The 56,979-nt window shown below is 71.8% G+C and carries 41 protein-coding genes (1 of these 41 cut by a window edge); 22 read left to right on the top strand and 19 right to left on the bottom strand.

From position 1 onward, the window contains the following. Window positions 1–202 precede the first annotated feature (202 nt). On the top strand, window positions 203–664 hold the full coding sequence (locus tag KUA19_RS02260) for a LysM peptidoglycan-binding domain-containing protein (RefSeq protein ID WP_217394312.1): 462 nt from the start codon (window positions 203–205) through the stop codon (window positions 662–664). A 78-nt stretch (window positions 665–742) separates the two neighbouring features. Here the strand turns inward: KUA19_RS02260 and KUA19_RS02255 are convergent, their stop codons facing one another. From KUA19_RS02255 to KUA19_RS02230, 6 genes are all read right to left on the bottom strand, one after another. Next, entirely contained in the window at window positions 743–1,843 is a 1,101-nt protein-coding gene (locus tag KUA19_RS02255; protein WP_217394311.1) for an acetate/propionate family kinase, read from the bottom strand. Further along, on the bottom strand, window positions 1,840–3,915 hold the full coding sequence (gene pta / locus KUA19_RS02250; RefSeq protein ID WP_217394667.1) for a phosphate acetyltransferase: 2,076 nt from the start codon (window positions 3,913–3,915) through the stop codon (window positions 1,840–1,842). The genes KUA19_RS02255 and pta overlap by 4 nt, the downstream gene beginning before the upstream one ends. A gap of 99 nt (window positions 3,916–4,014) precedes the next feature. Next, the gene (locus KUA19_RS02245) at window positions 4,015–5,451 is read right to left on the bottom strand and encodes a glycosyltransferase family protein (protein WP_217394309.1); all 1,437 of its coding nucleotides are present in this window, start codon (window positions 5,449–5,451) and stop codon (window positions 4,015–4,017) included. A gap of 115 nt (window positions 5,452–5,566) precedes the next feature. Then, window positions 5,567–5,743 (bottom strand): DUF6104 family protein, encoded by a 177-nt coding sequence (locus KUA19_RS02240; RefSeq protein ID WP_217394307.1) that lies wholly within the window; start codon window positions 5,741–5,743, stop codon window positions 5,567–5,569. A gap of 102 nt (window positions 5,744–5,845) precedes the next feature. Then, window positions 5,846–9,553 carry a multifunctional oxoglutarate decarboxylase/oxoglutarate dehydrogenase thiamine pyrophosphate-binding subunit/dihydrolipoyllysine-residue succinyltransferase subunit gene (locus tag KUA19_RS02235; protein WP_372451747.1) on the bottom strand — a complete coding sequence of 1,236 codons (3,708 nt, stop codon included), beginning with the start codon at window positions 9,551–9,553 and terminating at the stop codon, window positions 5,846–5,848. A gap of 157 nt (window positions 9,554–9,710) precedes the next feature. Next, window positions 9,711–10,376: a hotdog fold domain-containing protein gene (locus KUA19_RS02230; protein ID WP_217394666.1), complete on the bottom strand. Its 666-nt coding sequence runs from the start codon at window positions 10,374–10,376 to the stop codon at window positions 9,711–9,713. 91 nt (window positions 10,377–10,467) lie between these two features. On the opposite strand from KUA19_RS02230, the gene KUA19_RS02225 reads away from it, so the two are divergent. From KUA19_RS02225 to KUA19_RS02195, 7 genes are all read left to right on the top strand, one after another. Next, window positions 10,468–11,205 carry a GNAT family N-acetyltransferase gene (locus KUA19_RS02225; protein ID WP_217394303.1) on the top strand — a complete coding sequence of 246 codons (738 nt, stop codon included), beginning with the start codon at window positions 10,468–10,470 and terminating at the stop codon, window positions 11,203–11,205. A gap of 171 nt (window positions 11,206–11,376) precedes the next feature. After that, entirely contained in the window at window positions 11,377–12,054 is a 678-nt protein-coding gene (locus tag KUA19_RS02220) for a lysophospholipid acyltransferase family protein (protein ID WP_217394301.1), read from the top strand. 89 nt (window positions 12,055–12,143) lie between these two features. Then, entirely contained in the window at window positions 12,144–12,833 is a 690-nt protein-coding gene (locus KUA19_RS02215; RefSeq protein ID WP_217394299.1) for a response regulator transcription factor, read from the top strand. A 122-nt stretch (window positions 12,834–12,955) separates the two neighbouring features. Next, a complete protein-coding gene (locus KUA19_RS02210; RefSeq protein WP_217394665.1) occupies window positions 12,956–14,437 on the top strand; it encodes a sensor histidine kinase in 1,482 nt (493 codons plus the stop codon). A 65-nt stretch (window positions 14,438–14,502) separates the two neighbouring features. Further along, complete coding sequence (locus tag KUA19_RS02205) at window positions 14,503–16,011, top strand: S1C family serine protease (RefSeq protein WP_217394297.1); 1,509 nt, start codon at window positions 14,503–14,505, stop codon at window positions 16,009–16,011. Window positions 16,012–16,151: 140 nt separating this feature from the next. Next, complete coding sequence (locus KUA19_RS02200) at window positions 16,152–16,814, top strand: hypothetical protein (RefSeq protein WP_217394295.1); 663 nt, start codon at window positions 16,152–16,154, stop codon at window positions 16,812–16,814. A gap of 124 nt (window positions 16,815–16,938) precedes the next feature. Next, window positions 16,939–18,855, top strand: coding sequence for a TolB-like translocation protein (locus KUA19_RS02195; protein ID WP_217394293.1), 1,917 nt, complete (start codon window positions 16,939–16,941; stop codon window positions 18,853–18,855). 163 nt (window positions 18,856–19,018) lie between these two features. Here KUA19_RS02195 and KUA19_RS02190 read toward each other — a convergent pair whose 3' ends face one another. Next, window positions 19,019–22,234 carry an efflux RND transporter permease subunit gene (locus tag KUA19_RS02190; protein WP_217394291.1) on the bottom strand — a complete coding sequence of 1,072 codons (3,216 nt, stop codon included), beginning with the start codon at window positions 22,232–22,234 and terminating at the stop codon, window positions 19,019–19,021. A gap of 364 nt (window positions 22,235–22,598) precedes the next feature. Here KUA19_RS02190 and KUA19_RS02185 point away from each other — a divergent pair, with 364 nt between their 5' ends. Beyond that, window positions 22,599–23,312: a response regulator transcription factor gene (locus KUA19_RS02185; protein ID WP_217394289.1), complete on the top strand. Its 714-nt coding sequence runs from the start codon at window positions 22,599–22,601 to the stop codon at window positions 23,310–23,312. Further along, on the top strand, window positions 23,309–24,775 hold the full coding sequence (locus KUA19_RS02180) for a sensor histidine kinase (RefSeq protein ID WP_217394287.1): 1,467 nt from the start codon (window positions 23,309–23,311) through the stop codon (window positions 24,773–24,775). Before KUA19_RS02185 ends, KUA19_RS02180 begins: the two co-directional genes overlap by 4 nt. Before the next feature lie 216 nt (window positions 24,776–24,991). On the opposite strand, the gene KUA19_RS02175 is transcribed toward KUA19_RS02180, so the two are convergent. After that, a complete protein-coding gene (locus KUA19_RS02175) occupies window positions 24,992–25,342 on the bottom strand; it encodes an effector-associated constant component EACC1 (protein ID WP_217394285.1) in 351 nt (116 codons plus the stop codon). A gap of 229 nt (window positions 25,343–25,571) precedes the next feature. Here KUA19_RS02175 and KUA19_RS02170 point away from each other — a divergent pair, with 229 nt between their 5' ends. Together KUA19_RS02170 and KUA19_RS02165 are read left to right on the top strand one after the other, a co-directional pair. Continuing rightward, window positions 25,572–28,193, top strand: a complete 2,622-nt coding sequence (locus KUA19_RS02170) for a chitinase C-terminal domain-containing protein (protein ID WP_217394283.1) — start codon at window positions 25,572–25,574, stop codon at window positions 28,191–28,193. Between the two features lie 77 nt (window positions 28,194–28,270). Next, on the top strand, window positions 28,271–29,095 hold the full coding sequence (locus KUA19_RS02165) for a patatin-like phospholipase family protein (protein ID WP_217394281.1): 825 nt from the start codon (window positions 28,271–28,273) through the stop codon (window positions 29,093–29,095). Window positions 29,096–29,133: 38 nt separating this feature from the next. Here KUA19_RS02165 and KUA19_RS02160 read toward each other — a convergent pair whose 3' ends face one another. Continuing rightward, entirely contained in the window at window positions 29,134–29,736 is a 603-nt protein-coding gene (locus KUA19_RS02160) for an HdeD family acid-resistance protein (RefSeq protein ID WP_217394279.1), read from the bottom strand. Between the two features lie 105 nt (window positions 29,737–29,841). Here KUA19_RS02160 and KUA19_RS02155 point away from each other — a divergent pair, with 105 nt between their 5' ends. From KUA19_RS02155 to KUA19_RS02130, 6 genes are all read left to right on the top strand, one after another. Next, entirely contained in the window at window positions 29,842–30,270 is a 429-nt protein-coding gene (locus KUA19_RS02155; RefSeq protein WP_217394277.1) for a DUF6325 family protein, read from the top strand. A gap of 1 nt (window position 30,271) precedes the next feature. Beyond that, window positions 30,272–30,688, top strand: coding sequence for an SHOCT domain-containing protein (locus KUA19_RS02150; protein WP_217394275.1), 417 nt, complete (start codon window positions 30,272–30,274; stop codon window positions 30,686–30,688). Beyond that, the gene (locus KUA19_RS02145; RefSeq protein WP_217394273.1) at window positions 30,688–32,028 is read left to right on the top strand and encodes a hypothetical protein; all 1,341 of its coding nucleotides are present in this window, start codon (window positions 30,688–30,690) and stop codon (window positions 32,026–32,028) included. Before KUA19_RS02150 ends, KUA19_RS02145 begins: the two co-directional genes overlap by 1 nt. 74 nt (window positions 32,029–32,102) lie before the next feature. Next, the gene (locus tag KUA19_RS02140; RefSeq protein ID WP_217394271.1) at window positions 32,103–35,852 is read left to right on the top strand and encodes an SCO7613 C-terminal domain-containing membrane protein; all 3,750 of its coding nucleotides are present in this window, start codon (window positions 32,103–32,105) and stop codon (window positions 35,850–35,852) included. Between the two features lie 77 nt (window positions 35,853–35,929). Continuing rightward, window positions 35,930–36,388, top strand: a complete 459-nt coding sequence (locus tag KUA19_RS02135; protein WP_217394269.1) for an SHOCT domain-containing protein — start codon at window positions 35,930–35,932, stop codon at window positions 36,386–36,388. Between the two features lie 53 nt (window positions 36,389–36,441). Continuing rightward, window positions 36,442–37,503 (top strand): FHA domain-containing protein, encoded by a 1,062-nt coding sequence (locus tag KUA19_RS02130; RefSeq protein ID WP_217394267.1) that lies wholly within the window; start codon window positions 36,442–36,444, stop codon window positions 37,501–37,503. Window positions 37,504–37,995: 492 nt separating this feature from the next. On the opposite strand, the gene rocD is transcribed toward KUA19_RS02130, so the two are convergent. Next, window positions 37,996–39,216 carry an ornithine--oxo-acid transaminase gene (gene rocD, locus KUA19_RS02125; protein ID WP_217394265.1) on the bottom strand — a complete coding sequence of 407 codons (1,221 nt, stop codon included), beginning with the start codon at window positions 39,214–39,216 and terminating at the stop codon, window positions 37,996–37,998. Continuing rightward, complete coding sequence (gene ddaH / locus KUA19_RS02120) at window positions 39,213–40,022, bottom strand: dimethylargininase (RefSeq protein ID WP_217394263.1); 810 nt, start codon at window positions 40,020–40,022, stop codon at window positions 39,213–39,215. Before ddaH ends, rocD begins: the two co-directional genes overlap by 4 nt. A 247-nt stretch (window positions 40,023–40,269) precedes the next feature. On the opposite strand from ddaH, the gene fabG reads away from it, so the two are divergent. After that, window positions 40,270–41,028 (top strand): 3-oxoacyl-ACP reductase FabG, encoded by a 759-nt coding sequence (gene fabG, locus KUA19_RS02115; protein ID WP_217394261.1) that lies wholly within the window; start codon window positions 40,270–40,272, stop codon window positions 41,026–41,028. 274 nt (window positions 41,029–41,302) lie between these two features. Next, the gene (locus KUA19_RS02110; RefSeq protein WP_308167280.1) at window positions 41,303–42,838 is read left to right on the top strand and encodes a CocE/NonD family hydrolase; all 1,536 of its coding nucleotides are present in this window, start codon (window positions 41,303–41,305) and stop codon (window positions 42,836–42,838) included. Window positions 42,839–42,947: 109 nt separating this feature from the next. On the opposite strand, the gene KUA19_RS02105 is transcribed toward KUA19_RS02110, so the two are convergent. From KUA19_RS02105 to KUA19_RS02090, 4 genes are all read right to left on the bottom strand, one after another. Next, window positions 42,948–43,352 carry a DUF7144 family membrane protein gene (locus KUA19_RS02105; protein ID WP_217394259.1) on the bottom strand — a complete coding sequence of 135 codons (405 nt, stop codon included), beginning with the start codon at window positions 43,350–43,352 and terminating at the stop codon, window positions 42,948–42,950. 34 nt (window positions 43,353–43,386) lie between these two features. Beyond that, window positions 43,387–44,589 (bottom strand): YibE/F family protein, encoded by a 1,203-nt coding sequence (locus tag KUA19_RS02100; RefSeq protein WP_217394257.1) that lies wholly within the window; start codon window positions 44,587–44,589, stop codon window positions 43,387–43,389. 53 nt (window positions 44,590–44,642) lie between these two features. Further along, window positions 44,643–46,700 carry a hypothetical protein gene (locus tag KUA19_RS02095; RefSeq protein WP_217394255.1) on the bottom strand — a complete coding sequence of 686 codons (2,058 nt, stop codon included), beginning with the start codon at window positions 46,698–46,700 and terminating at the stop codon, window positions 44,643–44,645. Between the two features lie 161 nt (window positions 46,701–46,861). Then, entirely contained in the window at window positions 46,862–48,337 is a 1,476-nt protein-coding gene (locus tag KUA19_RS02090; RefSeq protein WP_217394253.1) for an MFS transporter, read from the bottom strand. A gap of 92 nt (window positions 48,338–48,429) precedes the next feature. On the opposite strand from KUA19_RS02090, the gene KUA19_RS02085 reads away from it, so the two are divergent. Then, window positions 48,430–49,167, top strand: coding sequence for a TetR/AcrR family transcriptional regulator C-terminal domain-containing protein (locus tag KUA19_RS02085; protein ID WP_217394251.1), 738 nt, complete (start codon window positions 48,430–48,432; stop codon window positions 49,165–49,167). A gap of 6 nt (window positions 49,168–49,173) precedes the next feature. On the opposite strand, the gene KUA19_RS02080 is transcribed toward KUA19_RS02085, so the two are convergent. From KUA19_RS02080 to KUA19_RS02065, 4 genes are all read right to left on the bottom strand, one after another. After that, entirely contained in the window at window positions 49,174–49,764 is a 591-nt protein-coding gene (locus KUA19_RS02080; protein ID WP_217394249.1) for a GTP-binding protein, read from the bottom strand. Window positions 49,765–49,966: 202 nt separating this feature from the next. Further along, a complete protein-coding gene (gene glgB, locus KUA19_RS02075) occupies window positions 49,967–51,811 on the bottom strand; it encodes a 1,4-alpha-glucan branching protein GlgB (protein ID WP_217394247.1) in 1,845 nt (614 codons plus the stop codon). Next, on the bottom strand, window positions 51,808–53,127 hold the full coding sequence (locus KUA19_RS02070) for a glycosyltransferase family 4 protein (RefSeq protein ID WP_254548403.1): 1,320 nt from the start codon (window positions 53,125–53,127) through the stop codon (window positions 51,808–51,810). The genes glgB and KUA19_RS02070 overlap by 4 nt, the downstream gene beginning before the upstream one ends. Before the next feature lie 144 nt (window positions 53,128–53,271). Then, complete coding sequence (locus KUA19_RS02065) at window positions 53,272–55,161, bottom strand: amylo-alpha-1,6-glucosidase (RefSeq protein WP_217394245.1); 1,890 nt, start codon at window positions 55,159–55,161, stop codon at window positions 53,272–53,274. Between the two features lie 190 nt (window positions 55,162–55,351). Here KUA19_RS02065 and KUA19_RS02060 point away from each other — a divergent pair, with 190 nt between their 5' ends. Continuing rightward, a protein-coding gene (locus KUA19_RS02060; protein ID WP_308167278.1) for an MGH1-like glycoside hydrolase domain-containing protein crosses the window boundary here: on the top strand, window positions 55,352–56,979 show its 5' portion. It continues 1,039 nt past the right edge of the window; only the first 1,628 of its 2,667 coding nucleotides appear in the window; the start codon lies at window positions 55,352–55,354; its stop codon lies off the right edge, out of view.

Raw genomic sequence — 56,979 nt, 5'->3', positions numbered from 1 at the left:
CCCCCGGTGGGGGCCGCTCTTTCGCCCTGTTGGGTGTATTGTCCCCAAATCTTGCTCGACATTCGTGCACTTTCCCCGAAACTGCACCTACCACCCCGCTCACGCGCGCGCCCTGTATCCGGTGAAGCCCGACATATCGGAAGGGTCGCGGCTAAGGTGAGGCTCGTACGGCTTGACGAGCCTGAGTACGAGGGGACTTCGAATGTCGCAGGAGCAGGAGAAGGACAGCGGGCTGGAGAAGCTCGAGAGCGAGGCCGCGGGCTTCATGAACCCGTTCAAGTGGGGCAAGAAGAAGAAGGAGGAGGCGCCGCCGACACCGGCCGCGCAGACGCCACCTCCGCCCCCGGCCGCCGCGCCCGCACCGCCGCCGGCCGCGGCCGCGCCCCAGGCACCGGCCGCGCCCACGACTCCGGCGGCGGCACCGAAGCCCGCCCCACCGGCCGCGAAGCCTGCCGCGCCGGCCGCCAAGCCCGCCGCTGCCGCGACGAAGGCCAAGCCGCAGGCGGAGGAGCGCACCTACCGGGTCAAGGCGGGCGACACGCTGTGGGACATCGCCGCGAACTACTACGGCGACGGACGGCAGTACATGAAGATCGCGAAGGCGAACAACATCGCCAACCCGAACCAGATCGACATCGGCTGGGTGCTCAAGATCCCGGACTGATGCCACGAGAGATCCCGGACTGATGCCGCGCGGCTTTACCGGAAACACGGCGGCGGGCCGATTGACGGCCCGCCGCCTTTACTGCGTACGCGTGAGCAGGTCCGAGGTCTGAGTGGCGATCTCGCACTCCTCGTCGGTCGGGACGACGCAGACGGCCACCTCGGACCCGTCCGGGGAGATCAGCCGCTCACCGCGGTCGGACGCCTCGTTGTGGGCCGGGTCCACCGTGATGCCCATCCGCTCCAATCCGGCCAGCACCGCGGCCCGCACCGGCGCGGCGTTCTCGCCGACCCCGGCGGTGAAGGTGACCGCGTCCACCCGCCCCAGCAGCGCGTAGTACGCCCCGACATACTCCGTCACCCGGGCGCAGTACACGTCGAACGCCAGCGCGGCCCGCTCGTCGCCCTCGGCGCGGCGGCGCAGCACCTCACGCATGTCGTTGTCGCCGCACAGCCCCTTGAGCCCACTGCGCTGGTTGAGCAGGTCCTCGATCGCGTCGAAACCCATCCCGGCGTGCCGGTGCAGGTGGAACACGACGGCCGGGTCGATGTCGCCGCTGCGGGTGCCCATCACCAGGCCCTCCAGCGGCGACAGGCCCATGCTGGTGGCCACGCTCAGACCGCCGCGCACCGCACACGCGCTGGCGCCGTTGCCCAGGTGCAGCGTGATCACGTTGGCGTCGGCCGGATCCTTGCCGAGCAGCGCCGCCGTACGCCGGGACACGTACGCGTGGGAGGTGCCGTGGAAGCCGTAGCGGGCGATCCCGTTCTCCTGCGCCACCTCGATGTCGATGGCGTACGTGGCCTGCGCCGGGCCGAGAGTGCGGTGGAAGGCGGTGTCGAACACCGCCACCTGCGGCACGTCCGGCAGCTGCTGCCGCATCAGCTGGATGCCGAGCAGGTTGAGCGGATTGTGCAGCGGAGCCAGCGGCACCAGCTTGGTGACCGCCTCCACCACGTGGTCGTCCAGCAGCGTCGGCGTGGTGAAACGCAGCCCACCGTGTACCACCCGATGACCCACCGCGTCCAGGCCGCTGGGATCGAACTCGAACATCAGCTCGCGCAGCGCCTGCGCGTGGTTGGTGACCCGGTCGATCAGGCCGCCGTCGACGGAGACGCCGTCGGCGAACAGGCCCCACTTCACCGAGGCGGAGCCGCAGTTGAGCACCAGGATCTTCACGAGGCCACCTGGGACTGGATCGCGGTGATGGCGACCGTCGAGATGATGTCGCGCACCGTCGCCCCTCGGGACAGGTCGTTCACCGGCTTGCGCAGGCCCTGCATCACCGGGCCGACCGCCACCGCCCCGGCCGAGCGCTGCACCGCCTTGTACGTGTTGTTGCCCGTGTTCAGGTCCGGGAAGATCAGCACCGTGGCCCGACCGGCCACCTCGCTGCCGGGCAGCTTGGTCGCCGCGACGCTGGGGTCGACGGCGGCGTCGTACTGGATCGGGCCCTCGACCGGCAGGTCCGGGCGGCGCTCGCGGACCAGCTTGGTCGCCAGCGCCACCTTGTCCACCTCGGCGCCGGTGCCGGAGCCGCCGGTCGAGTAGGACAGCATCGCCACCCGGGGCTCGACCCCGAACCGGGCCGCGGTCTCCGCCGACGAGACCGCGATGTCGGCCAGCTGCTCCGGGGTGGGGTCGGGGTTGATCGCGCAGTCGCCGTAGACCAGCACGTGGTCGGCCAGGCACATGAAGAAGACGCTGGAGGCGACCGAGACGCTCGGCTGGGTCTTGATGATCTCGAAGGCGGGGCGGATGGTGTCGGCGGTCGGGTGCACCGCGCCGGAGACCATCGCGTCGGCCCGTCCGGTGTGGACCATCATGGTGCCGAAGTAGTTCACGTTCGTCATCAGGTCGTACGCGATGTCGCGGGTCATGCCCTTGTGGGCGCGCATGCGCGCGTACTCCAGGGCGAACTCGTTGCGCCAGCGGGAGTCGGCCGGGTTGACCAGGCGCGCGTCCCCCAGGTCGAGGCCGAGCTCGCGGACCTTCTGCTCGATCTGGTCGACCGGGCCGAGCAGGGTCAGGTCGCACACGCCGCGCCGGGTCAGCGCCTCGGCGGCGCGCAGGATGCGCTCCTCGAGGCCCTCGGGCAGCACCACGTGGCGGCGGTCGGCGCGGGCGCGTTCGATCAGTTCGTACTCGAACATCAGCGGGGTGACCCGGTCCGGCCGGGACAGGTCCAGCCGCCCGGCCAGCTCGGCCGTGTCCACGTGCGACTCGAACAGGCCCAGCGCCGCGTCGACCTTGCGCTGGTTGTCGGCGCGCAGACGGCCCTCCAGGCCGGTCAGCGCGGCGACCGTGTCGTAGCTGTCCGACGGCACCGTGAAGATCGGCAGCTCCACCCGGAACCGGCTGACCAGCGCGACCACGCGCGGGTCGGGTTCGATGCCCAGCGTCAGCAGCAGTCCGGCGACGGCCGCCTGCCCGCCCAGGTGCGCCGCGAACGTCGCCACGATCAGGTCCGGACGGTCGCCGGGGGTCACCACCAGGCAGTTGTCGCGCAGGTGATCCAGGAAGGTGGGCACCGAGGCGGCGCCCACCACGGCGCTGACCACGTCCCGGGCCAACGCGCCCGGGGTCGCCCCGTGCACCGGCACCGCGTGCAGCGCGGCGGCCACCTCGGCCATGGTCGGGGCGGCGATGGCGGGCAGCTGCGGAATCGCGTACACGGGAACGGACAGGCCGACCGGCGGCAGCGGCAGCACCGACTCCGGCACCCGGTTGGCGACCACGGCCAGCACCGGCAGGTCGTTGCAGGCGTAGTAGGCGGCCCGGACCGCGTCGGTCAGCTCGGTCGCGTCGTGGCCGTGCCCGTTGACCACCGGCAGCACCGAGGCGCCCAGCTCACCCGCGATCCGCAGGTTCAGGCCCAGCTCATCGGGCAGGGCGGGCTCATCCGGGCCCTCGCCGAGGGTACGGCCGAAGTCCGTGCCCACCACGATCACCGCGTCGCAGGCGCGTTCGAGCTGGTGGTAGTGCTCCAGGATCTCGCCGACGAGGTCGTCCATCCGGTGCGCGCCCAGCAGCGCCGAGGCGTGCTGGTAGCTCGGCCCGGCCGCGCCCGCGGTGCTGTAGCGGCTGCGCAGCAGCGCCACCACCGGGTCGGCGGAGTCGCCCTCGCGGGTGAGCGGGCGGAACACCCCCAACCGGCGCACCCGGCGGCTGAGCACCTCCGCCAGGCCCAGCGCCACCGCCGACTTGCCCCCACCGGCGCCCACGCCGGTCACGTACACGCCACGAGCCATGACGACCTCCGCACCCACCCTACGACGGCAGGCGGCCCGGTCGGCGGCGACGGTGCCGCGTCCACGGGCCCCCAGCATGGCGCGATCCGACGAGCCGGATCACAGGAAATTGTCCCACAGCGCCTGGATCGCAGTGGTCTGCAGCAGGGACACCGCGACCAGCCCGGCGACGACCAGGGCGGCGGCCCGGCGCGAGGCGGCCCGGGTCCAGCCGGCCACCACCACCCCCGCGGTCGCGGCGAGCATCGGATACAGGAACGCCCAGGTCCGCTCCACCTCGCCGGGCCGCAGCCGAGTGATCGAGCCGGGCAGTCCCGCCCAGACCACCATGATCAGGACGACGGCGGCGGGCAGGACCGCCGCGCGGGCGGGCGGGAACCGGCGCACCAGCCCCAGCACTCCCAGCGTCGCGATGGGCAGGCCCGCGTAGACGAGCCAGGCCCCGGGCGCCCCCGCGATCCAGTACGGCGTCCAGTGCCGCCTCGACAGCGGCGCGGCGTGGTACTGCGCGAGCAGGTCGAAGCCGAGCGTGACCCAGGCGGCCACGAGCACGGCCGCGCCGCCCAGCGCCGCCGCCCCGAGCAGGCGGGCCATCGCCCGCAGGCCCCGGACCTGGACCAGCACGGCCACGACCGTGCCCAGGACCAGGAACACCGTGGCGTACGTCAGCAGCGTGCTCAAGCCGAGCACCACTCCGCCCGCCGCCGCGAGCGGGGCCGAGCGTCGGTGGATCGCGACCATCAGCAGCGCGGCCGCCGTCGACATGGCGGTGGCGTAGACCGCGTCCATGATCGTGTATGCCAGCATCAGTGGGCCGGGCGCGGCGACGAACAGCACCGCCGCGATGCGGCCCGCCCGCTCCCCGCCCAGCGTGCGCCCCATCGCCCAGGCGCCCGCCGCGGCCGCCATGCCCATGGTCGCCAGCGCCGTCGCGATGCGCACCGGATGCGGCCCCAGCCCCTGGAACAGCCCGTTCAGCAGCAGGTGGATCCCGGCCGGATGGGTCCTGGAGTTGTACGACCTGAATCGCGGCACCAGTTGCGGCTGCTGCGCCACGAACCCCCGGATGCCCAGCTCACGTACGAAGTGCTGGTCGGCGGGGTAGTAGTAGCGGTGCTCCACCGATCCCGTGGCCAGGCCCCGGACCAGGTGGCTCGGATCGCCCCGGATCAGAGCCGTCGCCGCGGCGGCGACCACCCCCGCCGCGATCACCACGGCCAGTGCCGCCCAGGTGGGCAGCCGCACCGTGGTGACCAGCACGGCCACGCCGATCAGCAGCAGCCCGGCCGGGATCATGAGCAGGGCCGGGCGGGACAGTTCCGGGTGCCAGAGGCCGTACAGCGGCGGGTGCGGGAAAACTCCGAACGGAATGCGCACCCGCGCCGCGCTGTACGCCAGGAACCCGGTCAGCACCGCCGCCACGGCCGCCATCAGCAGCACCGGCCACAGCCTCAAGGGGTGCGAGCGTCCTGCCCGCGGCGCGGTCGCCGCCACGGTGCCGAGGTCGTTCGCACGGGCGTTCGCACTGTTCGGCATGGTGTGGTCCAGCGCAGATCACGGCGCCGAACCCGTAGGCGCGGGGGCTGCGGACGCCGCTGCGTCCACCTTAGCCGTCAGACCGTCCCAGCTGGTCGAAGACGGCCGACCTGGCTCACTCCTCGTCCTCGTCCAGGCGGGCGAGCCAGGTGGCGAAGCGCTCGACCGGGATCTCGAACTCCGGGTTGAGGTCGATGAAGTCGCGCAGCCGCTCGGCCAGCCACTCCAGCGTGACCTGCTCGTCGCCGCGCCGCTCGACCAGCTCCTCGATCCCGCGATCGGTGAAGTACATCCTGTGCCTCCGGATATGGAGATCGCCGCTCCGGGTCACCGGACGCGGTGCAACCGCGTCCGGTGACCCGAAACGGCGATCATCGCCTAAAGGGTCGGCCGGTCAGGCCGGGCGCGGCAGGGCCGCTTCCAGCAGGGCGGCCTGCTCGACGTCGTGCAGCTTGGTGGAGCCCACGGCCGGGGCGGCCGCCGACGGGCGGGAGATGCGGCGCATGCGCACCCCGTCCAGGTGCTCCAGCAGGTTCAGCGCCACGAACGACCAGGCACCCTGGTTGGCCGGCTCCTCCTGCACCCAGCAGAAGTCCTCGGCCGCCGGGTACTTGGCCAGCTCCGCCTTGACCTCCTCGATCGGCAGCGGGTAGAGCTGCTCCAACCGGATGATCGCGGTGTCGGTGATGCCACGCTCCTGCCGGGCCTGGACCAGGTCGTAGTAGACCTTGCCGGAGCAGAACAGCACCCGCTTGACCTGCGCCGCGTCCAGCTGCGCCGTCTCACCCAGCACCGGCTGGAAGGTGCCGGTGGTGAAGTCGGCCACCGACGACACCGCGAGGCGGTGGCGCAGCAGCGACTTGGGCGTGAACACCACCAGCGGCTTGCGCTTGGGCGACAGGGCCTGGCGGCGCAGCAGGTGGAAGTGGCTGGCGGGCGTCGACGGGATCGCGATGCGCATGTTGTCCTCGGCGGCCAGCTGCAGCCAGCGCTCGGGACGGCCGGAGGTGTGGTCCGGGCCCTGGCCCTCGTGCCCGTGCGGCAGCAGCACGACCACGCTGGACTGCTGGCCCCACTTGACCTCGCCGGAGCTGATGAACTCGTCGATCACCGACTGGGCGCCGTTGACGAAGTCGCCGAACTGCGCCTCCCACAGCACCAGCGCGCTGGGGTTCTCGACCGAGTAGCCGTACTCGAAGCCCATCGCGGCGTACTCGCTCAGCAGCGAGTCCTGCACGTGGAAACGGGCGTCGTCGGCGGCCACGGCGCCGGCCGGCAGGTAGTCGCCGCCGGTCAGCGCGTCCACGATCGCGGCGTGGCGCTGCACGAACGTGCCGCGGCGGCTGTCCTGGCCGGACAGGCGCACGGTCACGCCCTGCGCCAGCAGCGTGCCGAAGGCCAGGATCTCGCCGAAGCCCCAGTCGATCTCGCCTTCGACCGCCATCTTGGCGCGCTTCTCCAGCAGCTGCTGGATGCGCTTGTGCGGGGTGAAGCCCTCCGGCAGCGAGGTGTGCGCCTCGCCGATGCGCCGGACCAGGTCGGCCGGGACCGCGGTGGCCACGGTCGGCTCGGGCAGCACCTCGCGGGCGCGGGTCAGCCGACTGGACACCCCGGCGACGGCGTCGCGGGTGGCCTTGAAGACCGTCTCCAGCTGCGTCTGGTAGTCGCGCAGCGCCTCCTCGGCCTGGTCGACGGTGATGTCGCCCCGGCCGATCAGCTCCTCGGTGTACAGCTTGCGCACCGAACGCTTGGTGTCGATGATCTGGTACATCAGCGGGTTGGTCATCGACGGGTCGTCGCCCTCGTTGTGCCCGCGGCGGCGGTAGCAGACCAGGTCGATCACCACGTCCTTGTTGAACTCCTGGCGGTAGTCGAAGGCCAGGCGGGCGACGCGGACCACCGACTCGGGGTCGTCGCCGTTGACGTGGAAGATCGGCGCCTGGATCATCCGGGCGACGTCGGTGCTGTACAGCGACGAGCGGCTGTACTCCGGGGCGGTGGTGAAGCCGACCTGGTTGTTGACGACCACGTGCACGGTGCCGCCGGTGCGGTAGCCGCGCAGCTGCGACAGGTTCAGCGTCTCGGCCACGACACCCTGGCCCGCGAAGGCCGCGTCGCCGTGCACCAGCAGCGGCAGCACGGTGTAGCCGTGCAGGCCCAGGTCGAGCCGGTCCTGCTTGGCCCGGACGATGCCCTCCAGCACCGGGTCGACCGCCTCCAGGTGCGACGGATTGGCCGCCAGCGACACGGTGGTCGTGAAGGCGCCGTCGGGGCTGGTGAACTTGCCGGTCATGCCCAGGTGGTACTTGACGTCGCCGGAGCCCTGCGCGGTCTTCGGGTCCAGGTGGCCCTCGAACTCGCCGAAGATCTTCTCGTACGGCTTGCCGACGATGTTGGCGAGCACGTTCAGCCGGCCGCGGTGGGCCATGCCGATGACGACCTCGTCCAGGCCGCCCTCGGAGGAGGCCTGGAGCACCTCGTCCAGCAGCGGGATCAGCGACTCGCCGCCCTCCAGCGAGAACCGCTTCTGGCCGACGTACTTGGTCTGCAGGAACGTCTCGAACGCCTCGGCGGCGTTGAGGCGGCCCAGCACGTGCTTCTGCTCCTCGGGGGTGGGCTTGGTGTACTTCTGCTCCACCCGCCGCTGGATCCAGATGCGCTCCTCCGGGTCGGTGATGTGCATGTACTCCACGCCGACGCGGCGGCAGTAGGAGTCACGCAGCACGCCCAGGATGTCGCGCAGCTTCATGGTGTCCTTGCCGGCGAAGCCGCCGACCGGGAACGACCGGTCCAGGTCCCACAGGGTCAGCCCGTGCTCGCGGACGTCGAGGTCCGGGTGCTTGCGGATGTGGAACTCCAGCGGGTCGGTGTCGGCCATCAGGTGGCCGCGGACCCGGTAGGAGTGGATCAGCTCGATGACCCGCGCGGCCTTGTCGATCTGGCCCTCGGAGGTGTGCGCGATGTCGCGGATCCAGCGGACCGGCTCGTACGGGATGCGCAGCGCGGTGAAGATCTCGTCGTAGAAGCCGTGCTCGCCGAGCAGCAGCTCGTGCATGACCTTCAGGAACTCGCCGGACTGGGCGCCCTGGATGACCCGGTGGTCATAGGTGCTGGTCAGCGAGATGATCTTGCTGACGGCCATGTCGGCCAGCTGGGCGTCGCTCATGCCGGAGAACGGCGCCGGGTACTCCATCGCGCCGACGCCGATGATGGCGCTCTGGCCCTGCATCAGGCGCGGGATCGAGTGCACCGTGCCGATGCCGCCCGGGTTGGTCAGCGAGATGGTGGTCCCGCTGTAGTCGTCCATGGTCAGCTCGTTCTTGCGGGCGCGCCGGACCACGTCCTCGTACGCCTGCCAGAACTGGCGGAAGTCCATCGTCTCGCACGCCTTGATCGACGGCACCACGAGCGTGCGCGAACCGTCGGGCTTGGCCAGGTCGATGGCGATGCCCAGGTTCACGTGCGCGGGCACGATCATCGCGGGCTTGCCGTTGTTCTGGCCGAAGTGGTTGTTCATTTCCGGGTGCAGGGCCAGCGCCCGGACCAGGGCGTACCCGATCAGGTGGGTGAAGCTGACCTTCCCGCCGCGACCTCGCTGCAGGTGGTTGTTGACCACGATGCGGTTGTCCGACAGCAGCTTGGCCGGGACGGCGCGCACGCTGGTCGCGGTCGGCACCTCGAGCGAGGCGTCCATGTTCTCGACGATCTTGGCGGCGATGCCGCGCAGCGGCACCACCGTGGTGCCGGCGGGCTCGGCCGGGGCGGCGACCTTCGGCGCGGCGGCCTTCTCGACCGGCTTGGCCTGCACCGGCGCGGGGGCCGCGGTGGCGGCGGGCTGGGTGGCCGGGGCGGCGGGCTGCGCGGGCGCGGCGGCGGCCTGTACGGGCGCGGCCTTGGGCTTCGCGGTGGCGGGTGCCGCGCTGTCGGCCGGCTTGTAGTCGGCGAAGAAGTCGTGCCAGGCGGGATCGACGCTGGTGGGATCGGCGAGGTACCGCTGGTACATCTCCTCCACGATCCACTCGTTCGGGCCGAAGCTCGCGAGCGGGTTGTCCTGCACTGAGCGGCCGCTTGGGCCGGCGCCCGAGCTCTGCTGGGTCGACACGGGTACTTTCGCCTCTTCCGCATGTCTTTAACGAGTACTCAGAAAACCGCGTCCCAGGCTACGCGCCCCCGTACGCCCGAGCACGGGCGGCAGGCGTCCGTGTCGCATGACACAGTCCCGACAGGTGGAATCCGGGGGGTGGGTGGCTGGATGTGTGCTACGCCACCGCGATCCAGGTGGCCTCGGCGCGGGCGAGCAGGCCGCCGTCCGGGCCGTAGAGCGCGGTCCGCACCAGCGCCTTGCGCCCCTCCCGCCGCACCAGGCTCCCCACCACGACGCACTCGTCGTCGGGCGCCGGCATCGCGTCGATCACCGCCGCGATGCGGCCCAGCACGTACGGCTGCTCGGCGGAGAGGACCGTCCAGCCGCCGGGGCAGTCCAGCGCCGCCCACAGCACCGGCACGGTGACCTCCGGCGGCACCGTGAACGTCGCCGCGGTGCGCCCGTCCGGCAGCGGGCCGGGGAAGATCCGCAGGCCGTCGGCCCGCTGCGGGCCGCAGACGTAGCAGGTGGGGAAGGGGTGCCTGACGTGGCCGGGGTAGCGGCCGCTCGCGGCGAGCGCCTCGGTACGGCTCACCGGTGGCACCGGCTCGATCTCGGCGGTACGCGCCGCCGCCGTCGCGACCAACTGCCCGCCCGGGTCGCGTACCGCCCAGCCATCGCCTTCGGCGGTCACCGCCAGCGGCACGCCGACCGGTGGCGGCTGCCGCAACGTCACCTCGACCGTCCCGGCGCCCGGGTCCACCGTCCCGGCCACGAGTCCGCTGGTCCAGCCGCCGTTACCCGTGGCGGGCGGCCCGGTGCGATCGGCGTCGATCACGATGTGCTCGGTCATGCCTTACAGCCTTTCACTCTTCACGTGCTGGTCACCCATCGCGGGTACAGGCTTTATCCAGCGCTTCTACACAGTGCACATGACCCAGATGTTGCTGACCGCGGCCCCTACGGGCTACTCCGCGCTGATCGCGGGAGACGCGGCGACGGTGGAGGCGGCCCAGCGGCTGCGCTACCGCGTATTCGCCGAGGAGATGGGTGCCCAGCTCGACCCGAGCGGGCTCGACGTCGACGAGTTCGACGCCTACTGCGACCACCTGGTGGTGCGCGAGGACCGCACCGGCGAGGTCGTCGGGACGTACCGGCTGCTGCCGCCGCAGCGGGCGATCTGGCTGGGGCGCCGCTACGGCGACAGCGAGTTCGACCTGACCTCGCTGCTGGTGCTGCGCGATCAGCTGGTCGAGGCGGGCCGCTCGTGCGTGCACCCCGACCACCGCACCGGTGCCGTGATCAACCTGATGTGGGCGGGCATCGCCAAGTACCTGGACCGGATGGGCTTCCGCTGGCTCAGCGGCTGCGCGTCGGTGTCGCTGGCCGACGGCGGCGTCCAGGCCTCGCAGGTGTGGGACTACGTGTCCCGCAAGCACCTGGCCCCGCCGCAGCTGCGGGTGCGCCCGCTGCTGCCGTGGACCCCGCAGCCGGTGGACAAGCCCGCGACCGCCGCCGCGGCCCCGTCGCTGCTGCGCGGTTACCTGCGGCTGGGCGCCTGGGTGGCGGGCGAGCCCGCCTACGACCCGGCGTTCGGCGTGGCCGACTTCTACGTCCTGCTGGGCGTGGACCGGGTCGACCCGCGGTACATGAAGCACTTTCTCGCGTGAGCGGGAAAGCCTAGGCGGAGCCTGGCACAGGCAGTAAAGAGCGTCGACATGTCGGTTTCACTGGTGAGCCCGGCCGGTCCCCAGTTCTCGGGCCGGGCTCGGACCGTACCCCCGCAAGATCTTGACGACCTGTGGCGGCCCACCTCGGCCTGCGGGCCGCGGTGTCGAAGTGTGCCGCCGGCCCGCGCCGGTCTGCTCCGCCAGGCGGCGCGGGCGGCGGCCGCGACGGCGGTGCTGCTGGTCGGGGTGCTGCTGCCCTGGCGGGCCGACCTGCTGGCCCGCGCCCTGCTGCGCGCGCTGGGGGTGCGGCTGCGGGTGCAGGGCCCGCCCATCGCCGTGGGCGCGCTGCTGGTGGGCAACCACGTCTCCTGGCTCGACATCGTGGTGGCGCTGGCCCTGAGTGGGCGGGCGCGCAGGCTGCGCATGGTGGCCAAGTCCGAGGTCGGTGCCTGGCCGGTGATCGGCCGGATCGCCCGCCGTCAGCGGACGATCTTCGTGGACCGGGCCCGACCGCGACGGCTGCCGCTGACCGTGGCCGAGGCCGCCGCCGCGCTGCGGGCGGGCGACACGGTCCAGGTCTTTCCGGAGGGTACGACCACCTGCGGCCCACACCAGGTTCGCTGGCGCAGCGCCTTCTTCCAGGCGGCCCTGGACGCCGGTGCCGCGGTGCAGCCGTTCACCCTGAGCTACACCCACCCCGCCGCCTCGTTCATCGGCGAGGACACCCTCGTCGAATCGCTGCGCCGGGTGCTCGCCGCCCGGTCGTTGCGGGTCACCGTCACCACGGCCCAGCCCCAGCCCGCGGTTTTCTCCCGGCGCCACCTCGCCTACGTGCTCGGCCGCGCCTGAGCTGTGCCCGCCTGAACCGTGACACGGTTCTCAGGAACTGTTCAGGGATTGCACAGCGGAGGGAGAGGGTCGGGGCGCACGATGGGGTCATGCCGGAGGCGAACCTGCTGGTGGTCGAGGACGACCCCAACATCCTGGAGTTGCTGTCCGCGAGCCTTCGGTTCGCGGGGTTCGACGTCAAGGCGGTCGGCGACGGCGCGACCGCCCTCGACGCGGCCGCGAAGATGCGACCTGACCTGGTCGTGCTCGATGTGATGCTGCCCGACCTGGACGGCTTCGAAGTGATCAAGCAGCTGCGCGCCGACCGCGGCCGGGTGCCGGTGGTGTTCCTGACCGCCCGCGACGCCACCGACGACAAGATCCGCGGACTCACCCTGGGCGGCGACGACTACGTCACCAAGCCGTTCAGCCTGGAGGAGCTGACCGCCCGCATCCGGGCGGTGCTGCGCCGCACCAACGGCGAGGACACCGAGTCGCCCAAGCTCGTCTTCGCCGACCTGGAACTCGACGAGGAGACGCACGAGGTGCGCCGCGCCGGAAACCTGGTGCAGCTGTCGCCGACCGAGTTCAAGCTGCTGCGATACCTGATGCTGAACCCGAACCGGGTGCTGTCCAAGGCGCAGATCCTCGACCACGTGTGGAACTACGACTTCCGGGGCGACGACAACATCGTCGAGTCGTACATCTCGTACCTGCGCCGCAAGATCGACAACGTCTCGCCGCGCCTGATCCAGACGCTGCGCGGGGTGGGATACGTGCTGCGCAAGCCCACGTCGTGAAGGTGCCCACGCTGCTCACGCGGTGGCGCACGTACCAGCCGCTTCGGGTGCGGCTGGTGGCGCAGACCCTGCTGCTGCTGGTGCTGGCGATCGTGCTCATCGGCGTGGCCAGCCACGTCGCGATGCGCCGCTACCTGACCGACAAGATGGACGCCGACCTGGACAGCGCGGTCACCCAGGTCCAGCAGTCGATCCCGACCAACAGGTCGGTGGAGACGACGATCGTGCTGCCCAGCGAGTTCATCGTCGCGGCGCCCAAGGCGACCTTCCGGGAGCCCATCCAGCAGCCCTGGGGCTACATCCGGCCGGTGTCGCTGGTGGATCAGGACCTGCCGGCGCTGCCTCCCGCTCCCGAGGACCTGCGGAGCAAGGTGGGGCAGTTCATGACGGTCAAGGCAGCCGACGGCGCGCCCACCTGGCGGCTGCGCGTCGACGTGCTCCCAAACAGCAACGCGATATTTGTAGTGGCTGAGCAGACCGGCACCCTCGAACTCGCGTTGGCACAGCTGCTGTGGATCAACATCTACGGCGGTGCCGCCGTGCTCATCCTCGCCGCGATGATCGGCACTGAGCTGGTCCGCCGCAGTCTCGGCCCGCTTACCGCGATCGAGAAGACCGCCGGGGCGATCGCGAGCGGTGACCTCACCCAGCGCGTGCCGGACCCGGAAGAGGGCGCCCCGCTGGCGCGGACCGAGGTCGGCTCACTGGCGCGGTCGCTCAACGTGATGCTGGCCCAGATCGAGACCGCGTTCACCGCCCGCGCCGCCTCGGAGACCTCGGCCCGCGCGGCCGAGTCCGCCGCCCGCGACGCGGCCGTGGCCGCGCAGGTGTCGGAGAACCGGGCGCGGCGCTCGGAGGAGAAGATGCGCCGGTTCGTCGCCGACGCCTCGCACGAACTGCGTACGCCGCTGACCACCATCCGCGGCTTCGCCGAGCTGTACCGGCAGGGCGCGGCGCGGGCGCCGGAGGAGACGGCGGCGCTGGTCAAGCGGATCGAGGACGAGGCCCGCCGGATGGGCCTGCTTGTGGAGGACCTGCTGCTGCTGGCCCGGATGGACCAGGAGCGCCCACTGCGCCCCACCCCGGTGGAGTTGCGGGTGCTCGCGGTCGAGGCGGTGCAGGGCGCGCGGGCGATCGCCCCCAACCGTCAGATCGGGCTCGTCGTCGCCCCGGACTCGGGCGAGCTGGTGGTGCTCGGCGACGACGCCCGGCTGCGCCAGGTGCTCGGCAACCTCACCGGTAACGCCCTGGCCCACACGCCACCCGGCACGCCGGTCGAGTTGCGGCTGCGCCGCGACGGGGAGCAGGCTGTGATCGAGGTGGCCGACGAGGGCCCCGGCCTGAACGAAGACCAGCGGGAGCGGGTCTTCGAGCGGTTCTACCGGGCCGACGCGGCGCGGACCCGGCGCGCCGACGGGCAGGTGAGCACCGGCCTGGGGCTGGCCATCGTCGCCGCGCTGGTGGCGGCGCACCACGGCACGGTCGAGGTCGACAGCGAGCCGGGCAAGGGCGCGGTGTTCCGGGTGCGGTTGCCGCTCGTTGACTTCGTCGATGAGGCCGATGATCAGGAGCAGGGCCCGCTCGCGGCCAACGCGGAGCGCTGACGACTCACAGAAAAGTTCCAGACCGATCCCAGAACGAACGCAGCGACACAGGGAAGACTAAGACCATGAGCGAGATCGACAAGCCCCCGTACGGTGCGCAGCCTCCGGCCGAGGGCAACCAAGCAGCGCATCCGGACCCGGCTGAGGGCGCGGCCCCGCAGGCCGCCCACGATCCCGCTCCGGCGGCGTGGTCACAGCCGTCCGACACCTCTTCCTCCCCGGTGTCGGCCGCACCGGCCGGGCCCGAGGCGGGACAGCCCGGGTCGAGCCCGGCCGGGGACCAGCCCACCGCCCAGCAGCCCGCCGTCCCCGCGGTGCCCGGTCATGTGCCGCAGCACGCGGCCGGCCAGCCGGGCCACCCGCAGTACCAGGGCGCGCCCGGCTACCCGACCGGCGGCTACCCGGGGTACCCGCAGGTGGGCGGCTATCCGCAGGCGGGCGGTTACCCGACCGGCGGCTATTCGGCCCAGCAGGCGTACGGCGCCCCGGCGGGCGCCACCTGGAACCCGCCCGGCAGCCAGCAGCAGCAGAAGGGCAGCGGCATCGGCGGCACCATCGCCAAGATCGCGATCGGTTCGGTCGCCGCGGTGGTGCTCGCCGTCGGCTCGGGCATCGCCGGAGCCGTCATCGCCACCCGGTACGCCGACGACGGCAAGGTCACGGTGTCCACCGGCTCCACGGCCGCCGCGCCGGTCATCGACCGCGGCTCCCTGGCGGCCGTGGCCGCCGCGCTGTCGCCCAGCGTGGTCAACATCGCCACCGGCTCCGGCGAGGGCTCGGGCATCGTGCTCACCGAGGACGGCTACATCGTCACCAACAACCACGTGGTGGCCGGTGCGTCCGGACGCGAGGTCACGGTCACCCTGGCCGACGGCAAGAAGGTCAAGGCCACCATCGTCGGCACCGACCCGCGCACCGACCTGGGCGTGGTCAAGGCCGACGCCAAGGGGCTGAAGTTCGCCACCTTCGGCAACAGCGACCAGGTCGCCGTCGGCGACACGGTGCTGGCCATCGGCAGTCCGCTCGGCCTGCAGGGGTCGGTCACCGCGGGCATCATCAGCGCCCGCGACCGCACCATCTCGGTCGGCGAGAACCGCGGCACCTCGCTGTCGGGCCTGCTGCAGACCGACGCGCCGATCAACCCGGGTAACTCGGGTGGCGCCCTGGTCAACACCAAGGGCGAGATCGTCGGCATCAACACCGCCATCGCCACCAACGGCACCGGCGACGGCAACATCGGCGTCGGCTTCGCGATCCCGAGCAACAAGGCCAAGTCCGTGGCCGAGCAGATCATGAACGGCAAGCCGGTGAGCCACCCGTACCTGGGTGTGTCGGTGACCGCGGCCGACACCGGCGGCGCGTCGGTCGGCGCGGTGACGGAGAACAGCCCGGCGGCGAAGGCGGGTCTGCAGAAGGGCGACATCATCAACAAGTTCGCCGGTCGCATCATCAACGACTCGGACGATCTGGTGTCCGCCGTCCAATCGGGCACCGTCGGCCAGCAGGTGACCGTCGAGTTCACCCGAAACGGTGAGGCGAAGACGGCAACGGTGACGCTGGGCGAAGCGTCCTAACAGCAGCGCACAAGACCTGTGCCTCCTCCCCACAGGGACGGCGGGCGGGCAACGGCCATCGGGGTTGGCCATGCTCGCCCGCCGTTCCGCGTCCGGGCTCGGGCTTGACGCGTGACCGGCCGGGACCGTACAAAGCCCCGGTGCGCGTGTCCGACATCCCGATGCCGCTCGCCGTGGCCGCCCGACCCCGCGACGAGCGGGGCTACCCGGTCCCGGCGATCACGCCCTGGGACGGGGCACAGCCGAGGTTCGCCACTACGGGCATCGCCCGCACGTACATCTGCGCCGTCGAGCGCCGCTGCTCCATCTGCGGGCTGACCATGGCGCCCGGTCCGGTGTGGCGGGTCGTGGCCGGACCCGAGGCCGACGCGATCACCGCGGCGCTGGCCGAGCCGGACGGGTACGCCAACGCGGCCGCCACCGCCGAAGCGCCCGGCCACCGCACCTGCATGCTGTACGCCGCCGTGACCTGCCCCTACCTCGCCCATCCCACCGCGCGCCGCGGGCATGCCGCGGTCACCCCCACGTTGGCGGCCAGTCGGGGCGATCGCAGCACCGGCGGCGGCGCCGTGGTCGGCTTCGCCGACTACGCGTTCCGGATCCAGCAGGGGACGGTGCTGTTCCGCTTCAGCGGGCCGGGTGGGTTCCGCCCGCACACCGCCGGCACCGAGCAGCTCGACGAGCTGCGTGCGGCGATCGCGGCCGAGCCGGGTCCGGCCGGGCCCGCGCCCGCGTACCTCGGCACCGACGAGGCGGCCGCCGAGCAGTGGTGCGGCGAGCTGCTGCGGGGTGCGGCCCGCTGAGCGCACAGGTCATCGACCCTGGTCGTTTGAGTGTGTTTGGAGTGTCGGCCCGCCCCGTTCGACTTCCTTTGAAGGGTTCTCACCTACGCTGCCCACGGGTAAACGATCACAGGAAGAGGAACCCATGCGGGCAATGATCGGACGTGACCGGGCGGTGCGGGCCGCGGTCATCGCGGCCTCGTTCGCTCTGGTGGCGGGGTGCGGTCCGAAGGAATCGCCGTCGGCCGGCCCGGAGCCCGGCGCGGCGCCGGCGGGAGCCGTGCCGTACAAGGTGGGCGCGCTGCTGGTCTCGAACGGCACCGAGACGGTCCAGATCGGCGGCAAGCCGGTCGTCTTTCCCACGAAGGTCACCGACGCGGCGTGGTCGCCCGACGGCAGCCGGGTGGCCTTCGTCGACGGTGACGGAGACATCGCCTCGGCCCGGCCGGACGGCACGGGTCTGACGAAGCTGACCAAGGCGAAGGCGGGGGTGCGCCGCAGCCGTCCGGCCTGGATCGCGGCGGGCGTCGAGATCTCGTTCACCGAGACCTCCGGCGGCACAGACCGCCTCGTCTCCGTCCTGGGCAACGGCGGCCTGCAGTACGACCACCAGCGCGAGCTCCCGACCAACCTCGCTCCGGACACCGCGGAGACCGGGAACTCGCGGGCCAGCGCCAGCGCGGTCGACAGCGACGCCGCCGACCTGGCCTTCCAGCACAAGGGGGCCAAGGGCGGCGAGGTCTGGGTGATCGACTTCAACCAGCGCGAGCCGTTCGGCATGAAGCTGACCGACGGCACCGAGCCCGTGCTGGCGCCCGACGGCGCCCACGTGGCCTTCGTCGGCGCCAACGGGCAGGTCAACGTCATCGAGACCAGGGACAAGGCAAAGCCGACACAGATCACCTTCGGCGCCGCCACGCCCACGCACCTGGTCTGGACCCCCGACGGCCAGAGCGTCGCCTACACCACCGCGTCCGGGGTCGAGTCGGTCGCCGCCCAGGTGGCCAAGGGTGCCAAGGAGAATCCGGCGACGAAGCTGTCGGAGATCACCGGTGTGCCCACCTTCCTCGGCGGGGTGACCGACCGGGTGACGCGTCTGGCCACCGGCGACCCTGTGGCCACCGCGCTGGCGGCGTCGCAGGCGGCCTGGGCGACGCAGCGGGAGCCGTACATCGCGTGCGAGTGCAAACGCGCCGCCGAACTGGTGCTCGCCCCGGCGGACAAGCCGGAGCTGGCGCTGACCGCGGCGTGGTTGGCGGGCGGGGGGCGCTCGACGTTCCTGCTGACCGGCGCCGCGAGCCTGGACCCCAAGGTCGAGGCTGAGATCAAGCGCGTCTTCGGGGCGATCCACCCGAAGGAGGGCGGCAGCCCGCTCGCCCACGTCGTCGGCGACCAGTCGGCGATCTCCGATGCCGTGCTCAACCGGCTCAAGACTCTCGGCTTCGAAGTGGACCGAGTGTCCGCGGCGGACCGGTTCACCCTCGCGGCGTCCCCCGGGTTCGCCGGCGACCCGCAGTACGCGTCCGAGGTCCTGCTGATCTCGGTGACCGACCCGACCTCGCTCGGGGTGGCCTACACCGGCTCGTACTACGGGGCGAGGGTGCTGCTGACCGACGGGACGAAGATGCCCGAGCCGACCGCGGCGTTCCTGGCGCGGCTGGGCCCGGACGCGAAGGTGGTCGCGGTTGGCACCGCGGTCGACGCGCTGGCCGCCTGGCCGGCCAAGCCCACGAAGCTGAAGGCGACAGAGCTGCGCGGTGCCGACGACGCCGCCACGGCGGTGCTGCTGCTCGACCGGTACGCCGGCTTCGCGCAGCGCCCGATCCTGGTCTCCAGCGGCGACCCGGTCGCGTTCGCCGTCGCCGCCGGCCAGTCGCAGGCCCGGCCGGTGCTGGCTATCGACCCGTCGGGCCTGCCCGCACCACTGGGCGACTGGCTCGGCGCGTCGTCGGCCGGGATCAATGAGGTCTGGGTGCTCGGCGGTGCCGACGCGTTCCCGCAGACAGTCCTGGACACGGTCGGCAGCCGGATCAGCGGCCCGCTGGGCGCCGCGAAGTCCTGAGCCGACCCCGCGCCCATGCTCGGGATCTGAGAAACGTGGACCGGGTCGCCTTCGCGGCACCCGATCCACGTTTCTCCGCTCGGAGCACGTTTCTCCGCTCGGAGACGGAACTGCCCGCCCCGGGGAGGCGGCCCCGGGGCGGGCAGAGAACTGCGGCAGTGCGTCAGCTCAGCGCGGGCTCCGCGTCGGCGGCGGCGTGGCGCGGCGCGGCGACCGGGGCCGCCGCGGGCTGCGCCACGACCGGCTGCGCACGCTTGTTCCGGCGGTTGCGCGTCCGCTGCTTGAGGCCCTCGACCAGCGAGTACCCGACCGGCACCAGCACCAGGGTCAGCAGCGTCGAGCTGACCAGACCGCCGATCACCACCACCGCGAGCGGCTGCGAGATGAACGCCGACGACTCGGTGAGCCCCAGCGACATCGGCAGCAGCGCGAAGATGGTCGCCGCGGCGGTCATCAGGATCGGCCGCAGGCGGCGCCGACCGCCCTCGATGATCGAGTCGCGGATCGACATGCCCTGCTCGCGGTACTGGTTGATCAGGTCGAGCAGCACGATCGCGTTGGTGACCACGATGCCGACCAGCATCAGCATGCCGATCATGGCGGCCAGGCCCATCGGCTGACCGGTGACCAGCAGCGAGAGCAGCGCGCCGGTCGCCGCGAACGGGATCGACACCAGCAGCACCATCGGCTGGGCCAGGCCCCGGAACGTACCGATCATCACGATGAAGACCAGCGCGACCGCGACGCCCATGGCCAGGAACAGGTCACCCATGGCCGACTGCTGGTTCTCCAGCACGCCACCGATCTTGTAGGTAGCGCCCTCCGGCAGGTCGAGTGCCTTGAGCTTCTCCTCCAGGTTCTTGCCGAGCGTGCCGAGCGCCTCGGCGGTGGGCGCGCCGGACACCTTGGCGGTGCGGACCTGCTCCACGCGGTTGATCTGGCTCGGACCGGCGACCGTGGTCACGTCGGCGACGTCGTCCAGCCGCAGCCCGCCGCCGATCGGCAGCGCGCGCAGCGCGGCCAGGTCGGCCGGGGCGGCGCCGGTACGCAGGATCACCGGCTGCTCGATGCCGTCGATGACCGCGCGGGTCACCGTCGTGCCACGGAAGGCCTGGTTGACGAGCTGGCCGACGGCCGCATCGGTGAGGCCCACCCGCGCCGCGGCGGGGCGGTCCAGGGCGACCTGCACCTGCGGGGTGCTGGCCGACAGGTCGCTGTCGAGGTCGGTCAGCCCGTCGAGCTGCGACATCGCGTCCTTGATCTGCTGGGCCGCCTGGCGCAGCGTGGCGTCGTCGGCCGCGTTGACCGACACCTCGATGTTGGACGAGCCGAGGCCGCCCTGCACCGCGCCGACCACGACCTCGCCGACAGCCGCGTCGTCCAGCGCGTCGATCTTGTCGCGCAGCGTCTCGGTGAGCTTGGCCTGGTCGACCTCAGCCTCCGAGGTGACCTGGAACCGGGCCTTGGTGGTGTCCGGAGCGCTGCCACCGAACATGTTGCCGCCGCCGCCGATGGTCACCTGGTACGACTTGATGCCCTCGGTGCTGTCGAGCACCTGCTCGACCCGCTTGGCCGCCGCGTCGGTGGCGGCCAGATCAGTGCCGGTCGGCATCTGCTGGGTGATCGAGAACGAGTTGCCCGAGCTGCCGATGAAGCTGGTCTCGATGCGGCTGGCCAGGCCGACCGTGCCGAAGAAGATGATCGCCGCGAGCACCAGGGTGACGGCGCGGTGGCCCAGCGTCCAGCGCAGCACCGGGACGTACACCCGCTGCAGCGGGCTGCGCAGCTCCTTGGCCTCGGCCTTCTCCCGGATCTCGGCCAGCTCCTCGGCGGTGCCCTGCGGCGACTTGAGGAACCAGTACGCCAGCACCGGCACGATGGTCAGCGACACCAGCAGCGATGCGAGCAGCGCCGCGGTCACGGTCAGGCCGAACGGGCCGAACAGCTGCCCGACGAATCCGCCGACCAGCGCCACCGGCAGGAACACCGCGACCGTGGTCAGCGTCGAGGCGGTGACCGCGCCGGACACCTCCTTCACCGCGGTGAGGATGGCCTCCTTCTTCGGCTCGCCGTACTCCAGGTGGCGTTTGATGTTCTCCAGGACCACGATCGAGTCGTCGACGACGCGGCCGATGGCGATGGTGAGACCACCCAGGGTGAACAGGTTGAGCGAGTAGTCGCCGGTCCACAGGGCGATCAGCGCGATGACCACGCTGACCGGGATCGAGACCGCGGTGACCAGCGTCGAGCGGACCGACAGCAGGAACACCAGGATCACCAGTACGGCGAAGGCCAGGCCCAGCGCGCCCTCGGTGGTGAGGCTGCTGACCGAGCGCTCGACCTCAGGCGCCTGGTCGAACACGACCTGCAGCGCGCCACCGGTGCCCAGCTGCGCGGCGAGCTCGGGCAGCTTGTCGTTGACCGCGTGCGAGATCTCGACGGCGTTCGCGCCGGGCTTGGCGGTGACGCCGACGCCCAGGCTGGGCTTGCCGTTGGTGCGGGTCAGCTGGGTGGCCGCGGCCGGGGCGGAGGCCAGCGTGGCGACGTCCTTGAGCTGCGTCAGCGGCTTGGGCGCGGCGGGCTTGATGCCGGGCGGGGTCGGCGTGGTGGGACGCGCGGCGGCGGGGGCGCCCGCGGCCGGGGTCAGGTACAGGTCGCCGAGCTGGGCCAGGGTGGTGAAGCGGCCGCCGACGGCGACGGAGTAGCTGAGGCCGCCGTCGCTGATCACGCCACCGGGCATGCTGATGCCGTTGGCGGTGAGCGCGGTGGTGACCGACTGCGCGCTCAGCCCGCGCTGGGCCAGCTTGACCGGGTCGAGGTTGATGGTGACCTGCGGGTCGCGGGCACCGGACAGGGTCGCCTCGCGTACGCCGTCGATGTTGTTCAGGGCCGGGAGCACCACGGCCCGCAGCCGCCGCGCGAGCTCCTGGTCGTCGCCGCCCGCGCCGCTGGCGGCGAGCTGGACCACCGGGAAGTCGTCGGTCGAGCCCGCGAAGACGGTCGGCTCGACGTTGGCGGGCAGGCGGCTGCTGATGCGGCTGAGCGCCTGCTGGATGTCGCCCTCGACCTTGTCCACGTCGACGCCGAAGTCGAACGTGATGGCGACGGTGGCCGAGCCGTTGCGCGAGACCGAGGTGACGCCGGTGGCCCCGTCGACGCCCGCGACCGCCTGCTCGATCGGGATGGTGACCTGGCTTTCGACGATCTCCGGGGTGGCGCCGGGGTACGCGGCGAGCACCGAGACGTTCGGGAACTGGATGTCCGGGAACATCTGCTGGCGCAGTTGCGGTAGCACGTACGCGCCGACACCGAGGATCGCCACGGTGATCAGTGCTACGAGACCGCGACTGGCGAGGCTCAGCCTGGTCAGGAACGACATCTCTCGACTCCAGGGGGAGGGTGCAGCGGTGAGCGGGGGAGGTCGACCCAGGGGAGGGTCGTCCGAGTTCAGCCGCAGTCAACCAGGTCAACTCGCACGAACCCTGAACCGAAGCTGAAAGCCAGCCGAAAGCCCGCAGTGCTCTCGGTCACTCCGCACCCGCCGCGCGGCCCACCGTCCAAGATCCGCCAAGTTGCCCGGGCAACTGGGGGAATTGGCCCCCAAGATACGCCCGTGTGCCCGGCAAGTCGGGAGATCCTGGGCACAACGGGCGGTGACTTTCAGCATTTATTCGGGTCGCGTACAGGCAACCGTGGGGACAGGTCGGGCACACTGGCGCGACAACCGACGACGGGAGCGCGGCATGAAGCCGGAGCAGGGTGAGCAGCGCAGGCTGCTCGTGGTCGACGACGAGCCGACGATCGTGTCGCTGCTCTCGGCCAGCCTGCGGTTCGTCGGCTTCGACGTGCGTACCGCGGCCACCGGCGCCCAGGCACTGGCCGTGGCCGCCGAGTTCAAACCCGAGCTGCTGGTCCTCGACGTGATGCTGCCCGACTGCGACGGCTTCGAGGTGGTACGCCGCCTGCGCGCCTCCGGCGCCCACGTGCCGGTGCTGTTCCTGACCGCCCGCGACGGTGTCCAAGACAAGATCACCGGGTTGACCGTGGGCGGCGACGACTACGTGACCAAGCCGTTCAGCCTCGAAGAGGTCGTCGCCCGCATCCGCGCCGTGCTGCGTCGCACCTACGCCGGGGCGGCACTGCCCAGCGACGACTCCACCCTGCGCTTCGCCGACCTGGAGCTCGACGAGGAGACCCACGACGTGCGCCGGGCGGGCAAGCTGGTCCGGCTCAGCCCGACCGAGTTCAAGCTGCTGCACTACCTGCTCACCAACGCCGACCGGGTGGTCAGCAAGGCGCAGATCCTCGACCACGTGTGGCGTTACGACTTCGGCGGCGACGCGCGGATCGTCGAGTCGTACATCTCGCTGCTGCGCCGCAAGGTCGACACCGTCGACCCGCCGCTCATCCACACGCTGCGCGGCTTCGGCTACTCGCTGCGGCTGCCCCGCTCGTGAGACTGGTCGCCACCCTGAAACGGCCCAAACGCTGGTCGCTGCGAGCCCGGCTGCTGGCCGGAGTGCTGGCGCTGGTCGCCGCGGGTTTCGTGGTCGCCGACATCACCAGCGTCGCGCTGCTGCGCATGTACCTCATCGAACGGGTCAACGAGCAGCTGTACCTCACCGGCCAGGCCATGTCCCAGACCGAGCCCGGCGAGGTCAGCGACGAGGAGTTCTCCCGGCTGTCCAACTCCAAGGGCAAAGCCCTGTTCGACGCGTACGTACTGTCGTTCCGCGACAACGACGGCGGGGAGGTCAAGGGGCTGAAGGGGCCTGGTCAGCGGGGCGCCCCCGAACTGCCGGTGCTCGACCGGGCCGGGGTGGCGCTGCACGCCGACAAGCCGTTCTTCGCCCACAACGCCGCCGAACGGCACCACCCCGGCTACCAGGTCCTGGTCACCGCGCGGGCCGACGGCAACGGCAGCGTCGTCATCGCGTACGACCTCACCGGCGTCGCCCGGACCATGGGCCGCCTCGGCGGCATCGAGATCGTGGTGACCCTGGTCGTGCTCGGCCTGGCCACCGTGCTCGGCGTGTACGTGATCCGGATGGGACTGCGGCCGCTGACCGAGGTCGAGCAGACCGCCGAGGAGATCATCGCCGGGGGAGACCTGTCCCGCCGGGTGCCGCTGCAGGCCGCGCCGCGTACCGAGATCGGGCGGCTGTCCCGCACCCTCAACACGATGCTGGCCCAGATCGAGAGCTCGTTCGGGGAGCGGACCGAGTCCGAGGCGCGCCTGCGCCGGTTCGTCGGCGACGCCTCACACGAACTGCGCACCCCGCTCGCGGGCATCCGAGGCCTGGCCGAGTTGCACCGGCACGGGGTGGTCACCGACCCGGCCGAGGTGTCGGCGCTGCTGGCACGGATCGAGACCGAGGCGACCCGGATGGGCCTGCTGGTCGAGGACCTGCTGCTGCTGGCCCGGCTGGACGAGCAGCGGCCGCTGCGCAGCGAACCGGTCGACCTGGTGCCCATCGCCGCCGACGCGATCGAGTCGGCCCAGCTGCGCGAACCGACCCGGCCGGTGCGCCTCGAACTGCTCGACGGCGAGGCGCCGGTGGTGCTCGGCGACGAGGACCGGCTGCGCCAGGTGCTGACCAACCTGCTGGGCAACGCGCTGATCCACACCCCGCCCGGCACCCCGGTCACGGTCCGGGTCGGCACCGAGGACGACCGAGCCGTCCTGGACGTGGTCGACCAGGGGCCGGGCCTGGCCCCCGAGCACGCCGAACGGGTCTTCGAACGCTTCTACCGGGTCGATCCCGCCCGCGCCAGGGACCACGACCGGTCCCCGGCCGCGGGTTCCGGCCTCGGCCTGTCCATCGTGACCTCCCTGGTCACCGGACACGGCGGCACCATCGCGTACGCCCCCACCCCGGGCGGCGGCGCGACGTTCGCCGTCCGCCTCCCCCTCGCCTGACCTCGCCGCACCCGGGTCCGCCCGCACCACGCTGAACCAGGAGCAGGTCCAGCCCATGATGCAGGGCGTCATCTGCGTCATGATCACTGCAGTGTCGGGGAAAGCGGGCGAATCTTGGCGCGAATTCGTGCACTTTCCCCGAAACTGCAGCCTCGATCGGCGTGGGCGATCGGCGTGGGCGAGCGCTGGCAGGGTCGGGCCCGGTCGGTGCAGCGTTCATACAGCGGTGCCGTCGCCCTCCAGCGCAAGCAGGACCTGCAGGGCCAACGCCTCCGGGTCGCGCACCTTGGTCGAGTCGACGACGACCTCGCGGTCGCCGATCTTGACCGTGACCGTGGTACGCCGTTGGGACAGCCAGGCGGTCAGCGCTCCGGCCAGCGCGCTCAGCAGTTCGCCGTTGTCGGAGACCCATTGCAGCGCGTCGGTCACCGGGCCCAGCTCACCGGGGGCGGGCGGCACGTCGATGCGCTGCACCCGGGTGCCGCGCAGCTCGGAGTCGCCGCGCAGCGCGCTTTCGAGGGTGAGCAACTGGTCACTGTCGCCGCTGAGCTGAACACGCAGGGTCATGGCCGGAACGATATCCCTCGCACCCTGCACATGGGACGAATGAACGGTCGGGGCCTGGCTACGACAGGTTGGTCCACGATCGGTTCGCCGTACCTTAACGCTCGGTTAAAGATCAGCCACCGCCTCTTGCGTGACATGGGTCACGGGTCTAATTTTTAGCAAACTTTACTAACAGAGTTTGCCGCCCCGCCTAGTTCCGTGGTTCTGCTTCGCCCCCAGGAGGGTGAGAATGCAACGCAAGCCGCTCCTCAACCTGCTCGTCGCCGCGGCGACCGGCCTGGCCGCCACCGCGTTCGCGGTCGCGTTCGCCGGCACCGCCAACTCGGCGGTCGACCAGGAAGCATGCCGCCCGGACGGTCTGTACCGGACGCCCGGCGTCACCGTCCCCTACTGCGACGTCTACGACACCACCGGCCGCGAGGCCATGGGCACCGGTCACCCGCGCCGGATCATCGGCTACTTCACCAACTGGCGTACGGGCAAGAACGGCGCCCCCGCCTACCTGGTGAACCAGATCCCGTGGACGAAGATCACCCACATCAACTACGCGTTCGCGCACGTCGACGGGGCCAACAAGATCTCCATCGGCACCCCGACCGCGGCGAACAACGCCTCCACCAACATGACCTGGCCGGGCGTGGCCGGGGCGGAGATGGACCCGGCGTACTCGTACACCGGCCACTTCAACCTGCTCAACAAGTTCAAGAAGCAGTACCCGGACGTCAAGACGCTGATCAGCGTCGGTGGCTGGGCCGAGACCGGCGGCTTCTTCGACGACGCGGGCCAGCACATCGACTCCGGCGGCTTCTACCGGATGACCACCAACGCCGACGGCTCGATCAACACGGCGGGCATCAACGCCTTCGCCGACTCGGTGGTGGCGTTCCTGCGCCAGTACGGTTTCGACGGCGTCGACATCGACTACGAGTACGCCACGTCCAACAAGGACGCGGGCAACCCGATGGACTTCACGCAGGCCAACGCGCGCCGGGCCGGGCTCAACGCCTCGTTCCAGACGCTGATGAAGACGCTGCGCACCAAGCTGGACACCGCGGCGGCCGCCGACAGCAAGTACTACATGGTGACCGTGGCCGCGCCCGCCTCCGGCTGGCTGCTGCGGGGCATGGAGGCCTACCAGGCCACCCAGTACCTCGACTACATCAACATCATGTCGTATGACCTGCACGGCGCCTGGAACCAGTACGTCGGCCCGAACGCGTCCCTGTTCGACGACGGTGCCGACAACGAGCTGACCGCGGGCGGCGTCTACAGCGCCTACTCCAACATCGGCTACCTCAACACCGACTGGGCGTACCACTACTACCGCGGTGCGGTGCAGAGCGGGCGCATCAACGTCGGCGTGCCGTACTACACGCGCGGTTTCCAGGGCGTCACCGGCGGCACCAACGGTCTGTGGGGCACCGCGCCCAAGAGCGCGAACTGTCCGGTCGGCACGCAGAGTCCCTGCGGCAACGGCGCCATCGGCATCGACAACCTGTGGCACGACCTGGACACCTCGGGCAACGAGGAACCGGCCGGCTCCAACCCGATGTGGCACGCGAAGAACCTGGAGAACGGCATCGCCGGTTCCTACCGCGCCGCGTACGGCCTGACCCCGGCCACCGACCCGGCCGACAACCTGACCGGCACCTACGTCCGCAACTACTCGGCGGCGCTGGCCGCGCCGTGGCTGTGGAACGCGACCAAGAAGGTGTTCTTGTCCACCGAGGACGAGCAGTCCATCGGGGCCAAGGCCGACTACGTGGTGAACAAGGGCATCGGCGGCATCATGATCTGGGAGCTGGCCGGCGACTACGCCTTCAACTCCACCGCCGGTGAGTACCAGATGGGCAACACGCTCACCAACACGATCGCCGCGAAGTTCGCCGCCGCCTCGCCGTACGGCGCGAGCAAGTCCAACACGGCGCTGCCGACGCAGACGCTGGACGTGGACGTGACGCTCAACGGGTTCGCCCTGGGCGACTCGAACTACCCGATCAACCCGAAGCTGCGGCTGACCAACAACTCGGGCACCACCATCCCGGGCGGCGCGACGCTGGACTTCGACTACGGCACCTCGGCGCCGGGCACGATGAGCCAGCAGTCCGGCTGGACCATGACGGTCACCGCGGGCCACACCGGCAACAACATCGGCGGTCTCAAGGGCGACTTCCACCACGTGAAGCTGACTTTGCCGAGCTGGCAGACGATCGCGCCGGGCGCGAACGTCGAGGTCACGCTGAACTACGTGCTCCCGATCACCAGCCCGTCGAACTACACGCTCACCTTCGGCGGCCAGACCTACAGCCTGGCCGTGAACTACGGCCGGGGCGGCGTGGCCCCGACCGCGTCGCCGTCGACCTCGGTCGGCCCGTCGGCCTCGGCCTCGCCGAGCACCCCGCCCGGCACCTGCACCGACCCGGCCTGGGTGAGCACGCAGGTGTACACCGGCGGCAACCGGGTGTCCTACAACGGGCACGCGTGGCGGGCGCAGTGGTGGACCCAGGGGGAGACCCCCGGCGTCGCCTCGGTCTGGGTGGACCTCGGCGCCTGCGCCGGCGGCACCCCGTCGCCGTCGCCCTCGGTGTCGGTCTCGCCGTCGGCCTCGCCCAGCCCGAGCCCGTCGCCGAGTCGGTCGGCCTCGCCGAGCCCGTCGACGTCGCCCAGCGCGTCCCCGTCGCCGAGCCCGTCGACCTCGCCCGGGACCATCCCGGCGTGGGCACCGAACGTGGCGTACGCGACCGGTGCCAAGGTCACCTACGGCGGCGCGACGTACCAGTGCCGCCAGCCGCACACCTCGATCGTCGGCTGGGAGCCGCCGAACGTGCCCGCGCTGTGGCTGAAGCTGTGATCGGCTGACCGCGACACTGTGATCCTGGCGTCCTCTGAGCTGCGTCGACAGCTCGGGGGACGCCAGGATCATGCATGATGGCGGACGTGGGGAAGGTCGCGTTCGTGCTGGGTGGCGGCGGGGTGCTCGGCGCCGTCGAGGTCGGCATGCTGCGCGCGCTGTTCCGTGGCGGCATCCGACCGGACCTGGTCGTCGGCCTGTCCATCGGCGCGATCAACGCGGCCATGGTCGCGGCCGAGCCCGCGCCCGAGGTGATCGACCGGCTGGTGCGGCTGTGGGCCACCCCGGAGATCAGCGAGGTGTACGGCGACTCGGTGCCGCGCCAGCTGCGCCGCCTGGCCACCCGTGCCCACCTGCATTCGCCCGCGCCGCTGCAACGGCTGCTGGAGCGCACCATCCGGTCCGAGACCACCTTCGCCGACCTGCCCGTGCCGCTGCACCTGTGCGCGGCCAACATCGAACGCGCCGACGCGCACTGGTTCGACCGGGGTCGGGTCGTGCCCGCCGTGCTGGCCGCCGCGGCGCTGCCCGGCGTGCTGCCGCCGGTGGAGATCGACGGGGAGCATTTCCTGGACGGCGGGCTGGTGTCGTACCCGATCACCGAGGCGATCCGGCTCGGCGCCGACGAGGTGTTCATGCTGCAGGTGGGCCGCCTGGAGCGCCCGCTGGAGCCGCCGCAGCGCCCGTGGGAGGCGACCAGCGTCTCCATGGAGATCGCCCGCCGGGTCCGTTTCTCCCGCGAACTGGCCGCCGTGCCGGACGGGGTCCGGGTGCACGTGCTGCCGGGTGGTGCCGGGGCCGACGAGAGCCCGTGGGCGTACCGGGATGTGGCCGCGATCGGCCGTCGGGTGAGCGAGGCGTACGCCGCGTCCCGCGACTACCTCGCCGCCGTCGGCCGCTGACCACAGGGCCGGGCGGGGTCCGCGTTCTGCGGGGCGGGTCAGGCGATGCGCGGGGGGCCGGTGGCTTCAATCTTCTTGGCGGCGCGGCCCGAGGTGAAGGCCAGGATGAGCTGGATGATGCCGAGTGCGACCAGCCACAGGCCGGTGATCCAGACGATCACGGCCAGCGTGATCGAGGGCCAGAACAGCACGATCAGACCCGCGATCACGCCGAGCAGGCCCATCAGGATCGTGCCCACCCGTGCCCAGCCCCCGTGGCGGCGCGCGAACCCGGCCACGATCTCGGCGATGCCGCTGATGATCCAGGCCAGGCCGAGCAGCAGCGCCAGGAACTTGACCGTACCGGCGAGGTGGTTCAGGCACAGGATGCCGACCAGGATGAACAGCACCCCCATGACGCCGATCAGGGCGCGGTGCCAGCCCCGCGCGTCTTTGCTCGTGAAGGCTTCGGCTATCCGGAAGATGCCGACGACGATCAGCAGTACGCCGATGAGGGCGGCGATGACCGCCAGGGTGCTCTCGGGGAAGAACAGGAGCACCAGTCCCATGGCGATGGAGAGAATGCCGCCCACCAGCGCCATCCGCTTGAAGGAGTGCAGCGCGGCGGACTCCAGCGCCGCGTCACCGTACGGGTCGACCATGCTGCGAAGATATCTCGCAATGTCGCAGATTTCCTCTATTTGAGATTTTCTCCGATTCGTACTAGTAGCCTCAGGTAGCGACGGCGGCTGACGGAGGAGGCGGCGATGAAGCGGGGCCCGCTGGAGTTCGTCGTCATCGAGTTCCCGGAGAAGGTGCCCGGCCGAGCACTCGCGCCCGAGCTGCACCGCCTGGTCGACCAGGAGATCGTGCGCGTCATCGACATGGTCGTGGTGACCCGTGCGCCCGACGGCACCGTCACCGCCCACGAACTGGGCGAGTACGAGGGCGACCCCGACTTCGAGGCGCTCGACCCGGACATCCAGGCCGTCGACGGGCTCATCTCCGAACAGGACGTGCAGGATCTCGGCGAATCGATCACGCCGGGCGCGACCGCGTTGGTGCTGCTCTTCGAGCACCTGTGGCTGCGCAGCATGCGCACCGCGATCGCCGAGGCGGGCGGCGCGGTGGTGTTCACCGAACGGATCCCCGGCCCGGTCGTCGACGCGATCGAGGCGGCGAGCGAAGGAGGCTGACATGCTGCGACGACCCCCGGTGACCCGGCGGCGGCCGGGGCTGCTCGGCACGGCGGCCCGGACGGCGGTGGTGGCGGGAACGGCGACGGCGACTGCCGGGGCCGTCAGTGGACGGCAGCAGCGCGAGCGGCAGGAAGCCGCCCAACAGCGCGCCGCCCAGCAGGCCGTGGCGGCGCAACGGGCCACCGTCGCCCCGCCGTCGGACACCATCACTCCTGGCGTCGGGGCACCCGCCTCGGCCCCGCCGGCACCCGGCGCGCGGTCGACGGCCACGGGCACCCCCGCCGCCGACGCGGGTCGGACAGCCGCCCCGAGCGACCAGACGACACAGCTCAGGCAGCTGGCCGACCTGCACGCGGCCGGGGCACTCACCGACGCCGAGTTCGCCGCGGCCAAGTCCAGGCTGCTGGGGTTGTGATGGCACCCCGCGTCCTGACCCAGCCCGAGCCCGGCGAGCCCGAGGAACCCCGCGTCGTGTCGGTCGACCCGAGCGAGGCGCACGACACGGTCGCCGACCGGCGGCCCACCGAGCCACTGCCGCCGACCGTGGCGCCGCCCAGCCGGGGCGGGCAGGCCGTGCGCGGGCTGCGCTGGGTGCTCGCGTTCGTGCTCGCGGTGCTGGCCGCGACCCTGGTCACCGGGTCCGTGCTGGCCCGGTTCGCACGGGCGCAGCTGCTCGACACCGACAAGTACGTCGAGACGGTCGCGCCGCTGGCCGAGGACCCGCAGGTGCAGTCCGCCGTCATCGAGCGGGTGACGCACGAGGTGATGGCCCGACTGCCCATCCAGCAGCTGGCCGGTGATCTCGCCAACGCGGTCGGGCTGCCCCGGGCCCAGTCCATCATCGACCTGGCCACGCCCGCCATCACCAACTGGCTGACCGGCCAGGTGCACCGGATCGTGACCGACGTGGTCCACTCGCCGCAGTTCGCCACGGTCTGGATACAGATCAACCGGGCCGGGCACCAGGGGCTGGCCAACATCCTCACGGGTCAGGACGGCCGGTACGTGCACGCCGAGGACGCCACCATCGTGCTCGACCTCGGCCCGGTGCTGGCACTGGCCCGGCAGAACCTGGTCGACCGGGGGTTCACCCTGGCCGCCCACATCCCCGACATGTCCATCCCGTACCCGGTGGCGGAAGTCGAGCAGTTGCCCACCATCCAGAAGTACGTACGACTGCTGCAGATGAGCGCGACCTGGGTGCCGATCCTGGCGCTGCTGCTGCTCGGCCTGGCCGTGTGGGCGGCGCCGAACCATCGGCGTGGCCTGCTGATGGGCCTGCTGCTCAGCGCGTTGATGGTGGGCGTCGCGCTGGCGGCCAACCAGGTGGCCCGGGACCGGGCCGCGCAGCAGGCGGTGGCCCGCGGCTTCGACCGCTCGGTGACCCTCGACGTGTACGACACGGTCGTGCGCAGCCTGCTCTACGCGCTGGGCACCGTGCTGCTGGTGCTGCTGCTCGGCGCGGTGTGGACGGTGCTGGCCGGGCCGTCACCGGTGGCGCGACGCCTGCGGGGCCTGGTCAACAAGGGACTGGACCGGGTCGCCGAGCCGATGGGCGACGAGCCCGCCGCCCGGCACGTGGGACGGTTCGTGCGGCGGTTCTTCGCACCGCTCGCGGTGCTGGTCGGGCTGCTGCTGGCGTGGTGGCTGCTGGCCCGCCCGTCCCCGGCGACGGCGATCTGGGTGTTCGCCGTGGGCGCCGCCGTCACCCTGCTGCTGACGCTCGCGCGTCGGCTACCCGACCCGAGCGGGTGATCCGGGACTGGCGCCGCTGCGGCATGCTGGCCCCCATGAGTGAGGCGTCGGAGTATCCGTGTCCCATGTGCGGCGTGTCCGCGACGCTGGCGGGCCCATGCCCCGGCTGCGGACGCGCCCCGGACCGGGACGCCGCCGAGGTCATCGCGTACGACCACCGCATCGCCGACCTGGTCCCGCGAGTCGAGCAGGCGCGCGCGGCGTACGAGGGCCTCGCCGCCGAGCTGACCCTCGCCCGCCGACAGCGTGAGCTGCACGCCACCGCGGTACGCACCGCCGTGGCCCGCCAGCGCGGTCAGCACCTCGCGGTGATGACCCAGCGCGCGCAGGTCACCGCCCCCGCCACCGTCTCCGCCACCGGGTCCGGCGGCCCCACCGTGCCGGGCGGTCCGTCGTGGCCGGTCCAGCCCGCGGCGCCGAGCGGTCCGGGCGGGCGGCCCGAGGCCAGCACCAAGACGGTGCAGAACCTGCTGTTCGTGCTCGGCGGGCTGCTGCTCGGCATCGCCGCGATCGTCTTCACCGCTGTGGCCTGGGCCGCCTTCGACGTGGTCGGGCGCGCGGTCATCCTGGGCGTGGTGACCCTGGCCGTGCTGGCGGTGCCGCCGCTGGTGCGTCGCCGCGGACTCACCGCCACCGCGGAGACCTTCGCCGCCCTGGGCCTGCTGCTGGTCCTGTTGGACGGCTACGCCATCTGGTACGTCGACCTCGGCGGCATCGCCGAGCACTGGCACGGCGCCGCGTACGCGGGCACGGTGGCGGCGGTGACGAGCGCGGTCGGGTTCGCGTACACCCGGATCGTCGGCACAGCCGCGACCCGCTTCGGCGCCCTGCTCGCCGCGCAGCCCGCGCTGCCGCTGCTGTTCGTGCCGACCGAGCTCGGCGCCGACGGCTGGGCGCTGCTCTTCGCGGCGGTGGCCCTCGGCGACCTGCTGCTGCGGCGGACCTGGCGGGACCGGTCCGGCGTGGCGACCACGTGGCGGGTGCTCGCCGCGCTCGCCGCCGGTGCCGCCCTGGCTGTGGCCCTGCTGCTGGCGCTGGGTGCCTGGCTGCTGGCCGGAGACCTTGGTGCGGCCGTACGGGGCTCGGGAGCGCTGCTGGCGGTCGTCGCGATCCTGGCGACCTGGCTCTGGCTGCCTGATCCGACCGCCGGGCCGGTCGCCGATCCGACCGCCGGGCCGGTCGCCTACGCGCCCGCCGCCGCCCCGCTCGCGACGGTGCCGGGAGCCGCACCGGCAGCGGGTGGGACGGCCTATCGCCGTGCCGTCGCGGCGGGCGTGCTCGCGGTGGCGCTGGCCGCCGCGCTGGCCCGGCCGGGTCTGGAGCAGTGGCCGCGGCAGTGGCTGCTGCTGTTGACGGCTGCCGCGGGCCTGATCGTGGTGCTGGCGCTGGCGGCGCGCGGCGTGCTCGGCAGACGGGAACCGGCCGCCGCCACCGGGGCACGCGTCGGCGCGGCGCTCGCGCTGGCCGTGCCCGCGGCGTGCGCGGCGGGCTGGGCCCTGCTGATCGGGATCTACTCGTTGGGCGACGCGCTGCCCTGGTGGGACGCCCACCCGGTGGCCTACGCCGGTGGATACGCCTGGCAGCTGCCGCTGTCACTGCTGCTGGTCACCGCGGCCGCCTGGCTGCTCGCCGGTCAGGCCGGCTCCGGCGTGCTACGCCAGTGGACCCTGGTCCCCGCGCTGCCGCTGCTGGCCCTGGCCCTGCCCGGCCACCCCGCGCTCACCCCGTGGGCCGCCGTCGCCGTCGACCTGGTCGCGGCCACGGCCGCCGTGCTCCTGGCCCTGCTCGCCCGACCGCACGCCGATCCGGCCGACCTGCCCGCGATGGCGCCGGTCGGCCGTACCGAGGCGGGTGCGGACACGCGACCGGCCACCCCACCCGGCGACGAGCGTGACGCGGCCACCGGCGAGCGCATCATGCTCACCGGCTTCAGCACCCCGGCCGGGGCCGCGCTGCTCGGCGGTGGCACGGTGCCCAGCGGCCCGCTGCCGCCCGCCCCGGCGGCGCCGTGGCGGGCGGCCGCACCCGGCGCGGTGGCCTGGGGCGTCGCGGCGCTACTGCTCGGCGCGCACGCGCTGGCGGCCGGTGGCGGTGCACCGATGCGCTCGGCGGTGGCGCTGATCGGCGTGGTCCTGCTCGGTGCGCTCGCCTCGGCCGCGCTCCGGGTGTTGCCGCAGGCCTCGACGGCGGTCGGTGGGGTCGGCGCGGCGCTGGCCATCGCCCTGCTCCCGCCCGCGGTGCACGCCACCGTGGTCGCCGCGGGCGCGAGCGACCTGTCCGGACGCCGCGCGATGCTGGTCGTGGCGCTGCTCAGCCCGCTCTGGGTCTACCTGCTGCGCCCGCTGCGTACGTACGCCGTGGTCGGTGGGCTGGTCGGGGCGCTGTGGGCGCTGCCGTTCGGTCTCCCGGCCGCCGAACCCGCCGAGGTCTACACCGCGCTCTGCGTGCTGGCGCTGTCCGCGATCTGGCTGCTGGCGCGGCAGTCCTGGGTGCGCTGGGTGCCCGCGGTGGTGTTCGTGGGCGGCCTGGTCCAGTGCGGCGCCACCCTGCATGCGATCTTCGTGGCCCCGCTGGGCTGGTTCGACGCGATCTGGACCGGCACCCCGGCGGGTGCCGGGCTCAGCCCCGACCCGCTGGCCCCGGTGACCTGGACGTCGGTGCTGGCACTGGCTCTCTACGCCCCGGCCGCCGCGGCCTGGTTCGACCGCGCCGGCCGCCGGTACGGGCTGATCCTCGGCGGGCTCGTCGGCCTGGTCGCCGTGTTCGCGGCGCTGGCCGCCTGGCCCGCCCCGTGGCCGGTCATCGCGGCCCTGCAACTGCTGCTCGGCACCGGCCTGCTGGTGGCCGTCGCGCTGCGCCGCCTCGGCGCCCTGACCGCCACCGCCGCCGCGTACGGCGTGCTGCTGGCGGGGCTCGGGCTGGCCGGGGCGATGCCGCAGAAGTGGTCCACCATCGCGGCGCTGGCGGTGCTGACCGTCGCGTTCGGGGTGGCCGCCTTCGGTGGGCGTACCGCCCCGATCCGCACCGCGGGCTGGCTGGCCGGGGCGGGCGCGAAGGTGCTGCTCGCGTACGCGGTCGGCCGGGCGGCGGACCTGTCCACCGAAGTGACCGGCTACCTGGTGCTCGCCGTGGCGGCGCTGCTGCTCGGTCTGGCCTACCTGCCCCGGGTGCGGGCCCAGCGGGTCGCGGTCGAGGCGGCGGCGCACTCGGCGGCGCTGGTGGCACTGACGCTGTGCCAGGGCGCGGCGCGCCCGAGCGCGGCGGTGCTGGCGCTGTGGGGCGTGGCCCTGGGGCTGACCGTGCTGGCGGCACCGGCCGCCCAGCGGGTGCCCCGGGCGGCGCTGGCGGCGTTGCTGGAGTCGGTCGCCTGGTGCCTGCTGCTGCGCTCGGCGGGCGTGGGCACGGTGGAGGCGTACACGCTGCCGGTGGCGCTGCTGGCCCTGGCTGTCGGCCTGTACGCGGCGCGGACCCGGCCGGAGCTGTCGAGCTGGCTGTTCGCCGGTCCCGCGCTGGTCGCGGGGCTGCTGCCCAGCCTGGCCGGGGCGTTGACCGGCGAGTCGGTGACGCGGCGGCTGCTGCTCGGCGCGGGCGCGCTGGCCGTGGTGGTGTTCGGGTCGCTGCGCCGTTGGCAGGCGCCGGTGGTGCTCGGCGGTGGCGTGCTGCTGGTGCTGGCCGCGCACGAACTGGTGCTGGTGGCGCGACTGGTGCCGAGCTGGGTGCCGATCGCGGTCGGCGGCGCGGTGCTGCTCGCGCTGGCGATCACGTACGAGCGGCGGCGCCGCGACATGGCCCGCCTGCGCGGCGCCCTGGGCCGAATGCGCTGACGTACTTCGTTGAACCGACTGTCCAGCCGTCCCCGTCTTGCCAGAATGTGAGGAGGTATCCACATAAAGGGGGCAACATGGACTTCTGGGATGTCTTCTGGCTGTTGCTGATCTTCATCCCGCTGCTGCTGATCTGGGCGTTCGCCGTGGTGGACATCTTCCGCCGCGACGACCTCAGCGGCTGGCTCAAGGCCCTGTGGATCGTCGTGGTGATCCTGGCGCCGTTCTTCGGCACCCTGATCTACCTGATCTTCCGCAGGCCGGGCGCCACCCCGCAGGAACGGCAGGCGATGGACCAGGCCAGCCGCGACTTCGTGCAGAAGTACGCGCCGACCGACACCGCCCAGCAGCTCAGCATGCTCGCCGACCTGCACGACCGGGGCAAGCTGACCGACGCCGAGTTCGCCACCGAGAAAGCGCGGGTGCTCGATGCCGCCAAGGCAGTGACGCCCGCCACGCCCACGGCACCTGGGACCGCTACCAGCACCGCGACCTCGGCCGCTGGCGCAAAGCCGACAGCGCCGAGTGGCGCCTGACGATCCGTTTGCGGGTTGCGGCAGGTCGCGCCGCGAACCTAGGGTCTGTGGTCATGAGGTTCGAGGTCAGCCACGTACTGGATGCGATCGAGCGGCGGCTGGGCACCGACCCGGCCCTGGCCGCCGGAGTCCTCGACGTGGCTGAGTTGATCTACTGCGCCGACCTGGACGGTGGCCGTCCGGCCAACCTGGTGCGGCTGGGCATGGTGGTCGACGCGCTGGCCCGCCAGGTCGGCGAGGAGCACGTCTCGGCGTACTGCGTGGTCGACAAGTCGCTGCTGTCGAACCAGGACCTGACCTCCAACGAGCGCATGGTCATGCGCCGCTGGGCCGACGACGGCACCGTCGAGGTCGCCGTCGGCGCCGCCCCGCGCGTCATGGAGATCTCCGAGCTCACCGGCCTGCCGATCATCTCCCGGGCGCTGCCCGCGGTGTGGTCGCCGCTGCCCGGCGCGGGCGGCGCGGTGCTGCAGCCGCGCGGCCCGGCCCCGAGCGGCCCGTCGCCGGTCGGTCGCCAACTGACCGCCCGCTGGTGGCACTGCCCCGACCCGGAGTGCGGCAGCTTCGGCCCGGCTCGGCGCGGCAGCGGCCAGCCCGTGCCCCGGCTGCGCAACGGCCAACCGGTCTGCGCCCGCCACGACGCGCCGCTCGGCGACGCCGGACCGCGCCCGCCGCAGCAGGTGCTCGCGGTGCGCATCGACGGCGTGATCCGTACCCGGTTCGTGGTGACCGCGGCCGGACCGGTCGTGGTCGGCCGCGCGCCCGACGGTGGTCAGGGGCAGACCGGGGTGCAGCTGGGGCCGTGGCTGAACGAGGACGCGCGGGCCAAGGTCAGCCGGGCGCACGTGTCGGTCGCGCTGACCCAGACCGGGATCTCGATCACGGATCTGAGCATGAACGGGACGTTGGTGCGGCTTGGTGGCGCCGCCGACGGGGAGCTTCAGCTCAGTCGGGGGGCTTCGCGGCAGTTGGGCGTCTCCGACATCGTGGAGTTGTTTCCGGGGGTGGAGATCGGGCGGCTGGGGGCGTTGGCGAGCAGCCGACCTGTTGACTCGGCGTCGGTGCTCGGCGAGGCGCCGACGATGGCCTTCCGCCCCAACACCCCCTCCTTCTAGCGCTCACAGACGTAAGGAAGGGCACCTTCTCATCGCTTTGCGAGGTAGAAGGTGCCCTTCTTAACGGCCGCTGGCCGCTGCTCGACTTACCGGTCACTTCTCCCCGTGGGCTGGCCGCTGGGCGGCCCTGCCGCTGGTCGGCCGGCGGTGGCGGTGGCGGTGGCTGGTGGGTGGGTGGGAAGGGCTTGGCGAATGCTGGGTTGATCGCTGTGGTCGGTCAGAACAGCGGGGTTGGGCCGACTCTCTGACCGAAGACCGTGATCATGGCGAGACGGGCGCGCCATGATCACGGTCTTCGGTCAGTTTCCGGGCGTCGTCTGCGGCCGAATCCGACCTTCTGGCCACTGACGGAGATCATGCCAACGGCTGGAGTTGCAAGATCGCTGCCTGCGGTCACTCTCCGGGCCGAGCCGGAGCGCCGTAAGCGGCGATCGTGAACGCGGGCAGCGATCCGTGGTGGCTGGTGGCTGGTGGCTGGTGGCTGGTGGGGTGTCAGGCGGCGCCGATGACCTCGGCGAGCTGCCGGACCGCCCAGCGGATCTCGTCCTCCTCGATCACCAGCGGCGGCGCGAGCCGTACCGTCACGCCGTGGGTGTCCTTGGCCAGCATGCCGCGCGCCATGAGCTTCTCGGACGCCTCGCGACCACTCATGATGGACGGGTCGATGTCGACCCCGGCCCACAGGCCGCGCCCGCGCACCGCGGTCACGCCCCGGCCGATCAGCGCCCGCAGCTGCTCGTGCAGCAGCCCGCCCAGCTCGGCCGAGCGGCGCTGGAACTCACCGGTCTCCAGCAGCTTGATCACCTCGATGGCGACCGCGCAGCTCAGCGGGTTGCCGCCGAAGGTCGAGCCGTGCTCGCCCGGCTTGAGCACCCCCAGCACCTCGCGGCTGGCCGCCACGGCCGACACCGGCACGATGCCGCCGCCCAGCGCCTTGCCCATGATGTGCATATCGGGGCGGACGCCCTCGTGGTCGACGGCGAACGTCATGCCGGTCCGGCCCAGGCCGCTCTGGATCTCGTCGGCCAGGAACAGCACGTTGCGGCGGTCGCACAGCTCGCGCACGCCGCGCAGGTAGCCGTCCGGCGGCACCAGCACGCCCGCCTCGCCCTGGATCGGCTCCAGCAGCACCGCGACGGTGAAGTCGTCGACGGCGTCGGCCAGCGCGGTCAGGTCGCCGTAGGGCACGATCTGGAACCCCGGCGTGTACGGCCCGAAGTCCGCCCGCGCGTCGTCGTCGGTGGAGAAGCTGATGATCGTGGTGGTACGGCCGTGGAAGTTGTCCGCCGCCACGATGATCTTCGCTTGCCCGTCCGGCACGCCCTTGACCTGGTAACCCCACTTGCGGGCCACCTTGATCGCGGTCTCCACCGCCTCGGCGCCGGTGTTCATCGGCAGCACCAGCTCCTGCCCGGTGAGGTCGGCCAGCCGGTGGCAGAACTCCGCGAACTGGTCGTGGATGAACGCGCGGCTGGTCAGCGTGAGCCGGTCCAGCTGCGCGTGCGCGGCGGCGATCAGCTTCGGGTGCCGGTGGCCGAAGTTCAGCGCCGAGTATCCGGACAGGAAGTCCAGGAACCGCCTGCCGTCGATGTCGGTGACCCAGGCCCCCTGGGCCTCGGAGATCACCACTGGCAGCGGGTGGTAGTTGTGCGCCGTCCAGCGCTCGGCGTCGGCCACTGCCGACGGGGTACGGCTATCGACGATCGAGTTCATGACCGCAACTCCAGGGTGCAGCACTTGGGTCCACCGCCGGCCAGGCGCAGCTCGGAGACGTCCACCCCGATCGGCTCGTAACCAGCCTTGCGCAGTTCCTCCGCCAGGTGCGGGGCCTGTACGGGCAGCACGACGTTGTGCCCGTCGCTGACCGCGTTGAGGCCGAGCACCTCGGCATCCTCGATATTAGCGAGCACGGCGTTCGGGTAGAGCTGACGCAACACCGCCTGGCTGCCCGGAGAAAAAGCCTCCGGCAGGTACGCGATGTTGGCCGGCTTGCCGTCGGCGCCGGTCGACAGTACGCACAGCGCGGTGTCCAGGTGGTAGAAGCGCGGGTCCACCAGCTGCAGCGTGATCACGGGGCGGCCGAAGATCTCCTGCACCTCCGCGTGCGAGGCGTGCGCGGTGCGGAAGCCCGTACCGGCCAGGACGTACTCCCCGGCGAGCAGGATGTCGCCCTCGCCCTCGTTGACGTGCTTGGCGTCGTGGACCTCGTAGCCGGACCGGTCGAACCAGTCACGGTAGGCCGGGCCCTCGTCGGCACGCTCGGCGTGGCGGAACTGGGCGGTGAACATCCGACCGTCGATCACGGTGCCGCCGTTGGCGGCGAAGACCATGTCGGGCAGGCCGGGAACCGGCTCGATGAGCTCGATCTGGTGGCCGAGGTTCTCGTACGTGGCCTTGAGGCTCTCCCACTGGCTGATGGCCAGGGTGGTGTCGTACGGAGCGGCGGGGTCCATCCACGGGTTGATCTTGTAGGTGACGGCGAAGTGGGTGGGCCGGCACATCAGAAAGCGCTTCTGCATGCCTCAACGCTAAGGGCCCGACAGCTGCGACAACCATTGTTCGACCATGCGCGTGACCTTGGTTCATTGCGCATTTCGGCACCCCGACCAACGATTCGTTGCGTCGGGTCCGAATCCCGTTCCCGACCCCACGCTACGCCCGCCCCGGCACCCCGCCAACCCCACTTCCGTGGGACCGGCGGGGACGGGCTGCGGGCGGGTGGGACCGGCGGTGTGGTGGTGCTGAACTGTCGTTAAAGTGCCGGTCATGACTGACAGCCAGAGAGTTGCGATCGTGACCGGGGCCGCGCGGGGGATCGGCGCGGCCACCGCCCAGCGGCTGGCCGCCGACGGGTTCGCCGTCGCCGCCGTCGACCTCAACGCGGCCAACTGCGCCGACACCGTGGCCGCCATCGCCGCCGCGGGTGGTCGGGCGATCGCCGTCGGCGCGGACGTCTCCGACTCCGCCGCGGTCGAGACCGCCGTCGCCCACGTCGCCGAGACGCTGGGCAGCCCGTCCGTGCTGGTCAACAACGCGGGCGTACTGCGCGACAACCTGCTGTTCAAGATGAGCGACGACGACTGGGACACGGTCATGTCGGTGCACCTGCGCGGCGCGTTCCTGTGCAGCCGCGCCGTGCAGAAGTACATGGTCGAGCAGAAGTACGGCCGGATCGTGTCGCTGTCGAGCACCTCCGCGCTCGGCAACCGGGGCCAGGCCAACTACGCCGCCGCCAAGGCGGGGCTGCAGGGCTTCACCAAGACGCTGTCCATCGAGCTCGGCCCGTTCGGCATCACCGCCAACGCGGTCGCGCCCGGATTCATCGTCACCGAGATGACCGCCGCCACCGCCGCGCGGGTCGGGGTGGACTTCGAGGCGTTCCAGGCGGCGCGGGCAGCCGAGACGCCGGTCCGCCGAGTGGGGCGCCCGGAGGACGTCGCGCACGCGATCTCGTACCTGGCCAGCGAAGGTGCCGGCTTCGTCACCGGCCAGGTCATCTACGTGGCGGGCGGTCCCCGCGGCTGACTCCGGGCACCGTCCCGTCCGCACCCCTCTTAGCATTGACGCTGGCCTATCTAGAGGACGAATCTTGGAAAACTGTCCTCTAGATAGGCCAGCGTCATTGAAAGGCGGAGCGGTGGAGCGGCCGCGACCAGCACTGGCGTGACAGGAGTGCGCCATTGTTACCCGTGGGTATTGTGATCTAGCTCACGACATGGTTACCTCTCGGTAACTTGTCCGCAGCAAGGCCGACATCCCCCGCGAGGTCGCTGTGAGGAGATCCCTACCCCTCTTCACGGTGGTCGTGCTCGCTCTGTTCGGCTGGGCCGCTCCCGCCCACGCCGGCACGACCACCGGGTTCCGCTTCGTCGACATCACCGCCCCCGACGGGGTGGTCCTCAAGGCCAACGTCATCGAGCCGACCAGCCCCGGTCGGCACCCCGCCATCGTGTTCCCGTCCAGCTGGGGACTCAACGACCTGGAATACCTGGCCCAGGCCAACGCCCTCGCCCAGGGCGGTTACACCGTCGTGTCATACACCCCGCGCGGGTGGTGGGCCTCGGGCGGCGAGGTCGACACCGCCGGGCCGAAGGACATCGCCGACGTGTCGAGGGTGCTCGACTGGACCGTCGCGAACACCACCGCCGACGCCTCCCGGCTGGGTATGGCGGGCGTGTCGTACGGCGCCGGCATCAGCCTGATCGCGTCCGGCCACGATAGCCGCATCCGAGCCGTGGCCGCGCTCAGCGGCTGGAGCGACCTGGTCAGCTCCCTCTACGGCGGCGACACCCGCCGCCTGCAGTCCTCGGCGCTGCTGGTCGGCGCGGCGGCGCTGCTGGCCGACACCAGCGACGAGTTCGACCGCGTCATCGGCGACTTCTACGCCAACCGCAACATCGACGGGGTCAAGTCCTTCGCTCGGGCGCGGTCGGCGGGCACGTACCTGTCGGCGATCAACGCCAGCCACCCCGCGATCCTGATGGCCAACGGGTACGGCGACTCGATCTTCCCGCCGAACCAGCTCACCGACTTCTTCACCGGCCTGACCGGTCCGAAGCGGCTGGAGTTCGCCCCCGGCGACCACGCCATTCCCGAGCTGACCGGCCTGGCTGGGCTGGACAACCACGTGTGGACCTCGGTGCGCCGCTGGATGGATCGCTACCTGCAGGGCGCGGCCAACGGGATCGACACCGAGCCGCCGGTGGTGCTCCGGTCGCTGACCGGCGGCGCGGCCGAGTCCTACCCGAGCTGGGCGGCGGTGAACACCACGACCACCCGGTACGGCCTGGGCGAGGTGAGCTGGCTGACCGGCACCGGCAGCCTCGGCGGCGCCCCGTCGACGGGCTGGTCGCGGCGCACCTGGTTCACCGTGGACACGGTGGCCGCCGGTGGCGTGATCCTGCTCTCCAATGGGCTGCAGGCGCTGACCGGGATCCCGCCGACGGCCTGGATCCCGGCGGTGGACCGTAACGCCGCCGGGGTGTGGCAGGCCGACGACGCGTCGAGCACGATCCGCATCCGTGGCGCGGCCACGGTGCACGCCCGGTTCACCCCCACCGAGCGCAGTGGCACTCTGGTGGCGTACCTGTACGACGTGGACTGGGCGGGCACCGGTCGCCTGATCACCCAGGCTCCGGGTTCGTGGCTGAACGGCACGGCCAATGCCGTCCGTACCCTCGACATCAAGCTCCCCGCGACCAGCTGGGACGTTCCCGCGGGCCACCACCTGGCCCTGGTGATCGACGGCCACGACGGCTTCTACCTGGACGAGAACGGCACCCTCGGCTCCGTCCTCTTCACCGGCCAGTCCTGGCTGGACCTCCCCGTCCGCTGAGAAATCCGCTGACGATCATGCGGTTTCGGGGAAAGCGCACCCATCCGCCCTCGGATTCGTGCACTTTCCCCGAAACCGCAACCGCAACCGCACCGCGGCCACCGCGGGGTCAGCGGCCGATTGCGCCGTGTGGCGGGACGATCAGGGCGTAGATGACCAGCACGCACAGGGCGATGTTGATCAGGGACCACCACGGGAACACCGGCAGGTAGAGCATCTGGATCAGGGCGGTGAGGCCGGCCAGGCCGACGCCCACGCCGCGGGCCCACGTCTTGCCGGACATGATGCCCGAGCCGACGACGATCTGGATGATGCCGAGGATCACGTGCAGCCAGCCCCAGCCGGTCCGGTCGAACAGATAGAACTGGCCCGCCGCGTAGCTGACGTACCTGTCGTTGAAGAGCGCGAACACCCCTTCGACGACGTTGAACACGCCGAGCAGCAGGATCAGCAGGCCCGCGAAGGACAGCCAGCCGGAGACCGGTGGGCTGGCGGGCCGTACGGCCGTCGTCATCGGAGTACCCCCCATTTCGTGATGTCTTCTCACGTTATCCATGCTCATGGTCGTTTTCGGGCGGAACGGCGGAAGCCGGGCCCGGGTGGCGGTGCGCCTCGGCGACCGCCCAGGCGGCCAGGGCGGTGGTGATCGGCACGGCGGCGATGAGCCCGAGCGTGCCGACGACACCGCGCACGATCTCGGCGGTGATGATCTGCGTGGGCAGCACGTCGCCGACCTTCGCCCCGGCGCTGACGATCAGCAGCATCAGCGGCAGCGACGCACCCGCGTACGCCAGGATGATGGTGTTGACCACCGATGCCACGTGCGAGCGCCCGACCCGGATCGCCGCGCGGTAGAGCTGGCGCGCCGACAGCGTCGGATCGGCCAGGGACAGCTCGCCCACCAGCGCGGTCTGGGTGATGGTGACGTCGTCGAGCACGCCGAGCGTGCCGATGATGATTCCGGCGAGCAGCAGGCCGCGTAGGTCCACTCCGGCCAGCACGTTGGTGAGGATGGCCGCTTCGTCGGTGCCCGCCCCGGTCAGGTACAGCGCGCGGGTCACCAGCAGGCCGAGCAGTCCGGTCAGGATCAGCGCGGCCAGCGTGCCCAGCACGGCCATCGAGGTGCCCACGCTGATGCCGTGGGTCAGGTAGATGACGGCGAACATGATCGCCGCCGCGCCCACGATGGCCACCGGCAGCGGCGCCTCGCCCTGCTGGATCGCGGGCAGGATGAATCCCAGCAGCACCGCGAAGCTGACCGCGAGCCCGATCAGGCTGGCCACGCCCCGCCAGCGCGCGAACGCGACCACCGCGGCGACAAACAACGCCACCAGCAGCAGCAACGGCGTCCAGCGGTCGTGGTCGACGACGGCGTAGCGCAGGTTGCCCTGCGCGTCGGGGCTCTGCACCACGACGACCCGGTCACCGGGCGCGATGACCGGCGCGGTCGGCCCGGATGGCACGGTCGCCTCGACCTGCTCGCCGTGGACGCGGACGACCGCGGTGCCGCAGTCGCCGCCGAGCTGCGCCGGGGTCTCCCGCGGGCAGGCCGGGGTGGCGCTGACGACCTCCCCGCGCAGCCGGGGCAGCTGCTCCTCGGCGGGCGGCACGCTGCCGCGCGGCCACAGCACCAGCAGCCCGACCACTGTCGCCACCACCATCGGGACGATGACGAGGGTGACGATGTGCCGCAGCCGGGGCGGCGCGGGCGGCAGGGTCTCACTCGGCTCGTGACTGTGCCCGGCCCCCATGCCCCGAAGCTAGTCCACCTGGGACGTCGCCCAGGCTGGTTGCGGCATTTCGGTCAGGGCGTGACGAGCAATGTGTGCCGGTAGCCGTCGTCGTCCCACAGCGCCAGCAGTCGCCCGTCCGGCCCGGCGACCAGCGCCAGGTAGTAGGGCTCGGCCGTCAGCCGGGCCAGCGTGACCCGCCGCGGCACCCTCGTCCTGCCGTCCACCGCCGTGCACCACAGCGCCAGCCGCTGCGGCTCGGGCGCCGGTGCTCCGAAGCGGACGTACACGACCGGTCTCGGGCCCGGGGTCGTGGTCAGCCCGCAGGCGGTGTTCCCGCGTACGGCCAGCGGCCAGCGGCCCTGGTCACCGCCGAGTTCGGCGGCCTCGTGCAACCCGAGCTCGCCGTAGTCGACCAGGGCAGTGGGCAGCGTCGGGTCGGCGGGTGCGGCGATCTGCTCGAGGCGGGCGCCCTTGCAGTCGGCCGCGGGGCAGGTGGCCAGCCAGGCCCGGCCGCCGGACGCGTCGCGCAGCAGCGCCGTCGGGCGGTCCTGGTCGTCGAGGGCCAACGTGAGCTGCGGTACGACCGTACGCATGTTCGCGTCGTAGAACTGCGTCCTGTTCACCGCGGCCTCGACCGTGCCCAGCACGGCCAGCGAGCGCCGGGTGCAGTGTACGGTGTTGCAGCGGGTGACCGCGAGTTCGACCCGGTCCGGCTCGCCGTCCTTGACCAGCAGCGGACGGGCCGTGGCGACCACGACCGAGCCGTCCGGACCGGGCGCGACGGCCAGCACAGGCTGGCTCTCCTCGCCGCCGGTGTGCCACTTCGTGATGCCGTCGGTGCACCGCCCCGGCCCGTCGCAGCGTTCGAGCGCCACCGCGTCGTTGCCGTCTGTTCTGATCACGTCGGGCATGTCGCGCCCACGCAGCCCGGCCGTGACCACGGTGCCGTCGGCGCCGATCGCGGTGGCGGCGTTGTCGGCACCGAGCCAGGTCACCGCCGAGTTGTGCGCGTCGCTCGCGGCGCAGGCGTCGTCGCGGCACCAGTGCATGCCGTACTCGGTGACGACGATCGGGTGCCTTCCGGTCGGCCAGGCCGTGGCGAGGATGGCGCCGCTCCAGGAGACCTCCTGCGAGACGGCGGTCGGGCTGTCGTACGGGTTGACCGCCGCGACGGTGATCCCGAGCAGCAGCGGCAGCGGTAGCAGCGCCGCCAGCGCCCAACCGGTGGCGCGCCGGGGCGCCGGGGCGGCGGTGGTCGCGCCGAGACCGGCCAGGACCGCCTCGACCCGCGCCGGATCGGTCTGGACCGGACCGGCCTGCAGCGAGCCGCGCGGCCGCAGGTAGGCCACCATCAGCAGCGACGCCTGCACCGCGGCGAGCAGCAGCATGCCGAGGACCGCCAGCACCTGCCCGAGCCAGCCGAGGTAGGGCGGGTGGGGCAGGGGCACCCGGTCCAGCTGGCCGCCCACGAACTGGTTGGCCAGCCACGGCAGGACGATCACCGCCGACATCGCGATCCCGGTGCTCGGCAGGCGCCCGGCCGCCAGCCGGTGTGCGTGGCGCAGCAGCGGAAGTTCATTGTCGCGCAGGACGATCGCGGGCAGCAGCAGCAACCGGGTCGACACCAGCACCAGCCCGCACCCGATGATCACGGCCAGCAGCGGGAGTTCCAGTCCGTTGGCGTTGGCCGCCGCGCCCGCGCCGCACAGCGTCACCACGCCGATCAGGACGAGCATGAGCACGACGGCCATGGCCGACTCCGGCGCCGTACGCAGCGCCCGGCCCAGCGCCTGCCGCGAGGGCACGGCCACGCCGCGCAGTCGCCCGGCCAGCACGATCATCGCCGCGTTCAGCCCGATCAGCCAGCCGAAGGCCAGGACCAGCGCGCCGAGCACCGAACCGCCGGCCGTGGCGTCGGGCCGCAGCATCCCGTCCACGATCGTCGCCGAGGGACCCGCCTGCACGATGTCGATCATGTCGGCGAGCAGCAGGCCGGGCACCAGCGTCGGCACCAGCACGGCCGCCAGAGGCCGCCAGTGCGCCACTGCGGCGAACAGCCCGGCGGACAGCACGGCGCCGCCGCCGCTCGGGGTAGATCCATCGGTGGCTATGGCTGCGGGGGTGGTCACCGGCGCAGCGTAGGCGACGTACGCCAGCCCCCGCAGCCCCGGGGCCCACCGTGATCATCGAAGTTGCCGGGCAATCGGGGGTATCCGGGCCTGCCCGGTGCCCGATTGCCCGGCAACTTGACGGCCTCGGCCTACGGGTCTTGACGGCCTCGGACTGCTGGTCAGTGCGCGTGGTCTTCGTCGCGGGCCTGGCGCGGCAGCAGGAACGCGGCCGCGAAGGTGACCGCGAGCAGCGCCACCTCGACCCACAGCACCAGGCGCATCGCGTCGGCGAAGGACGCCTGGTCGGGGCCGAACGGCCCGAACTTGACCGTGTTGAAGAACAGGGTGCCGAGCAGGGCGATGCCGACCGCGCCGCCGAGCTGCTGTACGGCGGTGAGGGTGCCGGAGGCCGAGCCGGTCTCGTGCGGCTGCACCCCGGCCAGGATGATGTCGAAGAACGGGGCCATGACCAGGCCCATGCCGATGCCGAAGGCGCCGAGCGCGGGGGCCAGCTGCCACGGGGTGACGTCTGTGCCCGCCAGTTCCAGGGTGATCACGAAGCCGACGGTGGCGGCGGCCATCACGGTCAGGCCGACGTGCAGCAGGCGTCGGCCCAGCCTGCGGGTCAGTCCGGCGCCGCTGGCCAGGCCGAAGCCGACCATGATGCCCAGCGACTGCGGCACCGAGGCCAGACCGGCCTTGAGCGGGGTGAAGCCCAGGCCGAGCTGGACGTACAGGCTGAAGGCGAGGCCGAAGCCGATCATGCCGGAGAAGAAGGCCAGCCCGGCGACGAGTCCGCCGGTGAAGGCACGCTTGCGGAACAGCGACGGCTCGACGAGCGGGTCGCCGCCGTTGCGGCTGCGCACGGCCTGCTGGCGTACGAAGAGGGCGAAGACGGGCAGGCAGGCGGCCATCATGGCGAATGTCCACGCGGGCCAGCCCAGCTCGCGGCCCTGCACCAGCGGGTAGAGCAGCAGCAGGGCACCGCCGGTGACCAGGCCGACACCGGTCAGGTCGAGCTTGGAGGCGTGCGCCGAGCGGGACTCGGGCAGGAACTTCGCGGCGCCGAGCAGGGCGAGCAGGCCCAGCGGCAGGTTGATCAGGAAGATCATGCGCCAGCCGGTGCCCCAGAAGTCGGCGTCGACCAGCCACCCGGCCAGGATCGGCCCGGCGACCGCGGACAGGCCCATGACCGGCCCGAACGCGCCGAATGCGGCACCCATCTCCTTGGGCGGGAAGACCTCCTTGATGATGCCGAGGCCCTGCGGCAGCAGCACCGCGCCGAACAGGCCCTGCAGCACCCGGGCGGCGATGAGCAGCTCGGGGGAGGTGGACACGGCGCACAGCGCCGAGGCGGCGACGAACCCGGCGGCGCCGATCATGAACATGCGCTTGCGGCCGAAGAGATCGCCCAGGCGGCCGCCGGTGATCAGGCCGACCGCCATGGCCAGCGTGTACGCGGCGCCGAGCCACTGGATCAGGCTCTCGGAGCCGCCGACGTCGGCCCGGATGGACGGCCCGGCGATGGTGGTGACCAGCGCGTCGAGCAGGTCCATCACCTCGGCGGCGAGGATCGTGAAGAGGGCGGCCCAGCGCCAGCGGTACGCCGGGGGCTCGGTATCGGGTGGGGCTGCGGTCTCGAGGACGGCGGACATGCGATCTCCAGGGGGAGGGGAGCGAACACTGTTCGTTTGACGAACACTGTTCTACCTACCGAACGTCGTTCGCGTCAACTACGATATCCGCCATGCCCGCCGAGAGCCCCGAGATCCCCGCTCCGCCCTGGCGCCGCTCCCGACCCGCAGGAGCGGCAAAGCGGCCGCTCAGTCAGGACATGATCATCGACGCGGCGCTGGTCGTGCTCGACCGGGAGGGTCTGGACGCGGTGAGCATGCGCCGGGTCGCCGAGGAGCTGGGCACCGGCGCCGCCTCGCTCTACGCGCACGTCGCCAACAAGGACGAGCTGCTGGAACTCGCGTACGACCGGATCCTGGGCGAGATCCGCCTACCCGCCGAGCCCGACCCGGACCGCTGGCAGGAGCAGATCCGCGAGATCGCCCGCGAGTCGTACCGGGTGCTCGGCGCACACGGCGACATCGCCCGGGTCAGCCTGGCCAACGTGCCCACCGGGCCGAACGCGCTCCGGGTGAGCGAGGCGATGCTGGGCGTGCTGATCACCGGGGGCGTGCCGCCGCAGCTGGCGGCGTGGGCGGTGGACCGCATCGCGCTGTACCTGAGTGCCGACGCCTACGAGGGGGCGCTCTACCAGGCCCGGCAGCGGGCCATGGGCGCCTCGCCGGAGCAGTTCATCGCCGAGTACTTCGGTCAGCTGCACGGTTACCTGGCGAGTCTGCCGCCCGAGCGGTTCCCGTTTCTCAGCAAGCATGTCGACGCGCTCGTGCAGGGCGATGGCGACCAGCGGTTCGAGTTCGGACTGGACATGCTGATCGGCGGCCTGGTCCGGCTGGTGCCGCAGCGGGACTGACCGGGGTCAGGGCGCCCCGACGGGCGTGTAGTCCGGGCCCAGGATCAGCGAGCGTACGTGCTCGATCAGCGCGACCAGCACCTCGCGGCCGGAGCGGCGGTCACGCACGTCGCACATGACCACGGGGACGTCCGCGTCCAGCGTCAGCGCGGTGCGCACGGCGGCCACCGAGAACGGCTGCGCGCCGTTGAAACAGTTCACCGCCACGATGAACGGCGTGCCCCGCTTCTCGAAATAGTCGATCGAGGGGAAGCTGTCGGCCAGTCGCCGCGTGTCGGCCAGCACGACTCCACCCAGGGCGCCGATGGCCAGCTCGTCCCACAGGAACTTGAACCGTTCCTGCCCTGGCGTGCCGAACAGGTAGAGCACGATGTTGTCGCCGATGGTGATCCGGCCGAAGTCCATGGTGACGGTGGTGGTGCGTTTGCCCTCCACCCCGGAGAGGTCGTCGTCGTCGGCTCCGGCGGTGGTCAGCACCTCCTCGGTGTGCAGCGGGAGCACTTCGCTCACCGTGCCCACCAGTGTGGTCTTTCCGGCGCCGAACCCGCCCGCGATCAGGATCTTTATCGTGGTGGGTGGCGTGGAGCGTTGGGGCATGCGACCTCTCAAGCGCGCCGGTGGACAGCCGCGCCCCTGATTCGACGGCTGATAGGGCGCAGCCGCGGCTGATATTACTTACCCCAGCGCGCGCACGCAGCATCCGATCTGGAGTTTTTCACGTTTTCGCCATACACAATGCGATGACCGGCGCCGATACCCGGCGCCGGTCATCACCTCTCGCGTGTCGCGCTCCGGCGTGTCAGACCGGGCTGAACCAGACCGCCGCGTACGGCCCGACACCGATGGTTGCCTCACCCTCGCTGTCGGTGCGGATGCGGCCCAGGTTGCCCACCCCCGACCCGCCGTAGCTCTCGGCATCGGTGTTGATCACCTCGCGCCAGGAACCCGGCCGGGGCAGTTTGATCCGGTGCTCGAACAGTGGGATGCCGGAGAAGTTCACCACGCAGGCGAGCAGCTTCTTCGACGTCTTGCCGTGCCGTACGAACGACAGCGTGTTCGTGCCCGAGTCGTGCGGATCGATCCAGCTGAAGCCCTCCGGCTCGGTGTCGCGCGCCCACAGCGCCGCGCTGTCGACATAGAGGGCGTTCAGGTCGCGGACCAGGGACCGGATGTCGCCGTGGTAGTCGGCGTGGGCCCAGTCCAGGCCCCACTGCTCGCTCCACTCGGTCTCCTGGGCCAGCTCCGCGCCCATGAACAGCAGCTTCTTGCCGGGGAAGGCGTACATGTAGCCGAGCAGGCCGCGCAGCCCGGCCAGGCGCTGCCAGCGGTCCCCGGGCAGCTTGCTCATCAGCGAGCGCTTGCCGTGCACCACCTCGTCGTGACTGAGCGGCAGCACCCACTGCTCGTCGAAGGCGTACATGCTGGGCCAGGTCAGGTCGCCGTGGTGGTAGCTGCGGTGCGCCGGGTCGCGCTGGACGTACTCCAGCGTGTCGTGCATCCAGCCCATGTTCCACTTCATGCCGAAGCCCAGGCCGCCCCACTCGACCGGCCGGGACACGCCCGGCCACGCCGTGGACTCCTCGGCGACGGTCAGCACCCCCGGGTTGTCGGCGTAGACGGCGGTGTTCAGCTCCTTGATGAAGTCGACCGCCTCCAGGTAGGTGTTGCCGCCGTCGACGTTCGGCGTCCACTGGCCGGGCCGGCGCGAGTAGTCGAGGTACAGCATCGAGGCGACCGCGTCCACGCGCAGGCCGTCGATGTGGAACTCCTCGCACCAGTAGCGGGCGTTGGCGATCAGGAAGTTGCGCACCTCGCGGCGGCCGTAGTTGAAGACGTACGTGCCCCAGTCCGGGTGCTCGCCACGCTGCGGGTCCTCGTGCTCGTAGAGCGGGGTGCCGTCGAAGCGGGCCAGGGCCCACTCGTCGCGGGGGAAGTGCGCGGGCACCCAGTCCAGCAGCACCGAGATCCCGGCCTGGTGCAGCCGGTCGACCAGGTGCCGGAACTCGTCGGGCGTGCCGAACCGGGCGGTGGGGGAGTAGAAGCCCGTGATCTGGTAGCCCCAGGAGCCGCCGAACGGGTGCTCCATCACCGGCAGGAACTCCACGTGCGTGAAGCCCAGGTCGGTGACGTAGTCCACCAGTTGATCGGCGAGTTCCTTGTAGGACAGCCCCGGCCGCCACGAGCCCAGGTGCACCTCGTACACGCTCATCGGGCGGGCGTGGTGGTCGCGGACCTTGGCCCGCTTGGCCATCCAGGCGTCGTCGTTCCAGGTGTAGCCGGAGGAGTAGAGGACCGAGGCGTTCTCCGGGGGGCACTGCGTGGCGAACGCGAGCGGGTCGGATCGGTAGGTCCAGTGCCCGTCCGCGCCGTGTACGCGGAACCGGTAGCACTGCCCGGCCTGAGCGTGCGGCACGACGCCGGCCCATACCCCGCTGTTTCCCTGCGGGTGCAGGTCGATGCCGTCGTCGGGCCACCAGCCGGAGAAGTCGCCGATCACCTGCACGGCCTTGGCGTTCGGGGCCCACACGGCGAACCGCCAGCCCGCGCGGTCCGCGAGCGGGTGCGCGCCGAGCACCTGCCACAACTTCTCGTGGCGGCCCTCGCCGATCAGGTACAGGTCCAGGTCACCGATCAGCGTACTCATCGCAGCAGATTCCCGTCCGGCACGACGATGAGCTGCCGCTCACCGCCTGCCTGCTCGGCCAGCCGTTCCGCCTGGAACAGCGGCTCCTCGTGGATCGCCGCCCGGTACGAGGCGACGGTGCGGGCGGCGATGGACTGCCAGCCGTACTTCTCCGACACCATGGTCAGCGCCCGCCGGGCGATCTGCTTGGCGCGCTTGGGTTCGGCCAGCAGCGTGCCGACCGCGCCGGCCAGCGCCTCGGGGTCGCTGTGGGGAAAGGTCATTCCGGTCACGCCCGGTTCAACGATCTCGGCCAGGCCTCCGGTAGCGGCCACCGCCAGCGGAGCTCCGGCGGCTGCCGCCTCCAGGGCGACCATGCCGAACGGCTCGTAGAGCGAGGGCACCACGGTCGCGTCGGTGGCGGCCAGCAGCGCGGGCAGTTCCCGCTCGGACTGGAAACCGATGAAGTCGACCGTCTTGTTGAGCTTGAGCCGCCGCGTCGCGTCCTGCAGCTCCTCGCGGTAGGGGCCGTCCCCAGCGATGATCACCTTGAGGCCGGGGTGCTCGTCGGCGAGCTGCGGCACCGCGTCGACCAGGTGCTGCACGCCCTTCTCGTACACCAGCCGTCCGGCGAAGCCGATCAGCGGGCCGTCCCCGGCGAAGCGCGACCGGGCCTCCCGGACCTTCTGCGCGGGCGCCTTCCAGACCTTGCCGTTGACGCCGTTGGGGATCACGTCGACCTTGCTCATCGGCAGTTCGAGCAGGCGGCTGACCTCCCAGCGCATGTACTCCGAGCAGACCAGCACCCGGCAGGCGCGGTGGCCCAGCCACCACTCGACCGAGTGGATGCTCTTGTTGAGGTCCGCGGGCAGCCAGCCCTGGTGGCGGCCCGCCTCGGTGGCGTGCACCGTGGCCACCAGCGGGCGGCCCAGGTGCTCGGCCAGTGTCACCGCGGTGTGCGTGACCAGCCAGTCGTGCCCGTGCACCACGTCGTAGTGGTCGGTCTCGGCGGCCCGCAGCGCGGCCCGGGTCAGCGTGTGGTTGAACGCCATCGTCCAGGCCAGCAGCGTCGGCGTCTCCAGCGGAAACAGCGGCGGGTCCTCAGGGGCGCGCACGATGCGCACGCCCTCGGCGTACTCCTCCAGCGGAGCGCCCGGCGCGTGCCGGGTCACCACGGTCACCTGGTGGCCCGCCGCCACCAGCGAGGTCGCCAGCGCGTGTACGTGCCGACCCAGCCCGCCGACGACGACCGGCGGGTACTCCCAAGAAAGCATCATGATCCGGAGCGGCTTCGGTGCCGCCAACGGGTCCGATGCGACGGGCATGGTCATGGTCATGCGGGCCCCCTCGCAGTGACAACCCGGGCATACGGAACGGGACACCTGCCACAGGTGTCGGTACGCCATTGGGGTTGAGCACATTCTGGCCCATGGGTATTGCCAGCTGGGGACCTTTTGTTTCGTGTCTGTTACGCTCTGCTACTAGTGAGTAGAGATGAGTAGAATGCGTAGATTCTCCGCCACGCTCCAGGCCTGCCACGGACAGCCGGTCGCGGCGTGCGGCGCCGCCCCGTCGGCGGTCTCGCTGATCGACCCCAAGCCGTAATCGCCCAGGTGGGCGCGCAGTCCGGTGAGAATTCCATCGATCGAAAGCGATGCGTTGTGCAGTGCCTGGGCGTACGGGCCCAGCAGCCACGGCCATACCGTGCCCTGGTGATAGGCGTGATCGCGATCGACCAGCGAGCCGCTGTGATGTGCGCGATACGCCGGGTCGTCCGGGTCGAGGCTGCGCGGGCCGAGCGGGGTCAGCAGCGCGTCGCCGATCCGGCGCAGCGCCACCGGGTCCGGCTCCATCGGGGCGTACGGCAGCGACCAGGCCAGTAGCTGGTTCGGCCGCAACGCGGCGTCGTCGGGGTCGAGCACGTCGAACAGCCACCCCTGCGGAGCCGGGAACCGGCGCCGGAACGCCGCCACCGTCACCGCCAGTCGCCGCCGCACGTCGTCGCTGCTCACCCCGGCGCGGTCGCGCAGCCCGGCCAGCGCGGCCAACCCGTTGCACCACAACGCGTTGACGTCGACGGCCTTACCCGCCCGCTGGGTCACCGGCATCCCGCCGACGCGCGCGTCCATCCAGGTCAGCGCCTCACCGTCGGCGCCCTGCACCAGCAGGCCGTCGCTCTCGTCCACCTTGATGCCGTAGCGGGTGCCGCGCAGGTGCGCCGCGAGGATCCCGTCCAGCGCCGGGACCAGCTCGGCGGCCAGGTCGTCGTCGCCGGTCGCCTGCACGTGCCGGTCGATCGCGTGCAGGAACCACAGCGTGGCGTCGGCGGTGTTGTAGCCGACGGTGCCGCCGTCGGCGGTGTTGGCCAGCATGCCCTCGCTCAGCGTCCCGGCGTACGCCCGCAGCAGCTCGCGCCCCTGCTCGTGTCGCCCGGTGACCAGGAACAGCCCCTCGTACGACGTCATCGTGTCGCGCGACCACGCGCCGAACCACGGATACCCCGCCACCACGTCCGGCCCGTGCGCGGTGCGCACCACGAACGCGTCCGCGGCCAGCGCCAGCGTCCCGGCGTCCGGATCGGCCGAACCGAGCGCGGCGACGACCTCGCGCCGCCGCCGGTGCTCCGCCTCGACGATCTCGATCGCGGGCGGTGGCTCGACGGCCAGGTCCCCGGCCCACGCGACCACCTCCACGGTGTCGCCGGGCTCGGTCAGGGTGCCGCCGAACCGGCCCGCGAGCAGCAGGTCCTCGTTCGGCACGTACCCGCGCGCGGCCTCCATCCGGTGGTGCACGCCCAGCAGCCAGGTGCCGTCGGGGCGCCAGCCCGGCCCGCGCAGCCGGTACGCCCCCTCCACCACCGCGCCGCCGGTCGCCTCGCGCAGCTCGAACTGCCCGGCCCGGCGCTCGCCGTGCTGGTCACGCCAGGTGCACAGCGCCTCCAGGTCCAGCTCGACCGGGCCGCCGCTCAGCAGCCGGTGCACCACCGCGACGCAGGGCGTACCGTGCCGGACCGCCAGCTCGCGCTCCAGCACCGTGGTGCCGATCCGCCACCGCCACCGGGGCAGGCCGTCGACCAGCGTGAACTCCTCCAGCAGCGCGTGGCCGCGCGGGTCGAGAGTGCCGTCGGCCCACTCGTGGCTGCCCAGCCGCACCACCTCGCCGCCGGGCAGGCGCAGGACCGGGTCCAACGCGGCCAGTCCGACGTGGCGGGTCGCCGGGGTGTCCCCGGCCACCACCAGCAGGCCGTGGTAGCGGCGGGTGCGCAGGCCGCTGACCGTACCCATGGCGTAGCCGCCGCGACCGTCGGCGACCAGCCATTCACGCTGGCCGCCGAGGGAGAGATCACCGCAGATCTGGGTGCCGAATCGCATACACCCAACTCTGTCAAAGATCTGGCCCGGTCGGGATGGTGATCGCGCGTTCTCATGGTCGCGTGCTACCGCGGCCTTAATCGGTGTCGTCCTCCGCTGCGCTGCGGACGACACCGAGCGGCCACTCTCACCCGCGACATCAGACGTAAGTTGCACAAAGGTGTAACACGGGCAGGGGAGAATCGGCCGTGTGAACGACGCAGAGCGCCGGAGACTGGCCGACGCCGACGCCGGGGCGCAGCCCTGGCGGGCCTGGGGACCATACCTTTCCGAACGGGCCTGGGGCACCGTGCGCGAGGACTACAGCGAACACGGCACGGCCTGGGAGTACTTTCCGCACGACCACGCGCGCTCGCGGGCATACCGGTGGAACGAGGACGGGCTGGCGGGCGTCTGTGACGAGCGGCAGACCTTCTGCTTCGGACTCGCGCTGTGGAACGGCGTCGACCCCATCCTCAAGGAGCGGCTGTTCGGGCTGACCGGCAACGAGGGCAACCACGGCGAGGACGCCAAGGAGTACTGGTGGTACACCGACTCCACGCCGACGCACTCGTGGATGTCGTGGCGCTACCACTACCCGCAGCGGGAGTTCCCGTACTCGGAGCTGGTCGCGGTCAACCGGCAGCTGGAACGGGCCGAGCCGGAGTACGAACTGGCCGACACCGGGGTCTTCGCCGACGACCGCTACTGGGTCGTCACCGCCGACTACGCCAAGGCCGAGCCGACCGACCTGTGCGTCCTGGTCAGCCTCACCAACCGGGCGAGCACGCCCGCGACCATCCACGTGCTGCCCACGCTCTGGTTCCGCAACACCTGGTCGTGGGGCCTGCCCGGCCGGGACGACAAGCCGGAGATCATCGTCGAGCAGGTCGCGGGCGGCGGCGGCGCGCTGCACGCCCGCCACCGCATCCTGGGCCAGCTCGTCCTGCAGGGCGACGGCGACCCGACCCCGCTGGCCTGCGACAACGAGACCAACGCGCGGCGGCTGTGGGGGTACGAGGAGACGCCGGACCATCCCAAGGACGCCATCGCCGACCACGTCGTGCACGGCACGGACACGGTCAACCCGGCCGGGGTCGGCACCAAGGCCGCCCTGCACTACGTGCTCACCGTGCCGCCGGGGGAGACCGCGCGCATCCGACTGCGGCTGACCCAGGTCGCGGCGCCCGGCAGCCGGGCCCGCATCGCCCCGGCGCTGCCCGGCGACTTCGACGAGATCATGACCGCCCGGCGCACCGAGGCCGACGACTACTTCGCGCAGCTCGTGCCCGCGGGCACCCCGTCGGCCGAGGCCGACATCGTGCGCAAGGCCGTGGCCGGGCTCATGTGGGGCAAGCAGTTCTACCACTACGACGTGGCCCGCTGGCTCGACGGCGACCCGGGCTCGGTGCCGCCGCCGGACGGGCACCGGTACGGTCGCAACCACACCTGGCGCCACATGACCAGCTTCGACGTCATCTCGATGCCCGACCCGTGGGAGTACCCCTGGTACGCGGCCTGGGACCTGGCCTTCCACTGCGTCGCGCTGGCCCGGGTCGACCCGCACTTCGCCAAGGAGCAGCTGCTGTTGCTGCTGCGCGACTGGTACCTGCACCCCAACGGCCAGATCCCCGCCTACGAGTGGGCGTTCGGGGACGTGAACCCGCCGGTGCACGCCTGGGCCGCGCTGCGCGTGTTCGAGATCGACGGGGCGCGCGACTTCGCCTTCCTCGCCCGGATCATGCACAAGCTGCTGCTGAACTTCACCTGGTGGGTCAACCGCAAGGACACCGGCGGCAACAACCTGTTCGAGGGCGGCTTCCTGGGCCTGGACAACGT

Origin of the sequence: Catellatospora tritici (genome assembly GCF_019083965.1) — a bacterium.
GTDB classification, from domain to species: Bacteria; Actinomycetota; Actinomycetes; order Mycobacteriales; family Micromonosporaceae; genus Catellatospora; species Catellatospora tritici.
This window is presented reverse-complemented; position numbering and strand designations above follow the sequence as displayed.

What these genes read in the sequence shown, in the direction of transcription:
- KUA19_RS02170 (WP_217394283.1), top strand. Translation starts at nt 25,572, where the DNA reads ATGCAACGCAAGCCGCTCCTCAACCTGCTCGTCGCCGCGGCGACCGGC.
- KUA19_RS02130 (WP_217394267.1), top strand. Translation starts at nt 36,442, where the DNA reads ATGAGGTTCGAGGTCAGCCACGTACTGGATGCGATCGAGCGGCGGCTG.
- KUA19_RS02215 (WP_217394299.1), top strand. Translation starts at nt 12,144, where the DNA reads ATGCCGGAGGCGAACCTGCTGGTGGTCGAGGACGACCCCAACATCCTG.
- KUA19_RS02085 (WP_217394251.1), top strand. Translation starts at nt 48,430, where the DNA reads ATGCCCGCCGAGAGCCCCGAGATCCCCGCTCCGCCCTGGCGCCGCTCC.
- KUA19_RS02160 (WP_217394279.1), bottom strand. Translation starts at nt 29,736, where the DNA reads ATGGTCGACCCGTACGGTGACGCGGCGCTGGAGTCCGCCGCGCTGCAC.
- fabG (WP_217394261.1), top strand. Translation starts at nt 40,270, where the DNA reads ATGACTGACAGCCAGAGAGTTGCGATCGTGACCGGGGCCGCGCGGGGG.
- KUA19_RS02105 (WP_217394259.1), bottom strand. Translation starts at nt 43,352, where the DNA reads ATGACGACGGCCGTACGGCCCGCCAGCCCACCGGTCTCCGGCTGGCTG.
- glgB (WP_217394247.1), bottom strand. Translation starts at nt 51,811, where the DNA reads ATGAGTACGCTGATCGGTGACCTGGACCTGTACCTGATCGGCGAGGGC.
- KUA19_RS02205 (WP_217394297.1), top strand. Translation starts at nt 14,503, where the DNA reads ATGAGCGAGATCGACAAGCCCCCGTACGGTGCGCAGCCTCCGGCCGAG.
- KUA19_RS02195 (WP_217394293.1), top strand. Translation starts at nt 16,939, where the DNA reads ATGCGGGCAATGATCGGACGTGACCGGGCGGTGCGGGCCGCGGTCATC.
- KUA19_RS02190 (WP_217394291.1), bottom strand. Translation starts at nt 22,234, where the DNA reads ATGTCGTTCCTGACCAGGCTGAGCCTCGCCAGTCGCGGTCTCGTAGCA.
- KUA19_RS02070 (WP_254548403.1), bottom strand. Translation starts at nt 53,127, where the DNA reads ATGACCATGACCATGCCCGTCGCATCGGACCCGTTGGCGGCACCGAAG.
- ddaH (WP_217394263.1), bottom strand. Translation starts at nt 40,022, where the DNA reads ATGCAGAAGCGCTTTCTGATGTGCCGGCCCACCCACTTCGCCGTCACC.
- KUA19_RS02135 (WP_217394269.1), top strand. Translation starts at nt 35,930, where the DNA reads ATGGACTTCTGGGATGTCTTCTGGCTGTTGCTGATCTTCATCCCGCTG.
- KUA19_RS02100 (WP_217394257.1), bottom strand. Translation starts at nt 44,589, where the DNA reads ATGGGGGCCGGGCACAGTCACGAGCCGAGTGAGACCCTGCCGCCCGCG.
- KUA19_RS02090 (WP_217394253.1), bottom strand. Translation starts at nt 48,337, where the DNA reads ATGTCCGCCGTCCTCGAGACCGCAGCCCCACCCGATACCGAGCCCCCG.
- KUA19_RS02225 (WP_217394303.1), top strand. Translation starts at nt 10,468, where the DNA reads ATGACCCAGATGTTGCTGACCGCGGCCCCTACGGGCTACTCCGCGCTG.
- KUA19_RS02245 (WP_217394309.1), bottom strand. Translation starts at nt 5,451, where the DNA reads ATGCCGAACAGTGCGAACGCCCGTGCGAACGACCTCGGCACCGTGGCG.
- KUA19_RS02210 (WP_217394665.1), top strand. Translation starts at nt 12,956, where the DNA reads ATGCGCCGCTACCTGACCGACAAGATGGACGCCGACCTGGACAGCGCG.
- rocD (WP_217394265.1), bottom strand. Translation starts at nt 39,216, where the DNA reads ATGAACTCGATCGTCGATAGCCGTACCCCGTCGGCAGTGGCCGACGCC.
- KUA19_RS02185 (WP_217394289.1), top strand. Translation starts at nt 22,599, where the DNA reads ATGAAGCCGGAGCAGGGTGAGCAGCGCAGGCTGCTCGTGGTCGACGAC.
- KUA19_RS02065 (WP_217394245.1), bottom strand. Translation starts at nt 55,161, where the DNA reads ATGCGATTCGGCACCCAGATCTGCGGTGATCTCTCCCTCGGCGGCCAG.
- KUA19_RS02175 (WP_217394285.1), bottom strand. Translation starts at nt 25,342, where the DNA reads ATGACCCTGCGTGTTCAGCTCAGCGGCGACAGTGACCAGTTGCTCACC.
- KUA19_RS02080 (WP_217394249.1), bottom strand. Translation starts at nt 49,764, where the DNA reads ATGCCCCAACGCTCCACGCCACCCACCACGATAAAGATCCTGATCGCG.
- KUA19_RS02145 (WP_217394273.1), top strand. Translation starts at nt 30,688, where the DNA reads ATGGCACCCCGCGTCCTGACCCAGCCCGAGCCCGGCGAGCCCGAGGAA.
- KUA19_RS02240 (WP_217394307.1), bottom strand. Translation starts at nt 5,743, where the DNA reads ATGTACTTCACCGATCGCGGGATCGAGGAGCTGGTCGAGCGGCGCGGC.
- KUA19_RS02150 (WP_217394275.1), top strand. Translation starts at nt 30,272, where the DNA reads ATGCTGCGACGACCCCCGGTGACCCGGCGGCGGCCGGGGCTGCTCGGC.
- KUA19_RS02260 (WP_217394312.1), top strand. Translation starts at nt 203, where the DNA reads ATGTCGCAGGAGCAGGAGAAGGACAGCGGGCTGGAGAAGCTCGAGAGC.
- KUA19_RS02165 (WP_217394281.1), top strand. Translation starts at nt 28,271, where the DNA reads ATGGCGGACGTGGGGAAGGTCGCGTTCGTGCTGGGTGGCGGCGGGGTG.
- KUA19_RS02155 (WP_217394277.1), top strand. Translation starts at nt 29,842, where the DNA reads ATGAAGCGGGGCCCGCTGGAGTTCGTCGTCATCGAGTTCCCGGAGAAG.
- pta (WP_217394667.1), bottom strand. Translation starts at nt 3,915, where the DNA reads ATGGCTCGTGGCGTGTACGTGACCGGCGTGGGCGCCGGTGGGGGCAAG.